This window comes from Bacteroides sp. 90-K9/2 (genome assembly GCF_047310725.1).
Taxonomy (GTDB): domain Bacteria; phylum Bacteroidota; class Bacteroidia; order Bacteroidales; family Bacteroidaceae; genus Bacteroides; species Bacteroides vicugnae.
This window is the reverse complement of the sequence record NZ_JBCGVL010000013.1, coordinates 76,104-127,643: the sequence shown is the minus strand read 5'-3', so window position 1 is coordinate 127,643 and position 51,540 is coordinate 76,104. Positions and strand designations below refer to the sequence as shown.

At 40.3% G+C, this 51,540-nt stretch carries 48 protein-coding genes, 2 tRNA genes and 1 pseudogene; 30 read left to right on the top strand and 21 right to left on the bottom strand.

What is annotated here, in order from left to right:
* Positions 1-350 precede the first annotated feature (350 nt).
* Positions 351-424 (bottom strand) — tRNA-Arg (locus AAHJ11_RS20790).
* A 286-nt stretch (positions 425-710) separates the two neighbouring features.
* Between AAHJ11_RS20790 and AAHJ11_RS20785 the strand changes: the two genes are divergently transcribed.
* The 6 genes from AAHJ11_RS20785 to AAHJ11_RS20760 all read left to right on the top strand — a co-directional run bounded on the left by AAHJ11_RS20785 (position 711) and on the right by AAHJ11_RS20760 (position 6,626).
* Positions 711-1,445: a hypothetical protein gene (locus AAHJ11_RS20785; protein WP_148366614.1), complete on the top strand. Its 735-nt coding sequence runs from the start codon at positions 711-713 to the stop codon at positions 1,443-1,445.
* 126 nt (positions 1,446-1,571) lie between these two features.
* On the top strand, positions 1,572-2,579 hold the full coding sequence (locus tag AAHJ11_RS20780; protein WP_217722888.1) for an aminodeoxychorismate synthase component I: 1,008 nt from the start codon (positions 1,572-1,574) through the stop codon (positions 2,577-2,579).
* Entirely contained in the window at positions 2,563-3,159 is a 597-nt protein-coding gene (locus AAHJ11_RS20775) for an aminotransferase class IV family protein (RefSeq protein ID WP_074558154.1), read from the top strand. The genes AAHJ11_RS20780 and AAHJ11_RS20775 overlap by 17 nt, the downstream gene beginning before the upstream one ends.
* 277 nt (positions 3,160-3,436) lie before the next feature.
* Positions 3,437-4,111 (top strand): DUF2461 domain-containing protein, encoded by a 675-nt coding sequence (locus tag AAHJ11_RS20770; protein WP_004295842.1) that lies wholly within the window; start codon positions 3,437-3,439, stop codon positions 4,109-4,111.
* Positions 4,112-4,148: 37 nt separating this feature from the next.
* Positions 4,149-4,595 (top strand): YhcH/YjgK/YiaL family protein, encoded by a 447-nt coding sequence (locus AAHJ11_RS20765; protein WP_004295843.1) that lies wholly within the window; start codon positions 4,149-4,151, stop codon positions 4,593-4,595.
* A gap of 18 nt (positions 4,596-4,613) precedes the next feature.
* On the top strand, positions 4,614-6,626 hold the full coding sequence (locus AAHJ11_RS20760; RefSeq protein ID WP_148366617.1) for an alpha amylase C-terminal domain-containing protein: 2,013 nt from the start codon (positions 4,614-4,616) through the stop codon (positions 6,624-6,626).
* Between the two features lie 89 nt (positions 6,627-6,715).
* On the opposite strand, the gene AAHJ11_RS20755 is transcribed toward AAHJ11_RS20760, so the two are convergent.
* From AAHJ11_RS20755 to AAHJ11_RS20725, 7 genes are all read right to left on the bottom strand, one after another.
* Positions 6,716-7,204 carry a PepSY-like domain-containing protein gene (locus AAHJ11_RS20755; RefSeq protein WP_148366618.1) on the bottom strand — a complete coding sequence of 163 codons (489 nt, stop codon included), beginning with the start codon at positions 7,202-7,204 and terminating at the stop codon, positions 6,716-6,718.
* A 138-nt stretch (positions 7,205-7,342) separates the two neighbouring features.
* Complete coding sequence (locus tag AAHJ11_RS20750; protein WP_217722890.1) at positions 7,343-9,040, bottom strand: alpha-amylase family protein; 1,698 nt, start codon at positions 9,038-9,040, stop codon at positions 7,343-7,345.
* Between the two features lie 53 nt (positions 9,041-9,093).
* Positions 9,094-9,900 carry a patatin-like phospholipase family protein gene (locus tag AAHJ11_RS20745; RefSeq protein ID WP_148366619.1) on the bottom strand — a complete coding sequence of 269 codons (807 nt, stop codon included), beginning with the start codon at positions 9,898-9,900 and terminating at the stop codon, positions 9,094-9,096.
* Between the two features lie 167 nt (positions 9,901-10,067).
* On the bottom strand, positions 10,068-11,612 hold the full coding sequence (locus AAHJ11_RS20740; protein ID WP_413580079.1) for a 4Fe-4S dicluster domain-containing protein: 1,545 nt from the start codon (positions 11,610-11,612) through the stop codon (positions 10,068-10,070).
* 7 nt (positions 11,613-11,619) lie between these two features.
* A complete protein-coding gene (locus AAHJ11_RS20735) occupies positions 11,620-12,555 on the bottom strand; it encodes a DUF362 domain-containing protein (RefSeq protein WP_004295850.1) in 936 nt (311 codons plus the stop codon).
* A gap of 14 nt (positions 12,556-12,569) precedes the next feature.
* Positions 12,570-13,079, bottom strand: a complete 510-nt coding sequence (locus AAHJ11_RS20730; protein WP_148366622.1) for an ECF transporter S component — start codon at positions 13,077-13,079, stop codon at positions 12,570-12,572.
* Between the two features lie 191 nt (positions 13,080-13,270).
* On the bottom strand, positions 13,271-13,981 hold the full coding sequence (locus AAHJ11_RS20725) for a DUF169 domain-containing protein (protein ID WP_148366623.1): 711 nt from the start codon (positions 13,979-13,981) through the stop codon (positions 13,271-13,273).
* Between the two features lie 133 nt (positions 13,982-14,114).
* Between AAHJ11_RS20725 and AAHJ11_RS20720 the strand changes: the two are divergent.
* The 8 genes and pseudogenes from AAHJ11_RS20720 (at position 14,115) to AAHJ11_RS20685 (ending at position 21,278) form a co-directional block, all read left to right on the top strand.
* Positions 14,115-14,551: pseudogene (locus AAHJ11_RS20720) on the top strand (DUF4846 domain-containing protein).
* Positions 14,552-14,679: 128 nt separating this feature from the next.
* Positions 14,680-16,182: a glutamine synthetase family protein gene (locus tag AAHJ11_RS20715; RefSeq protein WP_148366624.1), complete on the top strand. Its 1,503-nt coding sequence runs from the start codon at positions 14,680-14,682 to the stop codon at positions 16,180-16,182.
* Positions 16,183-16,458: 276 nt separating this feature from the next.
* Positions 16,459-16,776, top strand: a complete 318-nt coding sequence (locus AAHJ11_RS20710; RefSeq protein ID WP_148366625.1) for a hypothetical protein — start codon at positions 16,459-16,461, stop codon at positions 16,774-16,776.
* 249 nt (positions 16,777-17,025) lie between these two features.
* Positions 17,026-17,922 (top strand): DUF6268 family outer membrane beta-barrel protein, encoded by an 897-nt coding sequence (locus tag AAHJ11_RS20705; RefSeq protein WP_148366626.1) that lies wholly within the window; start codon positions 17,026-17,028, stop codon positions 17,920-17,922.
* A 341-nt stretch (positions 17,923-18,263) separates the two neighbouring features.
* On the top strand, positions 18,264-18,980 hold the full coding sequence (locus AAHJ11_RS20700) for a histidine kinase (RefSeq protein WP_254883852.1): 717 nt from the start codon (positions 18,264-18,266) through the stop codon (positions 18,978-18,980).
* The gene (locus tag AAHJ11_RS20695; protein WP_320975236.1) at positions 18,977-20,038 is read left to right on the top strand and encodes a sensor histidine kinase; all 1,062 of its coding nucleotides are present in this window, start codon (positions 18,977-18,979) and stop codon (positions 20,036-20,038) included. Before AAHJ11_RS20700 ends, AAHJ11_RS20695 begins: the two co-directional genes overlap by 4 nt.
* The gene (locus AAHJ11_RS20690) at positions 20,035-20,757 is read left to right on the top strand and encodes a LytR/AlgR family response regulator transcription factor (protein WP_008777003.1); all 723 of its coding nucleotides are present in this window, start codon (positions 20,035-20,037) and stop codon (positions 20,755-20,757) included. The genes AAHJ11_RS20695 and AAHJ11_RS20690 overlap by 4 nt, the downstream gene beginning before the upstream one ends.
* A 275-nt stretch (positions 20,758-21,032) precedes the next feature.
* Entirely contained in the window at positions 21,033-21,278 is a 246-nt protein-coding gene (locus AAHJ11_RS20685; protein WP_004295865.1) for an RNA recognition motif domain-containing protein, read from the top strand.
* A 62-nt stretch (positions 21,279-21,340) separates the two neighbouring features.
* Here the strand turns inward: AAHJ11_RS20685 and AAHJ11_RS20680 are convergent, their stop codons facing one another.
* Positions 21,341-21,514: a hypothetical protein gene (locus AAHJ11_RS20680; RefSeq protein ID WP_004303314.1), complete on the bottom strand. Its 174-nt coding sequence runs from the start codon at positions 21,512-21,514 to the stop codon at positions 21,341-21,343.
* A gap of 137 nt (positions 21,515-21,651) precedes the next feature.
* On the opposite strand from AAHJ11_RS20680, the gene AAHJ11_RS20675 reads away from it, so the two are divergent.
* Positions 21,652-22,413: a DUF4396 domain-containing protein gene (locus tag AAHJ11_RS20675; RefSeq protein ID WP_367743323.1), complete on the top strand. Its 762-nt coding sequence runs from the start codon at positions 21,652-21,654 to the stop codon at positions 22,411-22,413.
* A gap of 110 nt (positions 22,414-22,523) precedes the next feature.
* Here the strand turns inward: AAHJ11_RS20675 and sucD are convergent, their stop codons facing one another.
* The 4 genes from sucD to thiD all read right to left on the bottom strand — a co-directional run bounded on the left by sucD (position 22,524) and on the right by thiD (position 26,522).
* Positions 22,524-23,384 (bottom strand): succinate--CoA ligase subunit alpha, encoded by an 861-nt coding sequence (gene sucD, locus AAHJ11_RS20670; protein ID WP_413580078.1) that lies wholly within the window; start codon positions 23,382-23,384, stop codon positions 22,524-22,526.
* A 33-nt stretch (positions 23,385-23,417) separates the two neighbouring features.
* The gene (sucC, locus tag AAHJ11_RS20665; RefSeq protein ID WP_195650280.1) at positions 23,418-24,548 is read right to left on the bottom strand and encodes an ADP-forming succinate--CoA ligase subunit beta; all 1,131 of its coding nucleotides are present in this window, start codon (positions 24,546-24,548) and stop codon (positions 23,418-23,420) included.
* A 199-nt stretch (positions 24,549-24,747) separates the two neighbouring features.
* A complete protein-coding gene (fabD, locus tag AAHJ11_RS20660) occupies positions 24,748-25,635 on the bottom strand; it encodes an ACP S-malonyltransferase (RefSeq protein ID WP_413580077.1) in 888 nt (295 codons plus the stop codon).
* A gap of 50 nt (positions 25,636-25,685) precedes the next feature.
* On the bottom strand, positions 25,686-26,522 hold the full coding sequence (gene thiD, locus AAHJ11_RS20655; RefSeq protein WP_413580076.1) for a bifunctional hydroxymethylpyrimidine kinase/phosphomethylpyrimidine kinase: 837 nt from the start codon (positions 26,520-26,522) through the stop codon (positions 25,686-25,688).
* Between the two features lie 341 nt (positions 26,523-26,863).
* Here thiD and AAHJ11_RS20650 point away from each other — a divergent pair, with 341 nt between their 5' ends.
* The 4 genes from AAHJ11_RS20650 (at position 26,864) to xylE (ending at position 32,193) form a co-directional block, all read left to right on the top strand.
* Positions 26,864-27,595, top strand: coding sequence for an NUDIX hydrolase (locus AAHJ11_RS20650; RefSeq protein WP_117513002.1), 732 nt, complete (start codon positions 26,864-26,866; stop codon positions 27,593-27,595).
* A gap of 126 nt (positions 27,596-27,721) precedes the next feature.
* A complete protein-coding gene (locus AAHJ11_RS20645; RefSeq protein WP_413580075.1) occupies positions 27,722-29,245 on the top strand; it encodes a xylulokinase in 1,524 nt (507 codons plus the stop codon).
* Between the two features lie 40 nt (positions 29,246-29,285).
* Complete coding sequence (gene xylA / locus AAHJ11_RS20640) at positions 29,286-30,602, top strand: xylose isomerase (protein WP_413580074.1); 1,317 nt, start codon at positions 29,286-29,288, stop codon at positions 30,600-30,602.
* A 136-nt stretch (positions 30,603-30,738) separates the two neighbouring features.
* Entirely contained in the window at positions 30,739-32,193 is a 1,455-nt protein-coding gene (gene xylE / locus AAHJ11_RS20635) for a D-xylose transporter XylE (protein WP_148366634.1), read from the top strand.
* Between the two features lie 709 nt (positions 32,194-32,902).
* On the opposite strand, the gene AAHJ11_RS20630 is transcribed toward xylE, so the two are convergent.
* Positions 32,903-33,379 carry a hypothetical protein gene (locus tag AAHJ11_RS20630; protein WP_148366635.1) on the bottom strand — a complete coding sequence of 159 codons (477 nt, stop codon included), beginning with the start codon at positions 33,377-33,379 and terminating at the stop codon, positions 32,903-32,905.
* A gap of 400 nt (positions 33,380-33,779) precedes the next feature.
* On the opposite strand from AAHJ11_RS20630, the gene AAHJ11_RS20625 reads away from it, so the two are divergent.
* On the top strand, positions 33,780-35,318 hold the full coding sequence (locus tag AAHJ11_RS20625; RefSeq protein ID WP_195650285.1) for a carbon-nitrogen hydrolase family protein: 1,539 nt from the start codon (positions 33,780-33,782) through the stop codon (positions 35,316-35,318).
* Positions 35,319-35,415: 97 nt separating this feature from the next.
* Here AAHJ11_RS20625 and AAHJ11_RS20620 read toward each other — a convergent pair whose 3' ends face one another.
* A complete protein-coding gene (locus AAHJ11_RS20620) occupies positions 35,416-36,465 on the bottom strand; it encodes a DUF2776 domain-containing protein (protein ID WP_195650286.1) in 1,050 nt (349 codons plus the stop codon).
* A 209-nt stretch (positions 36,466-36,674) separates the two neighbouring features.
* Here AAHJ11_RS20620 and ileS point away from each other — a divergent pair, with 209 nt between their 5' ends.
* The 5 genes from ileS (at position 36,675) to AAHJ11_RS20595 (ending at position 42,790) form a co-directional block, all read left to right on the top strand.
* Positions 36,675-40,163 (top strand): isoleucine--tRNA ligase, encoded by a 3,489-nt coding sequence (gene ileS, locus AAHJ11_RS20615; RefSeq protein WP_234133454.1) that lies wholly within the window; start codon positions 36,675-36,677, stop codon positions 40,161-40,163.
* A 35-nt stretch (positions 40,164-40,198) separates the two neighbouring features.
* On the top strand, positions 40,199-40,579 hold the full coding sequence (locus AAHJ11_RS20610; protein WP_004295883.1) for a TraR/DksA family transcriptional regulator: 381 nt from the start codon (positions 40,199-40,201) through the stop codon (positions 40,577-40,579).
* Positions 40,580-40,675: 96 nt separating this feature from the next.
* The gene (locus AAHJ11_RS20605) at positions 40,676-41,332 is read left to right on the top strand and encodes a lipoprotein signal peptidase (RefSeq protein WP_148366639.1); all 657 of its coding nucleotides are present in this window, start codon (positions 40,676-40,678) and stop codon (positions 41,330-41,332) included.
* Entirely contained in the window at positions 41,322-42,398 is a 1,077-nt protein-coding gene (locus AAHJ11_RS20600; protein WP_413580073.1) for a DUF4296 domain-containing protein, read from the top strand. Before AAHJ11_RS20605 ends, AAHJ11_RS20600 begins: the two co-directional genes overlap by 11 nt.
* Before the next feature lie 5 nt (positions 42,399-42,403).
* Positions 42,404-42,790, top strand: a complete 387-nt coding sequence (locus AAHJ11_RS20595) for a hypothetical protein (RefSeq protein WP_148366641.1) — start codon at positions 42,404-42,406, stop codon at positions 42,788-42,790.
* Here the strand turns inward: AAHJ11_RS20595 and AAHJ11_RS20590 are convergent.
* On the bottom strand, positions 42,741-43,505 hold the full coding sequence (locus tag AAHJ11_RS20590; protein WP_320975242.1) for an RNA methyltransferase: 765 nt from the start codon (positions 43,503-43,505) through the stop codon (positions 42,741-42,743). The two genes, AAHJ11_RS20595 and AAHJ11_RS20590, sit on opposite strands and share 50 nt — an antisense overlap.
* Positions 43,506-43,647: 142 nt before the next feature.
* On the opposite strand from AAHJ11_RS20590, the gene AAHJ11_RS20585 reads away from it, so the two are divergent.
* Positions 43,648-45,957 carry a BamA/TamA family outer membrane protein gene (locus AAHJ11_RS20585; protein ID WP_413580072.1) on the top strand — a complete coding sequence of 770 codons (2,310 nt, stop codon included), beginning with the start codon at positions 43,648-43,650 and terminating at the stop codon, positions 45,955-45,957.
* On the opposite strand, the gene AAHJ11_RS20580 is transcribed toward AAHJ11_RS20585, so the two are convergent.
* The 4 genes from AAHJ11_RS20580 to AAHJ11_RS20565 form a co-directional block, all read right to left on the bottom strand.
* Positions 45,911-46,363: a hypothetical protein gene (locus AAHJ11_RS20580; RefSeq protein WP_298045686.1), complete on the bottom strand. Its 453-nt coding sequence runs from the start codon at positions 46,361-46,363 to the stop codon at positions 45,911-45,913. The two genes, AAHJ11_RS20585 and AAHJ11_RS20580, sit on opposite strands and share 47 nt — an antisense overlap.
* A gap of 93 nt (positions 46,364-46,456) precedes the next feature.
* Entirely contained in the window at positions 46,457-47,008 is a 552-nt protein-coding gene (locus AAHJ11_RS20575; protein WP_195650289.1) for a DUF3332 domain-containing protein, read from the bottom strand.
* Between the two features lie 93 nt (positions 47,009-47,101).
* Positions 47,102-47,551: a DoxX family protein gene (locus tag AAHJ11_RS20570; protein ID WP_413580071.1), complete on the bottom strand. Its 450-nt coding sequence runs from the start codon at positions 47,549-47,551 to the stop codon at positions 47,102-47,104.
* A gap of 90 nt (positions 47,552-47,641) precedes the next feature.
* Positions 47,642-48,076 carry a copper resistance protein NlpE gene (locus AAHJ11_RS20565; RefSeq protein WP_258980696.1) on the bottom strand — a complete coding sequence of 145 codons (435 nt, stop codon included), beginning with the start codon at positions 48,074-48,076 and terminating at the stop codon, positions 47,642-47,644.
* Positions 48,077-48,220: 144 nt separating this feature from the next.
* Here AAHJ11_RS20565 and AAHJ11_RS20560 point away from each other — a divergent pair, with 144 nt between their 5' ends.
* Complete coding sequence (locus AAHJ11_RS20560; protein ID WP_413580070.1) at positions 48,221-48,469, top strand: DUF6965 family protein; 249 nt, start codon at positions 48,221-48,223, stop codon at positions 48,467-48,469.
* Between the two features lie 111 nt (positions 48,470-48,580).
* Here AAHJ11_RS20560 and AAHJ11_RS20555 read toward each other — a convergent pair whose 3' ends face one another.
* Positions 48,581-49,003 (bottom strand): BT0820 family HAD-type phosphatase, encoded by a 423-nt coding sequence (locus tag AAHJ11_RS20555; protein WP_148366648.1) that lies wholly within the window; start codon positions 49,001-49,003, stop codon positions 48,581-48,583.
* 96 nt (positions 49,004-49,099) lie between these two features.
* Between AAHJ11_RS20555 and AAHJ11_RS20550 the strand changes: the two genes are divergently transcribed.
* From AAHJ11_RS20550 to AAHJ11_RS20540, 3 genes are all read left to right on the top strand, one after another.
* Positions 49,100-50,488, top strand: a complete 1,389-nt coding sequence (locus AAHJ11_RS20550; RefSeq protein ID WP_413580069.1) for a peptide MFS transporter — start codon at positions 49,100-49,102, stop codon at positions 50,486-50,488.
* Between the two features lie 82 nt (positions 50,489-50,570).
* Positions 50,571-51,374 carry an MBL fold metallo-hydrolase gene (locus AAHJ11_RS20545; protein WP_148366649.1) on the top strand — a complete coding sequence of 268 codons (804 nt, stop codon included), beginning with the start codon at positions 50,571-50,573 and terminating at the stop codon, positions 51,372-51,374.
* An 89-nt stretch (positions 51,375-51,463) separates the two neighbouring features.
* Positions 51,464-51,536, top strand: a tRNA-Lys gene (locus tag AAHJ11_RS20540).
* Positions 51,537-51,540 lie beyond the last annotated feature (4 nt).

Genomic DNA, 51,540 nt, shown 5'->3' with positions numbered 1-51,540 from the left:
AGAATATTTATACGGCTATTTTGTAGATGATAGATAACCCGTTTTTACTGGTAAAAGTATGATAGATACATTTTTTTTAGAGCGATCTATCATATTTATTCTTTTGATAATTAGAATATTACTAAAATAAATGATAGCATGATAGATGGTTTTTTTATTATGTAATGTTTAGTTTAAACCCCTATACAATGAATTAGTTCAAATCTGGTACGGAAATGAATGAAACACATTCCCCAACTTTTCAAACGGCCCCCGTTTTCGGGGTGACCCTCCAATTGTTTGCATGAAATTCGAGACTCTTTAGATAAAAAGAAAAGGATTGATAATTCTTGAATTATCAATCCTTTAAGTGATTCCGAAGCGATTCGAACGCTTGACCCACGCCTTAGAAGGGCGTTGCTCTATCCAGCTGAGCTACGGAACCAGCCTTATTTGCGGATGCAAAGGTAGTGCTTTTTATGAAAATTCAAAAACTTTCCGGCATTTTTTTATTCATATATTTCTTTGTGACTATGAATCAGTAGTTTATAATAGAGATGAATTTTGTTTATTTATATGGTTTGGGAGTATTAAATAGAAAAACGCCATTTTTACGAAGAATAACGAACGTTATATAGGTTTCAAAAAGCTCAAAAAAATAAAATAGGGTTGTGTTTTTCTATTATAACTTCTACTTTTGAACGATAAACAACTAAAAAACACATAAAGTTATGAAGAAATTGATTTTTTTATTTGCATTTTGTATTGTAGTGACTAATGTTTTTGCACAAACCGACCCAGAGCAATTGAAAAAAGAAGGAAATGATGCATTTAATGCTAAAAATTATCCTGTAGCGTATGCGAAATTCAGTGAATATTTGAAACAAACGAATAATCAAGATTCTGCAACCGCTTATTATTGTGGTATAGCTGCCGATGCTGTGAAGAAGTATCCGGAAGCTGTGAGTCTTTTTGATATAGCAATTCAAAAGAAGTTCAATATCGGAAATGCTTATGCTCGCAAAGCTTTGGCTTTAGATGCACAAAAGAAGACTGCTGAATATGTAGCTACATTGGAAGAAGGATTGAAAGTAGATCCTAAGAATACAACAATGGTAAAGAATTATAGCCTTCACTATTTGAAAGCAGGACTTGCTGCACAGAAAGCCGGAAAAGCAGAAGAAGCAGAAGACTGTTTTAAGAAAGTAATTCCTTTGGATCACAAGCAGTATAAAACAAATGCATTGTACAGTTTAGGAGTTCTGTGCTATAATGATGGCGCTAATATCCTGAAGAAAGCTGCTCCTTTGGCAAATTCTGATGCAGATAAATATGCTGCAGAAAAAGAAAAAGCTGATGGTAGATTTAAAGAAGCATTAGACTATCTGGAAGAAGCTGCTAAGATCTCTCCGGAAAATGAAAATGTGAAGAAGATGCTTCCTCAAGTAAAAGCTGTTATGAAGTAATTTGACCAATCTTGTAAATGATAAAGGGTTGCCGATATGACACGTCGGACAACCCTTTTTTATTGCTATCTTTTTCTAATCTATACTTTTTGTGTACATTTGCTTTTCTAAACGTAGAAGTATTTTATGCACTTATATAATAAGGAACAGGCTATCAAACGAATGAATCAGTTGGGACAACTCCATCGTCCTTTCATTTTCATTATAAATTATCTACAAGATGTGTCTTATATAGAGGAGGTTGCTGCTGTTGATTCTACTGAAGTTTTGTATAATCTGAATGGATTTACCAATCAGACCATATCAGATGAAGATGACATGGCTACTTACTCTGCAAAAGCAATGCCTTCACTACATTGGCAGCCTTTTGCAGAATCTTTCTTTTCCTATCAACGTTCGTTTAATATCGTGCGACAGAACATCCTGGCAGGAAATAGCTTCCTTACAAATTTGACGTGTCGCACTCCGGTAGAAACCAATCTCACTCTGAAAGATATTTATTTTCGCTCAAAAGCGATTTATAAGTTATGGGTTAAAGACCGTTTTACGGTTTTCTCTCCTGAAATATTTATTAGAATTCATCAGGGAAAAATTAGCTCATATCCGATGAAGGGAACCATTGATGCTTCAATTCCCTCCGCTGCTCAATTATTAATGAATGATCCGAAAGAGACTGCCGAACATGCTACCATTGTAGATCTGATTCGTAATGATTTAAGTATGGTTGCCAGCCGAGTGTCAGTTTCCCGGTATCGGTATATGGATAGGTTACAGACTAATCGGGGAGCCATTTTTCAGACGAGTTCTGAAATTCAGGGTATATTGCCCGAAAATTATCAGGAGCATTTGGGAGATATTATTTTCAGATTACTGCCAGCCGGTTCTATTACCGGTGCTCCAAAGAAAAAGACGATGCAGATTATCCAGGAAGCTGAAACCTACGACAGAGGATTTTATACAGGAGTTATGGGATATTCTGATGGCATTGATTTAGATAGTGCTGTTATGATACGTTTTGTAGAACAGGAAGGGGAAAAGATGTATTTTAAAAGTGGAGGTGGGATTACCTGCCAGAGTGATGTGGAAAGTGAGTATAATGAAATGAAACAGAAAGTATATGTACCCATTTATTGAGACTATCCGGATAGAGGATGGACAGATTTATAATCTTGATTATCACACAGAGCGCTTTAATAAAACCCGTGCAGCTTTTTGGAAAGACTGCACTCCGCTGGATTTACGGGAATTTATATCTCCGCCCACTTTAAATGGAATTCATAAATGCCGGATTGTATATGGAAAAGAAGTGGAAGAAGTTACGTATGCGCCTTATCAGATGCGACAGGTTTCTTCTTTGCATTTGGTTGTGTCTGATACCATTGATTATACTTATAAAAGTGCGCATCGGGAAGAACTGAATGCTTTGTACGCTCAAAGAGGAATGGCGGATGATGTTTTAATTGTGAGAAATGGCTATCTGACAGATACCTCTATAGCTAATGTTGCTCTCTATGACGGAGATACTTGGTTCACACCGGCTCATCCGTTACTCCGTGGGACGAAACGAAGCGAATTTTTGGACAGGCAGCTCATTGTTGAGAAAGACATTCCGCAAATATGTTTGAAAGACTATTCCCATATCATGTTATTCAACGCAATGATTGACTGGAAACGCATTATATTGCCTATAAATGAGAAACATTTAATTCTATAAACTATAATTAACTGAAATATACAGAGAACTGCTGAACAAATGTCTCTTTTGTTCTGTTATATTTATGTGTTTTTCATAGTATTAGATATAAGATTAATTAAAGAGATTGTACTTCACTTGTGAAAGCTAAAGTACGTCAGAGACAGAAGAGTCTGTTTTTTTGATAAATGTGTTAGAGCATCGGTTTTACCAGGCCGATGCTTTTTTTATGTCCTTTTACCCCCTTTTGTAGTTTATATGAAATAAAATTTGTACGTTTGTAGAGTAATAATAGAAAATGATAAAGATGAACATACCCGTTATCTTTCAGTTTTTAAAAGATCTTTCCGCGAATAATAATCGTGAGTGGTTTAATGAGCATAAGGCAGAATATGAAACAGCCCGTGCCGAGTTCGACAACTTTTTGGCAACAGTGATCGCCCGTATTTCCTTGTTTGATGAAACTATCCGGGGGATTCAGCCCAAAGACTGTACTTATCGTATTTACCGGGATACCCGCTTCTCTGCGGATAAAACACCTTATAAAATACATTTCGGAGGTTATATCAATGCCAAAGGAAAGAAGTCCGATCATTGTGGATATTATGTACACTTGCAGCCGGATGGTTCTATGCTTGCCGGAGGAAGCCTGTGTCTGCCTACCAATATCCTGAAAGCAGTGCGACAATCTATCTATGATAATATCGAAGAGTTTGTTGCGATCGTAGAAGATCCGGAGTTTAAGAAATACTTTCCGGTGATAGGAGAGGATTTTCTGAAAACAGCTCCGAAAGGTTTTCCGAAAGATTTCAAGTACATTGATTATTTGAAATGTAAAGAATATGTTTGCTCTTATAATGTTCCCGATAACTTCTTCACCCGACCGGATATGTTGGAACAGATAGACAAAGTGTTCCGGCAATTCAAACGGTTTGCCGATTTTATAAATTATACAATTGATGATTTTGAATAAATAATGCCTAGAATATAAACTTTAAAATTTAACTTATATGGTAGTAGATACTTTAGAAAATCTGGAGAAATATGCGTCTTTAAACCCTCTGTTTGCACAAGCTATTGAATTCTTGAAGTCTCATGACCTCCAAGCCATGGAAGTTGGTAAGACAGAACTGAAAGGAAAAGATCTGTTGGTGAATATTGCACAAACCAAACCTAAAACAAAAGAGGAAGCCAAACTGGAAACTCATAACGAATTTATTGATATTCAAATCCCATTGTCGGGAACAGAAATAATGGGGTATACTGCTGCTAAAGACTGTGTTCCGGCAGATGCACCTTATAACGCAGAAAAAGATATTACTTTCTTCGAAGGATTAGCAGAAACATACGTTGCCGTGAAACCGGGAATGTTTGCTATCTTTTTCCCGCAAGACGGTCATGCTCCCGGTATCACTCCGGATGGTGTGAAGAAAGTAATTGTAAAAGTAAAAGCATAATCCTAATTCAATTCTGATATGGAAAAGACACTTAATCTCATAAAAAACGATCCCTGGCTGGAACCTTTTGCCGGTGCTATTACCGGGCGTCATCAGTATGTATTAGACAAAGAAGCTGAATTGACGAATAAGGGGAAACAAACCCTTTCAGATTTTGCATCGGGGTATCTTTATTTTGGATTGCATCGCACCGATAAGGGGTGGACTTTCCGTGAATGGGCCCCCAATGCTACTCATATTTATATGGTGGGTACATTTAATAACTGGGAGGAGAAAGCTGCTTATAAGCTGGAAAAACAAAAGAATGGCAATTGGGAAATCAATCTGCCGGCGGATGCCATTCATCATGGCGATCTCTACAAACTGAATGTATATTGGGAAGGCGGACAAGGCGAGCGTATTCCTGCATGGGCTACACGTGTGGTACAGGATGAACAGACCAAAATATTCAGTGCACAAGTCTGGGCTCCGGAGAACCCCTATAAATTCAAGAAGAAAACATTTAAGCCCGACACGAATCCGCTGTTGATTTATGAATGTCATATCGGAATGGCACAGCAGGAGGAAAAAGTGGGCACATATAACGAATTCCGCGAGAAAATACTTCCTCGTATTGCTGAAGAAGGATATAATTGTATCCAGATTATGGCTATTCAGGAACATCCATATTATGGAAGCTTCGGCTATCATGTATCCAGTTTCTTTGCTGCTTCTTCGCGTTTTGGTACCCCCGATGAATTAAAAGCACTGATTGATGCTGCTCATGAGATGGGGATTGCTGTGATTATGGACATCGTTCATTCACATGCAGTGAAGAATGAAGTAGAAGGATTAGGAAACTTTGCCGGTGATCCGAATCAGTATTTTTATCCGGGCGCTCGTCGCGAACATCCGGCTTGGGACTCTCTCTGCTTCGATTATGGCAAGAATGAAGTAATCCACTTCCTGTTGTCAAACTGCAAGTACTGGCTGGAAGAATATAAGTTTGACGGATTCCGTTTTGATGGAGTGACTTCTATGTTATATTACAGCCACGGATTGGGTGAAGCCTTCTGTAACTATGGAGATTATTTCAACGGTCATCAGGATGATAATGCGATTTGTTACCTGACACTGGCTAATGAAGTGATTCATCAGGTAAATCCGAAGGCGATAACCATTGCGGAAGAAGTTTCCGGTATGCCGGGACTGGCTGCCAAAGTGGAAGATGGCGGTTATGGCTTCGATTATCGTATGGCTATGAATATTCCGGACTACTGGATCAAGACAATCAAAGAAAAGATCGATGAAGACTGGAAACCTTCCAGCATGTTCTGGGAAGTAACCAACCGTCGCCAGGATGAAAAGACCATTTCGTATGCAGAAAGTCATGACCAGGCATTGGTAGGAGATAAGACGATTATCTTCCGCCTGATTGATGCCGATATGTACTGGCACATGCAGAAGGGAGACGAAAATTATGTTGTCAACCGTGGTATTGCTTTGCATAAAATGATTCGTTTGCTGACCTCTTCGACTATCAACGGAGGTTATCTGAACTTTATGGGAAATGAATTCGGGCATCCCGAATGGATTGATTTCCCGCGTGAAGGTAACGGATGGTCGTGCAAATATGCCCGCCGCCAATGGGATTTGGTGGACAACAAAAATCTGACCTATCACTATATGGGTGATTTTGATAAAGAAATGCTGAAAGTTATCAAGAGTGTGAAAGATTTCCAGGCAACACCAGTTCAGGAAATATGGCATAATGATGGCGATCAGGTATTGGCATACGAACGTAAGGACCTTATATTTGTCTTTAACTTTAATCCGAAGCAGTCGTTCACTGATTATGGATTCCTGGTAACTCCGGGAGCTTATGAAGTGATACTGAACACGGACGATGTTGCATTTGGAGGAAACGGTTTGGCAGACGACTCTGTCGTGCATTTCACTATTACCGATCCGTTGTACAAGAAGGAAAAGAAAGAGTGGTTGAAACTCTATATTCCTGCCCGTACCGCCGTAGTACTTAGAAAGAAAAAATAATTTTATTTTTAAATCAAGAAGCCCCCGCAGATATTCAATAATATTTGTGGGGGCTTTCTCATTTATTACCCTGTTCTATGATTCAGTTCCTAGTTTTCCAGAAAGGTACTTGGCCCGAGAATGTCATACATATCACTAACGTTGCGCGTTTTGAGCAATACCCCTTGTGGAGTATAGAATAACTGATATTTGATGTCAACATTATCTTGCCCTACCTTAATTACTATAATGGCCTGCCATTTGGGAAACTCCACCATTGTCACATTATCTACCACCCAATTTGCGTATGGCCCGGATACAAAGGCATTATAGACTGTTGGGGTGAGCCGGTCGAGACTGACAAGATCTGTCTGCGTCATCACCCATTGTCCCCGGACGTCAAACCACACATTTTTAGTAAATCCATTCATTGGAAAGTTGGCACAATAATATCCATCGTCTTGTGACCAGGCGACGCCATTTGCTTTGGGATACATTTTCTTGAAAGTTGACTGTACATTGCCGGGAGGGGTATCTCCAAAGGCAGATGTAGATAATAGTAGAAACAATGCGATAGCACAAATCATAAATTTCTTCATAAGCTTTGAGTTTAGAGGATTATTTATCTAACTAAACAGCCTTTGAGAATATTTGTTTGAGTGATGTGCATAAAATAATCCCCCGGTCATTCATAAGTGACCGAGGGATGAAGGGTATACAGGTCTTAGTCTTTTTACTTAAAAAGTAATCTTCAAAATCTTTCCGTTATAGCCTCCTACTGAAACATCCGTGGGTTTATAAGGTAATAGGCTGATTTCTTCTTTAGCACCCGTCATCAAATCAGTGGCCTGATATGATTCCATTTGAGGAATCTGTAAAAAGTCGAAAGCATGTGAAGGCACATTGATAGCAACATCTACCAGTTGACTGTCGAAATTAATAATGAAAAACAGAATCTCATTTTTATATTTTCGCATAAAAGTATATTGCTTATGCTCATTGAAACGCCATCCGTTTATATTGGCATACATTAAGTCAAAGAATACTCCCTTGCTGATTGCCTGCTCTTTGTTACAAATAGTCAGTACTTTTTGGTAGATAGAGTAGAGGTGCTTATGCTCTTCAGTAAGCATCTTCCCGTCAAATTTGCCTCCGTTGCGCCAGCGTCGTATGGTGTCTACGCTCCAATAATCGAATATGGTAGTCCGTCCGTCCCTTCCGCTGAATCCTTCACTATCCATGCCCAGTTCTCCAAACTCCTGACCGAAGTAGATCATCATAGGATTAGTGTTCATACAGGCGGAAACAATCAGTGCGGGAATTCCTTTACGCGGGTTGCCGGCAAAGAAATTAGAAGCGATGCGCTGTTCGTCGTGGTTCTCAAGAAAGTTGAGCATCTTTTTCTCTATTCCATTCAGGCTTTGCCAACAATGAGTGATAGCAGATGCAGATTCATATCCACAAGCTACATTACGTAATGTATCATACAGCCCTACCTTATCATACAGGTAATCAAACTTGCCGCGGAACAGATAGTTGCGGTATTCACCGGGATTGTAAACCTCTGCGATGAAAAGTATTTCAGGATAAGCCTCTTTTACTTGAGGAATAGCCCATTCCCAGAATTCAACAGGAACCATTTCGGCCATGTCGCAGCGGAAACCGTCAATGTCTTTTGATGCCCAGAAAAGAAGAATGTCCAGCATCTTTATCCAAGTATCCGGAGTCGGGGAGAAGTGGCAGGTACCGCCATTCTGATAATCCACTCCATAGTTTAATTTCACTGTTTCATACCAGTCGGTGATATTGGGAGTAGCATCAAAACGGTTGTTACCGGTGGCTTTCGCCGGGAATTCCCGGTAAGGCTCTGCTGCACCGTCTTTCATATCGAACTGGGCATGAAGTTCCGCTTGCGGAATATAATAGAAATTATTATATGGGCTGAAAGATTGGCTGGAGTCATCATTAGCTCCCAATTCGGTCGTACCGTCCGGTTGTGCATCCGAATGATATTGGCGTGCTACGTGATTAGGTACAAAATCAATAATCACTTTCAAACCTGTGCGATGTGTGCGATGTACCAGATTCTCAAATTCCTTCATACGTCCTTGCACATCGTTAGCCAAGTCAGGATCTACATCATAATAATCCTTGATAGCATAGGGAGAACCCGCTTTTCCTTTTACAACGGCAGGATGATCCGGTCTGATGTTATAACGGCGATAATCCGTTTGAGTGGCATGCTCAATGATGCCTGTGTACCATATATGCGTAGTACCCAGTTTCTTGATTTCACCAAGTGCTTTGAGTGTGAAATCAGCCATTTTCCCACAGCCATTGGTAGCAATGTCTCCGTTGTAGACACAGTGGTTATTATTATTTCCAAACAGGCGGGTGAATACTTGGTAGATAATTATTTTATTTTCGTCATTCATATAGAGTAGATTATTAATATTCGTCTTCATTCTTATTTCTGATGGATAGGAGGTTATTTCCATATTTTCCCCTTTTCTTCCAACAGTTGATTAAGTATTTCGTTAGCCATATTATATCCTTGCTCGAAGATTTCTTCAGCTTTCTCCAGTTCTGTGTTACTGTATCCGTATAGGTTGTATGGTTCGATTAATAAATCGCATTTTTCTCTTTCGGGAAAGGTGTTGGCGCGGAACATGAAATGGAATGAGCGCATAGCAATGCTTACAATATTCATTTTGTAATCCTGTGCCATGATGGGACTTACGTTGACAGCTACCACCTTATCGCAAATCCTGCGCAGGGTAGAGACCGGAAGATTCATCATCAATCCTCCATCCACATAGTTAGTGCCTTCTATGTTGACCGGAGAAAACATGACAGGCATACAGCAGGAAGCTGCGACCCGTTCCGCTATGTTTCCCCGATGAAAGTGAACCATGCGACCGTGATCGAGGTCAGTTGCTGTGATAATCAGGGGAAGTTGTAGCTCTTCCAGTTTTTTTGCTTTTAAGTTAGTCCGGAGAAAATCAATAAATTCACAGAGGTCAAATAATCCCTTCTTGGGGATCACCAATTTGGTTAAATCCTGGAATTTATGTCCGGAGAAATAATCAAGTACTTTGTGTGGCTCGTTGCCGTCGGCATAAAAGACACCTGCAAGTGCTCCTGCACTTACTCCAGAGATGATTTCCGGTTTAATATCATGTTCCAGAAGAGCTTGCATGACTCCCAAATGGGCAAATCCTTTAATAAATCCTCCGCTTAGTGCATAGCCAATCTGATATTTCCGGCTATTCCAGTTATTTGTGAATACCTCCATGAATTGCTTTCTTTAGTTCGCCACGAATTTAGTGAATTTATTGAGAGTAGGAGGAATATAATGGATAGTTTTTTTTAAAATCCATACCATCTGTCTTATTCACATTTGAAATAAACCGGCATAGAACATAAAATACGGATGGAAACTCTGCTCCGGCACCATGCCGGTCAGAATCCGAAATCGTCTATCTCAACTTTGTGCTCTTCGCTTTCTTTAAATGGCTTTGCTTCTTTTTGTACAGGATTTCCTTCGATATAGATGGCACGGAATGGACGGGCGGGGCAAACATATTCACATCCTCCACAACCTACACATATTTCTTGATTTACATGAGGAATTGTCAATCCGTCCTTATACGGCACCATCGCCACTGCTTGCGTGGGACAGTGTTCGGAGCAGGCTCCGCAACTGGTTCCATCAGTATAAACAATGCAATTTTCCTTGATGAAAACAACATATCCCATTTGTGTAAGATGTTTTTGCTCTACACTTATGGGAAGAATTGCTCCATTGGGACAGACATCTCCACAGACAGTACAGTCAAAGTTACAAAATCCTTTCTCAAAGCTAACAGTAGGTTGCATCATGCCTGCCAAGCCATATTCCATGAAAGCCGGTTTCAAGATATGAGAAGGGCATTTGCTGACACAAAGATGACAGGATGTACATTGCTGTTGGAAGTGTCCCCGACTGATAGACCCCGGAGGAGTGATCGGATTCTCCTTTTTGTATGCCTTCTTACCTTCCAGACTTGCTACAGATTCCTTGGCCTGGGAGATGAGTTTGGGGGTTGCTCCGGCAGTAACAAGACCGGCGACCAAAAAACGGCGTTTGGATGAATCCAAATCCGGTGATGATGGTGCAGGAGTTTCTACATCAGACTGTTTTTTGAAAGAAGGGGCGTAGACTAATGCTTTTTGTTTGCATGCTCCCAGACAGTTGAAACAATCTACACAACGGCTATAATCAATAGCGTGTTCTTTGCTATTGATGCAAGCTGCTTTGCATTTGGTGGCACAAAGCCCGCATCCATTACATTTGGTAGTATCAATACGGACTTTGAATAATGAAAATCGACTCAATAATCCCAATATTGTTCCTACGGGACAAATCGTATTGCACCATGTCCGTCCATGTTTCCATGCCATTACAAAGATGATTGCAAGAGTAATAATAGCGATGAGAAGGGAAGAAATGCTCAAGATGGAGGTGTCTACCTGATAAAATGTATAATTGTCAAATCTGGCAAAGAGTGATTCCAGCAGATTATTCCCCAGCATATAGATAGGTTTGAATATGTGCACTACTACACGTCCATACGCACTGTACGGATCGAGCAAACCAACAATAAATGTAAATCCGCATAGAAACCCGATCACTGTCAGTCCGAGCACACCCCAGCGCAATTTGTTTTTTGCAGGACTGTAACTATATCTTTTTTTCTTTTTTCCCGTTGCTTTGGAAATGCGTGCAATCACATCCTGCAAGATACCCATAGGGCAGATTGTAGAACAATATACACGCCCGAATAAAAGCGTTAACGCAATAAGAAATAATAAGATACCTATACTTAGTGAAAGCAAAGCTGGAACAAATTGCAAATGTGCCAGCCGATGGAAACTGTTCGGTAATATTTCTGCGAAATCGAGAAAAAAGAAAGAAATCAGCACAAATAAAAGTGCTGATATTCCAATACGTAGCCTTCTTAACATGGTTGTTTTACATCTTAATTCGCTTGACATTCAATTTGTCAATGTTCATGGTTCCTATTTTCAATGCTTCCCCATTGGCGAGATGTCCTACTGTATCCAGTGGCATCTCACGTACTTGATTGAAGAACTTGGCAGCAGCCGTATCCACGGCTACAATATCCGGTGAGATAAACAATCCTTTTGCCAGTACAACATCGGATGCAGAGCGTCCCCGGGGACCGTTTGTTTTCATGATCCGGTAGGCGTCTACTACGTTGAGTACAGCTTTCTTCTGTAATGTACAGATATCTGCGATGCATTGTTGCAAATCGTTCTGGTGGAAGAATCCGCGATCCCACACAATCCCCATGTGATTTTTCATGGAGATAGTCAGATTCGCACCTCCGTGATTCTTCAGAATAGGAACATTGATCCATACATCACAATCCAGAATCGCTTCGTGCACTTTGGCTTTCTTCATCTTTTTGCCTTTCGGCAGATCGATTGGTTTGTAATACGATTCCAGATGTGCAGGCATTACTTTGGCTCCGGCTTTTTTGGCAGCAGCTTCAATACCACTGTTTTTGTAGCATTTCTGCCAATCGTCACAAGTATGGTCGAACACGACCACTTCTTTAGCTCCGGCGGCAAAACATTGTCTGACGATTTCTTCAATCAGTTTCGGATTCGTATTTCCCGCCAGTTCCGGCACTTTGTCCCAACCGATATTAGGTTTTACAACCACTTTCTGTCCCGGTTTGACGAATTGCTTCATACCCCCCAGTTCGCTTATGGCACGGCGGAACATCTCTTCGGGTTCTCCACCCATAACGGCCACCAGATCAGGATTGCTTCCGTTTGCTTTATTGATTGTTTGAGTTAACACCTCCATAGCCTCTGAACGCTGTATAGTCAGGGCGGCTCCGGTGATAGCTACTGTTTTTAAAAAGTCCCTTCTGTCCATCTTTCTATATTAGTTTAGAGTTTTGCAATTGCTTTCAGGAGGGCGTATCCGCCGAACCATTGCAGTAACATTCCCGGAATACCGATACGGAAGTCCTGTACTGCTTCGTAGAAACTTCCGACGATGGCCCATTCAAATGCAGTGCCTATGACCTGATAAGTGAGTACGACACCAAGAATGGCCAGTAATGAAACCGATTTTATAGTACGTGCTGCAAGAGCTGAAGCTCCGGCGAGTAAGGATGATTTGATTAATAGGATGGGAAGTACCGCCTCCGAGGGCATGGCAAACAATAAATGATTGATGACTGGTGAAAGGATAGCAGTCAATAATCCTACAAGAAAACCATATTTATAAGCCGCAATCAGCGTGAAAAAGTAAATAGGTAACAGGGTAGGACCACCATAAGGTATAAGATGGCATAATTGTGGAAGTGCAATGTTACCCGCTACGAACAGTAAGGCGAACAGGTAGGTTTTCACATTGCTGTGTTTCAGCGAATAGAGTTTGGCGGATGTTTCCATTTTCGTTGATACTTTAATGTTGAATAGAACGATAATATATTAATAATAAGACTTTTCTCCTGATAAAAGGTTTAATCTGATTGGTATATTATTTTAATCCCGTAGGAAAAGAATTCATTCCCCCGTAGATAACCATAGTTTCCCCGTATGCAAACTGTTGCCTTATGGGAAACTTCCAAAGACAAGCAGGACTACCCATTCATCCTTTCCTTAATCTTTCCCCATGCATGCGTATCAAATAGACAGCTTTTCCGCATTGTCTCATACATCTCTTTAAATCTGGACATAGGTATGGTATAGCTTAGTTTGTCAGCTTCGAAATGAGGGCGAACCGATGGGTCGAAGAAACCGAGGAAAGTACGTTTGCCTCCTTTACGATTCTCTATCGTGGCTTGTGTCACTACGGCACTACAGCCGGAACCAAAGGTAGAAACGACGCAATCTTCTGCGTTATTATCGTAAAAAGCCCAAGTGGTTAATCCCGAAAGCATATCCGGATTTGCCAGAAATACAACTCCTTCCATCTCTTCAAGACTTTCTACCTTATCTATACGTGCAAAATGAAGATACTTTTTTTCTGTTCGGGGAACTCTGATTTGCTGTATAAAGTCGATGACCATTTCGGGAGTCTGTTTGTATTTCTCTTTGAGTGAAACGAAAGTCGGCACATGTTCCGGCATTTCGGTGAAACCAGTATAGAATTTACCGCCGCCACAGCCGATGTTTTCGGCATTCAGGCTGATAATACCACCATCTCTTGCCGTCTTCATACCTTTAAAGAAGCAACCGTTTATCTTTTCTGTCTCTCCTTTTTGCTCATCTGAGTACCAGAAAACAAGAGGCAATTCAGCTTTTTCTCCGAATGCCTCTTTGAAATTTTGAATAAAAGTTTGGATATCCATAAGCTTATCAATTTTAGTTCTGTTGCACGTCTTTCTACAAAGTTAGAATAAAAAAGGATAAGCGCAAGTGATTTATCTTCGTTTTCAATAATAATTACTTATATTTGTCCGGAATGAAATAAGAAGAACCGATATGAAATATTTGTTAATGTGTGCAGGCTTACTTTTCACAGTCTTTCAGTCATGGGGACAGGAGAGGCTTGCAGATAGAATCGCTCCTCCGTCAGGATATGTCAGAGAGACCTGCCCTGCTAATTCGTTTACAACTTATTTGCGCAATTTGCCAATGCTGCCTAAAGGCAGTAAAGTGTTACTCTACAATGGAAAAGAGAAAGCCAATCAGGCAGCTGCATTTGCAGTCGTAGATATGGAGATAGGCAACCGCGATTTGCAGCAGTGTGCCGATGCCTCCTGGCACAAGGCTATATGCCCGCCCAACAGATTCATATTCTGGTCAATCCAACCAGCCGCGACCTTTCTCCCTGGTATGAGCTGACGGAAACGGATGCAGGGAAACTATACACTCCGGAATGGATTTTTGAGAAGAAAGACCTGAAGCGTTTTAAATAGGAGAATAGACGTAAATGCAACATAACAAAGAAATAATTAAATCTTTTCTTACTTAATTTTCTATCTTTTCATTATCTTTGGCATTCAACAAACCGTTTTAATCATACAACAACGAAAAACAACCGATTATGAATTATGATTTATCAATGAATGCTAACCAGTTGGTGGCATTCCTTCAAAAACCAACTTCAGAGTTTACAAAAGCTGACATTATCTCATTTATCCAGCAAAAAGATATCCGCATGGTTAATTTTATGTATCCGGCGGGAGACGGGCGTTTGAAAACTCTGAACTTTGTCATCAACAATCAAGCTTATTTGGAAGCTATTCTCACATGTGGAGAACGGGTAGACGGTTCCAGCCTTTTCTCATTTATAGAAGCGGGCAGTAGTGACCTTTATGTGATTCCCCGTTTTTGCACTGCATTCGTTGATCCGTTTGCCGAGATTCCGACGCTGTCCATGCTTTGCTCTTTCTTCAATAAAGACGGCGAACCACTTGAAAGTGCACCAGAACATACTCTTTACAAAGCAAGCAAGACTTTTACAGAAGTTACCGGAATGGAATTTCAGGCAATGGGCGAATTGGAATATTATGTAATAGCCCCGGACACCGGTATGTTTCAGGCAACCGACCAACGTGGTTATCATGAATCGGGTCCTTATGCTAAATTCAATGAATTCCGTACTCAATGTATGTCTTACATCGCACAGACAGGCGGACAAATAAAGTATGGACACTCTGAAGTCGGTAATTTCACGCTGGATGGTTATATCTATGAGCAGAATGAAATAGAATTCCTGCCGGTCCCTGTATCGCAGGCAGCAGATCAATTAATGATTGCCAAATGGGTGATTCGTAACCTGGGATTTAGATATGGATACAATGTAACCTTTGCTCCAAAAATTACGGCAGGTAAAGCCGGTTCGGGCTTGCATGTCCACATGCGTATCATGAAAGATGGAAAGAACCAGATGCTGAAAGACGGTGTTTTGTCGGATACAGCACGCAAGGCAATTGCCGGAATGATGGTACTTGCTCCGTCAATTACTGCTTTCGGAAATACCAATCCTACTTCTTACTTCCGTCTCGTTCCTCATCAGGAAGCACCTACCAATGTTTGTTGGGGAGACCGCAACCGCTCTGTATTAGTGCGCGTACCTCTGGGATGGGCTGCAAAAACAGATATGTGTACATTGGCAAACCCATTGGAAGCTGAAAGTCATTTTGACACCAGTCAGAAGCAGACGGTAGAAATGCGCTCTCCGGATGGTTCGGCAGATTTATATCAATTATTGGCTGGTTTGGCTGTTGCCTGCCGTCATGGTTTTGAGATTGAAAATGCGCTGGATATTGCTGAAAAAACTTATGTAAATGTGAATATCCATCAGAAAGAGAATGAAGATAAACTGAAATCACTGGCGCAACTGCCGGATAGCTGTGAAGCTTCTGCCGATTGCTTGCAACAACAACGGGCAATCTTTGAGCAATATAACGTGTTTAGTCCGGCAATGATTGACGGTATCATCCGCAGACTTCGCAGTTACGAAGATAAAACGTTGCGTGCGGATCTGGAAGGAAAGCCGATGGAAATGCTGGATTTAGTAAATAAGTATTTCCATTGTGGATGATTGAAAGACGATGGTGTGTCGGCGAAATGTGCAGGGTGTTCAGAATATAATTTTGATTGCCAGTGGTAAATCGGCATATTTTCCCCAATTATTGCCGTCACTTTCTACACAATTCCACACTAGTTCTACAATATAATAAATGAGTGTATCTTGTATTTGATTGATTACTAATGATGTATGCTCATTCTGGAACTTTGGTACCTCTTTTGCTACCTATTAAGTGTAAGAAACAAGTTAATAATGATTTAGTAGTTCACACTTAAAAAAATTACGATTATGAAAAAGGTATTAGTAGCAGTAGCATTGGTGATGGGATTGGGTAGCTCTGTAGCATTTGCACAGGAAGTTAGTAACGCTACAACTGTAGAAACTAACGTACAGGCTCCACAGGATGAGTTTACAAAGATTGATGTTAAAGAACTGCCGGAGGCAGTAGTACAGGCGATCGCTAAAAATTATGAAGGTGCTGCCATTACGGAAGCTTATGTCGCTGAAAAAGAAAGCGGTAAGATTTATAAGGTAGTCCTTACTACGGAAGATGTTCAGGTACTGACAGTGCTGATGAACGAAAAAGGTGAAGAAGTAAAAGAATAAAATAAAACTTCGAATGTAGTAATACTCATAAAGAAATCCTGGTTCGTGATGAATCAGGATTTCTGTTTTTATCTGCCAACTTCCCATCCAGTCCGATAAAGTCGTTAAAGGATGATTGGGTTGCGTTCATGATTGATTGTCTTTTATCAATAGTTTTGTATACAGAATGCAGGGTTTCGTCTACAATTTCCCGGCGGTGACTAGTTTAGCTCTATTTTTGTTGCATTCAAACCTAAAAGTAGACAAAAGATGAAGTGTATTTTATTAAGTGCGGTTGTTTTGATTTTATTGTTGCCGGAAGATGCGTATGCGCAAGTGACGGTCAGAACGGGATATATCTCTTCTTCACGATATAAGAATGAAGAGAATCAGGAAACAGACGGTAAAGGCGATATGCGGTTTGTTGAAGGAAACGTCAACATTCCGGTTTCACAGAAAATGAATGAAAGGAGCCAGCCTACTTCTTGGATGCTTTCAGCGGGAGGAAGTTATACAGCTATGAACAATAAGAACCTTCAATCTTATATAGATATAGATCAGATTATAAATTTGCAATTGAGCGTCATTCATATTCGTCCCATCAGCAAGAAATGGTTATTGTTAATGACAGTTGGCGCAGGAGTCTATACGGCTTCTGATGTAAGACTGAAGAATGTTCTGGGACAGGGGGGAGTTATTTTTATCCGGCAGTTCAAGCCTAATTTATCTCTTGGAGCCGGATTGGCTGTAAATAACACATTCGGTTATCCGATGGTATTTCCGGCTATTTATTTTGATTGGACTACTGAAGGACGCTATCAAATAAAAGTATCTATGTTGAATGCCATGGAAGTGTCGGTCGGAATGAGAATGAATAAATTTCTGAATCTAAGATTGTTGGCGGAAATGAACGGTTCACTGGCCTTGTTGGAGAAGGAGGGGAAAGATACTATGTTTTCCCAGCAATTCATTATTGCAGGTTTACAGCCGGAGTTAAGCATCGGGAACTCTTTTTCTGTTACTGCTACTGCCGGTGTATCGTGCAGCAGAATAGCTTATTACACTACCCGCACTTTAAAAGCCTTTTTCGCAGATATGTCCAGAGAGACTGACCCTTATTTTAAACCGGCAATGTATGTTTCGGTGGGAATGAAGTATAAGTTCTAAAAAAATGGTAACTTTATCGCCTGATGTCAGTTAAGATGCTATTATATACGTTACTGAAGCAAATAGGGATATTTCTTGTAGTCTCTTTTTTAGTGTTCAGAGGCACTTTTGTCGAAAGCGATAGTTTAGGGCTAAATCTTTCTACGGGAGTTAGTCTTTTACTTTCTGTCATCTTATGGGGAATCATAAATCTGCATACTTACTGGTTAATTCCCGGTTATCTGTTTCAGCGTAGATATAAAAAGTATATCATATATTTGAGTTGCCTTGTTGGATTTATGCTGACCGCCATGGTTGGTGCTATTTGTTTTCTAGGGCAATATTATGTTATACCCGAACAGATGCAAAGACTAAACAGTGATCTCCCTTTCTTTCTGTTGATAAATGCATTGGCGCTGATACTCTATTTTCTGGCTTTTTCTTTTACTATTTTTCTGCATCGCTGGGTGGCCTATCAACAACGATTAAACGAATTGGAGAATATTAGCATACAGACTGATCTAAATCATTTGAAAGATCAACTTCAACCGGAGTTTTTTTCGAGAATATTGAATAAGGTGCGAACCTTGTTGGAGGAAGATGGAGAAAAGGCATCATTGCTTATCTTTAAATTAAGCCGGTTGCTTCGATACCAACTTTATGAAAGTGAACGGCAACAGGTATTGTTGGGAGATGATATCGATTTTATGACTGATTATATGAAGTTGGAGAAATTATGCAATCCGGAGTTTAATTTTGAAGTCAACATCCTGAATGAAGTGCGATATATACAAGTTCCTCCTTTATTGTTTATGCCTGTGATAGAATATGTGATTCGGACAACGGTATGTGGAGAGAATGGAAAGGGAGAAAATATAAGGATCGATTTTCAAATGGAAGAGAATCAGCTTCGATTCATTTGTACATACTGTCTGCGAAAAAAGGAAAGTCTGCAAATAGTACCTGCTTTTGACAAGTTACGGCAACGATTGGACTTGTTATATCCGGGAGGTTATCAATTAAAAAGTGGCTATAATGATGGAATGTTGTGTACCATTAGTTTAATGTTGGAATTATGAAAGATACCTGGAATGTATACGATTGGGGGAAGAATCTGGTAAATGACCGTTTCAGGCTTATCAGTAATTTACTATTGCTATTTATTATACTCTTTTTGGGCTTTCAGAATGTATATGGAGATTTTACTGGAGAAGGTTTCCGATATGCATATCCGGTTAGTATATTGGTTTTTGCGTTTCCTATCTATCTGAATATATATTGGTTAGTGCCCCGTTTCCTGTATAAGGCCAAGCGCAAGTTATGGTGTTATTGGATTTCGTTTCTCGGAGTCAATTTAGTGAGTGTATTATTAGGATTTATATTTCTGTCTCCATTATATCAACGGTACGGTATTCGTGGGTTTTGTATACAGGATAACCATGCTGTTTCTTTTGATAGTATTGCTTATGGAGTATTAGTACTACTATTAAGTGCAGGTGGCTGTACGAGCTTTGAACTATTCCGCCGCTGGGTTGTCTCCGATAAAAAGATTCTTGAATTGGAGAAGGCAACTAAGCAGGCAGAATTGCAACAATTAAAGAAACAGATCAATCCGCATTTTCTTTTTAATATGCTGAATAATGCCAATATTTTGGTAAAGGATGCTCCGGATGAGGCTTCGCAGATATTGGAGAAACTGGACAATCTACTTCGCTATCAGTTGAATGACAGTACAAGAAGAGAAGTCTTTCTTACTGCAGATATACAGTTTCTCACCAGTTTTCTTGAATTGGAGAAGGTGAGAAGGGATCATTTTGAATATACTATTTTTCAAGAGGGAAATATGGAAAATATCTGTATTCCTCCGTTGTTGTTTATCCCTTTTGTAGAGAATGCAGTGAAACACAATTTGGATAGCGACAATTTATCTTATATTCACCTGTATTTTTCTGTGCATAATAAACAGTTGACGTTTCGTTGCGAGAATTCTAAGCCCCGTGTTCCTGTTAAGCGGGAAGGGGGAATAGGGTTGGCCAATGTGAAACGCAGACTGGATTTACTTTATGAATCACGGTACACGTTACAGATAGAAGATAAAGAAACAACTTATAATGTCAACTTACATCTAAACTTATGAATTGTATTATTGTTGATGACGAGCCGGTAGCTCGCAAAGGTATGAAGTCATTGGTGGAACAGATTCCACAACTGACATTGGTGGGTAGCTTTAATAACGCTATCGCAGCGTCCGCTTATATAAATGAATATACGGTTGATCTGATTTTCCTTGATATTCAGATGCCGGGAATTACCGGAATAGAGTTTGCGCAAAGTATTCCCGTGAATACATTGATTGTCTTTACAACGGCGTATGCGGAATATGCACTCGATAGTTACGAAGTAAGTGCCATTGATTATCTGGTGAAGCCTATTGAAATGAACCGTTTTCTGAAAGCAGTCAATAAGGCAATAGCATATCATAAACTGTTATTGTCGGAAACAGCCGAAAGAGTGGAGGAGATACAGGAAGAATATATTTTCATCAAATCGGAACGACGCTATATCAAGATAAACTTCAGTGATATTCTTTTTATTGAAGGACTAAAGGATTATTCCATTCTCCAATTGGAAGATCAGCGGGTGATAACTAAGATGAATCTGAAAAATATTCATGAGCAACTGCCCGCTAAACAGTTTCTCCGGATAAACAAGTCCTATATTGTCAATACCTCACGGATTGACTCTTTTGATACCAATGATATTTTTATTAAGTCTTATGAGATAGGAATAGGAGGTGGAAACTATAAGAAAACGTTTTTTGAGGAATTTGTAGCGAAGAATCTACAGAAAGACTAATCCGGTAGTTTATATGGAATGGCTTGATATAAAAGAATAAGAACGTTAAGTATTGGCCTATTTTCATAAAAAATATGTTTTACAAGAAGAAAAAGGAGAGAATATAGTGCAATATCCCCAAATAATGCTTTTCTTTGTACCAACAACAATAAAGAGGTTTATTACGATTTGATTTTTTTACGTGAATCTTCTCATTTATTTGAGCATATCCATCTCTAATTAAGATCTTCCTAAAACTTTCTTATTGAATTATTAATTTTTTATATTTGTATTTTATGAATTTGTACATTGGAAATCTTAGCTATAATGTTAAGGAATCAGATTTGAGACATGTAATGGAAGAGTATGGAACAGTTGCTTCAGTAAAGTTAATCACAGATCGTGAAACTAGAAGATCAAAAGGTTTTGCGTTTATCGAAATGCCGGATGATGCAGAAGCTGCTAAAGCTATCGAACAATTGAACGGTGCAGAATATGTAGGTCGTTCAATGGTAGTAAAAGAAGCATTGCCAAAGAATTAATACTGAATACATATACAGTAATAGAGAAAGGCGCACTAGGAAACTAGCGCGCCTTTCTTCTGTTAATCCTCATTGTTATCTTCTTCATCATCCACCATATTATTGAGTTCCAATTCCAGGTCTACCAGCTCTTGTTCCCATAATTTCAGGATATCCTTCGGTGTATCTTTTGCAGCTTTCTTTATTCTTTCTTGAGCAACAGATACTTCATGCTCTAACTGTCTACGTCTGCTCATATTTCTATTGTTTTGATTATGAAATGATAACAACTCGTGTGTAGAATAGTTCGATATGATAAAATTAAAAGTAATGGGATGAACTATTCACAAATAAAGGATGTTTTGTAATCTGAAACTTTAAAAAACATACAGTCATGCTCAATTTAATAGCCGTTTTCTTAGTATGTTCAGGTATCGGAATTGCAGTACATATTGCCATAGACCTGACACATCGTCCGCAATCAATGAAGATAATGAATGCAGTCTGGATATTATCTGCATTATGGGGAAGTTATTTAGCTTTATGGGCGTATAATAAGTTTGGACGGAGTGGTCCGATGAAAGTTGAGGATGATGGGATGAAAATGGATATGTCTGATATGAAGGGAATGGATATGTCCGGTATGAAAGATAATATGGCGATGGATATGGTCATGCCGGGAGAAATGTCGATGCAAGGAATGCAACGTCCTTATTGGCAATCGGTAGCTTTGTCAGCGCTTCATTGTGGTGCAGGATGTACATTGGCAGATATCATAGGAGAGTGGTTTACAAACTATGTTCCTGTAACTGTGGCAGGAAGTCAGCTCTTTGGTAATTGGGTACTTGACTTTATCCTGGCTTTGATTATTGGTGTTTATTTCCAATTCTATGCTATTCGGGAGATGGAAAAAATATCGGTAGGTAATGCCTTGGCTCGTGCTTTCAAAGCGGATTTCTTTTCTCTTTTATCCTGGCAGGTCGGAATGTATGGCTGGATGGCGATTGTCTATTTTGTATTGTTCATCAATGAGCCATTACCCAAAGACACATGGATATTCTGGTTTATGATGCAGTTGGCTATGCTTTTCGGCTTCTTCTGTGCATATCCTATGAATGCTCTTCTTATAAAATTAGGTATAAAGAAAGGTATGTAAAATAAATGCAGATTTACTCTAAACGATAAGTATGTAATTACTTATTTGAGGGAGTGAATCTGCATCTATTATGATATGACTACTTTTGTCTTTTATTTCTCTTTTGGATTTTATCTTTTCAATAGCTTCGGTATATCCGAAGGCTCTTGTGCCACCCGGATACCGGCAGCTTTTAAAGATTCAATCTTCTCTTTTGCCGAACCGGAACTTCCTGAAATGATAGCTCCTGCATGTCCCATCTGCTTCCCCGGAGGAGCTGATTGCCCCGCAATAAATGCCACTACAGGTTTGGTTACATTATTGCGGATATATTCAGCCGCTTGTTCTTCTGCGTTTCCTCCAATCTTTCCAATCAGGACGATCGCTTCTGTTTCCGAATCATTTTGAAACATCTCCAGCAGTTGACGGAAATGAAGACCTACAACAGGATCACCTCCGATGCCGATAGCAGTGGATTGTCCCATGCCATTCGCCGTTAAGTGATACACAATTTCGTAAGTAAGTGTTCCGCTACGGCTGATAACTCCGACATTTCCTTCTAAAAAGACCTGTTCCGGTAAAATGCCTATCATGCTTTTTCCCGGAGAGATCAGTCCCGGACAGTTGGGGCCGATCAGCATAGCACCTTTTTGTTCGACAAACTGGTGCGCCTTAATCACATCCAGCGTGGGGATTCCTTCAGCAATGCAGGCAATTAACCGGATGCCCGCATCTGCTGCCTCCATAATGGCATCTGCCGCAAAACGTGCCGGAACAAAAATGATAGAAGTATTGGCTTTCGTTTGTTCAACCGCGTCATACATAGTGTTGAATACGGGGATGCCGTCTACATCTGTTCCTCCTTTGCCCGGAGAAGTTCCTCCAACAACATGGGTTCCGTATTCTTTCATCTTCTTGGCATGGAAAAGTCCGTCTCTCCCAGTAATTCCCTGTACAATCAGGCGGGTGGATTTATCTATTAATATGCTCATAATTGCTTTATTTATTAATGATTTGGGTACTTATTACGCTTTCAGAGCCATAAGGGCAGCTTCTTTCATCGTTGTGGCTATTTGGAAACGGCTGTAATTCCGTAACAGTTCCCGTCCGATATGCTCATTAGTGCCTGTAAGCCGTACGATAACAGGTACATTACTGTTTATCTGCTCGAATGCTTGAAGAAGCCCCATTGCTACATCATCACAGCGGGTGATTCCTCCGAAAATATTAATCAGGACCACTTTCACTTTTTCATCCTGCAATAAAAGTTTCATGGCTTCAATTACCTTGACAGGATTGGAACTACCACCAATGTCGAGAAAATTGGCTGGCTGACCTCCATAAAGTTTAATCATGTCCATAGTAGCCATAGCGAGTCCGGCACCATTTACCATACAGCCGATGTTACCATCCATGTGGACATAGCTGAATCCTTTATCCTTAGCGTCTGCTTCTATTTTTTCTTCCTCCGTCGGATCAAATAAAGCATGTACCTCCGGATGGCGATAGAGCGCATTGTCATCAAAAACAATCTTTGCGTCAATAGCCATCAACGTACCTTTCTTGGTTAGTGCCAGCGGATTTACTTCCACTAATGATGCATCATTTTCCATGAAGATCTTATAAAGTTCCTGAAGGATGGCCGCCATTTTACCCGCCTGCTCCATTTGAGGAAAGAGGGAGAAAGCAAAACGCCTTGCCAGATAGTCGGGAAGACCAATAAATGGATGGATTGAATATCGGATGATTTTTTCCGGTGTTTGACGGGCTACCTCTTCGATATCCATACCACCGGATGCACTCATCATCAGAACGACAGAACGTGTATTCCGGTCGATGGTGTAACTGACATAATATTCGGCAGCAATATCTACCGCCTCACTAACCAGTACTTGATTGACCGGAAGTCCTTTAATACTCATTCCAAGAATATTCTTAGCTTCCTGATAAGCGTCTTCCGTATTATTTACCAGTTTCACTCCTCCGGCTTTTCCCCGTCCTCCGGTTAATACCTGTGCTTTTATAACCACTCTGTCTGTTCCCATCCTCCGGTAAGCGGCTATGACACCTGCGGCTGTACGGCATAAAGTGTGCCTCTCGACAGGTATTCCGTACTTGGAGAAAATCTCTTTCGCTTGATATTCATGTATTTTCATGGCTCATAAATTTGAGTAAATGATTCCTGTAATAAAAACAATAGCAAGATACGGAAAGTTTGCCGGAAAAGAAAAGTAACGGGGTGTTATACAACATGTTAGTCCGTATGCAATGAATAGGCTTAATATAAAAAAGCGTGTTGGCAATAGTTACCAACACGCTTCATATATTTAAAGATAAACTCTTTCTTACGGATGCTTATGCAATACCGTGAGCGTTGACAGTACCGTCAATTTTCTTAATCAGTCCTTGAAGTACTGCACCCGGGCCACATTCTGTAAAATCAGTAGCACCGTCGGCAACCATATTCTTAACAGACTGTGTCCAACGTACGGAAGCAGTCAGCTGGGCAACCAGGTTCTTTTTGATTTCTGCAGGATCAGTGTGAGGAAGTGCGTCTACATTCTGATATACCGGACATTTAGGAGTATGAATTTCCGTAGCCTTGATAGCAGCTTCCAATTCAACTTTGGCAGGGTTCATTAATGGAGAATGGAAAGCACCACCTACTTTCAGCGGAAGAGCGCGTTTAGCTCCGGCAGCTTTCATCAGTTCGCAAGCTTTTTCGATACCTGGTACAGAACCGGAGATAACGATTTGTCCCGGGCAGTTGTAGTTAGCCGGTACGCAAACTTCACCTTCGGCATTTACTGCTGCGCAGATTTCTTCTACTTTCTCATCAGGTAATGCAATAATGGCAGCCATTGTGGAAGGAGTAACTTCACAAGCTTTCTGCATAGCCATTGCACGAGCATAAACAAGTTTCAGTCCATCTTCAAAACTCAATGCACCGGCAGCTACCAATGCAGAGAACTCACCGAGTGAGTGGCCGGCTGTCATTTCCGGTTTGAAATCATCGCCCATGCAAAGAGCGGAGATAACAGAATGAAGGAATACGGCAGGTTGGGTAACCTTTGTCTGACGGAGGTCTTCATCTGTGCCATCGAACATGATATCTGTAATGCGATATCCGAGGATATCATTTGCTTTTTCAAACAATTCTTTTGCTAAAGCTGAGTTTTCATACAGGTCTTTACCCATTCCTACAAATTGAGCGCCTTGACCGGGAAATACAAATGCTTTCATATTTTTATTATTTAATTGATTTTTAATTGCGGGTGCAAAGTTACGTATTTTTATGATACAACCGCACAAAATATACACATTTGTGCAACGGAGTCCGGAAAATGCCATAAAGGGCCGTTGCCGTGTCCGACATTCAATTCTTTTCCTGCGATAATAGCTTGCGTGATATACGTTTTAGCGTGCTGGATGGATTCTCTCATGGGGTATCCTTTGGCCAGGTAAGTAGCAATGGCAGAGGAGAGGGTACACCCCGTTCCATGCAGGTTATGGCTTTCTATTTTTTTCTCCTCATATATATGGTAGATAGATTCGGACGTGTGCAAAAGGTCGCACATATTGTCTCCTTCCAGATGTCCGCCTTTTAACAAGATGCTAGTATGATAATCGTCCGTCAGCATTTTGGCAGCCGCCTGCATGTCCTGAATGTTGTGAATACTTTTGCCTGTAAGCACCTTCGCTTCGTCGATGTTGGGAGTGATTAATGTCACAAGCGGCAAAAGTTCTTTTTTTATTTCTTCTATAGCTTCATCTGTCATGAGTTTCTTTCCGCTGGTAGACACCATTACCGGATCGTAGACGACGTATGCAGGTGAATATTTTTGTAAACAGTCGGAAATCACACGAACAATCTGAATATCATTTACCATTCCTATTTTGATGGCAACCGGTTGCAGGTCGTCCATCACTGCTTCTATTTGTCCACGAACAATATCAGGGGCGATAGACTGTACGGCACGTACTCCCAGTGTATTTTGTATGGTGATGGCAGTAATAGCCGATGCCGCATAGCCACCTAGAGCGGAGATTGTTTTTATGTCTGCCTGAATACCTGCGCCTCCCGAACAATCGGAGCCGGCAATGGATAAAATGACTGGATGACGTTCCATTTTAGTTTTTTTAATATTTATCCGACAAAGATAGAATAAAAAACGATAAGGTACAAAATGACATATCGTTTAAAATACAATAAGTACCTTTGCCGGTATCTGATGAAGATGATATGAAAAGTACTGATAATAAAGCGTCCATCTAGTTTTTGTACTTTGTACAATTACTCACTCGCGGAAATACTAAAATACATATTGTAATTCGTAAGATAACACTAACTATTCATATTGTAGAATGTATGATATGTATTTATATGAAAAACAATGTTTTATAGCATGGTTCTTATTTTTGTTTTGATGAGTTTTAGCCTCTATATTTGCACCGTCTTAAAGAAATGGATATGCAAAATTTACAGAAAAATACACCTTTAGCAAACAATCATATATCAGTGGACTGTGTAGTGATTGGTTTTGACGGAGAACAACTGAAAGTGTTGCTTGTAAAACGTGCAGGTGAAGATAATGGAGAAGTATATCACGATATGAAACTTCCCGGAAGTCTTATATATATGGATGAAGACCTGGATGAAGCAGCGCAACGAGTTTTGTATGAACTGACAGGACTTAAAAATGTGAATCTGATGCAGTTTAAAGCATTCGGTTCTAAAAACAGGACAAGTAATCCGAAAGATGTACGTTGGCTGGAAAGAGCTATGCAGTCAAGAGTGGAACGTATTGTAACTATTGCGTATCTGTCGATGGTGAAGATTGACCGCACACTGGATAAGAATCTGGACGATCATCAGGCTTGTTGGATTGCTTTGAAAGATGTGAAAACATTGGCTTTCGACCATAATCTGATTATTAAGGAAGCTATGACTTATATTCGTCAGTTTGTAGAATTTAATCCTTCCATGTTGTTCGAACTGCTTCCGCGCAAATTTACAGCTGCACAATTAAGAACCCTTTTTGAATTAGTATACGACAAAGCTGTGGATGTACGCAACTTCCATAAGAAAATAGCCATGATGGAATATGTAGTTCCTCTGGAAGAAAAACAACAAGGAGTGGCTCACCGTGCTGCCCGTTATTATAAATTTGATAAGAAGATATATAATAAGGTGAGAAGGTAGACCTTATTCAAGTATTAAGTATCAAGTATTAGGTATTAAGTATTAGGCGTTGAATGTTATAGCATTAATTGTCGGACATTGAGCGTTAAATCGTAAATAGTAAATCGTTTAATCGTAAATAAAATTATGTTTCTATTAGGTTATGACATAGGTAGCTCGTCTGTAAAAGCGAGTTTGGTGAATGCTGAAACAGGCAAATGTGTATCATCGGCATTTTTTCCGAAAACAGAAGCGAATATTATTGCAGTGAATCCCGGATGGGCGGAACAAGATCCGGAAAGTTGGTGGGAAAACTTAAAGTTGGCTACACAGGCTATTATGACCGAATCCGGAGTGAGTGCTGCTGAAATAAAAGCCATCGGTATCTCTTATCAGATGCACGGATTGGTATGTGTCGATAAGAATCAGCGTGTATTGCGTCCTGCTATTATCTGGTGTGACTCCCGTGCTGTGCCATACGGTCAGAAAGCATTTGAAACAATCGGAGAGGAGAGATGTCTTTCTCATTTGTTGAACTCGCCGGGAAACTTTACAGCTTCCAAGTTGGCATGGATTAAAGAAAACGAACCTGCCATCTATGAGCAGATTTACAAGATAATGTTGCCGGGTGATTATATTGCCATGAAGTTGAGTGGAGAGATTTGCACAACCGTTTCCGGACTTTCGGAAGGTATGTTCTGGGATTTTAAGAACAACCGGGTGGCTGACTTCCTGATGGATTATTACGGATTCGACTCTTCTTTGATTGCAGATATTAAACCGTCTTTCGCAGAACAAGGACGCGTCAGTGCAATGACTGCCAAAGAACTTGGATTGAAAGAAGGAACACCTATTACTTATCGTGCAGGTGACCAGCCTAACAATGCTCTCTCTCTGAACGTGTTCAACCCGGGCGAAATTGCTTCTACGGCGGGAACATCAGGAGTGGTTTATGGTGTGAACGGTGAAGTGAACTATGATCCGCAGTCACGTGTCAATACCTTTGCCCATGTCAATCATACAATAGACCAGACACGTCTGGGAGTATTGCTTTGCATCAACGGAACAGGTATTCTTAATTCATGGGTAAAACGCAACATTGCTCCCGAAGGAATATCTTATAATGAAATGAATGTGTTGGCTTCCAAAGCTCCTATCGGTAGTGCGGGAATCAGTATTCTGCCCTTTGGTAACGGTGCTGAACGTATGTTGAACAATAAAGAAATCGGTTGCAGCATCCGTGGACTGGACTTCAATGCACATGGCAAACACCACATAATTCGTGCCGCTCAAGAAGGTATCGTATTCTCTTTTAAATATGGCATTGATATCATGGAGCAGATGGGAATTCCCGTAAAGATGATCCATGCCGGACACGCTAATATGTTCTTGAGTTCTATCTTCCGCGATACGTTGGCGGGAGTTACAGGAGCCACTATCGAGCTTTATGATACAGACGGTTCAGTAGGAGCCGCGAAAGGTGCAGGTATCGGTGCAGGCATCTATAAAGATAACAATGAAGCATTTGCTACGCTTGACAAACTGGATGTGATCGAGCCTAATGTGGCGAAACGTCAGGAATATGCTGATGCCTATGCAAAATGGAAATACCGCCTTGAAAAGTCGATGACCGGTAACATACCGGCTCCGGTTCTTTCTTCAGATAAATAATTAACAATTTAAATAATAACCATTTAAAAATAAAAGAATTATGGCAACAAAAGAATTTTTCCCAGGAATTGAAAAGATTAAGTTCGAAGGTAAAGATAGTAAGAATCCGATGGCATTCCGTTACTACGATGCTGAAAAGGTAATCAACGGTAAGAAGATGAAAGATTGGTTGAGATTTGCTATGGCATGGTGGCATACTTTGTGTGCTGAAGGCGGTGACCAATTCGGTGGCGGAACAAAACAATTCCCTTGGAATAGTAGTGCTGACGCTATACAAGCAGCAAAAGATAAAATGGATGCAGGTTTCGAATTCATGCAGAAAATGGGTATCGAATACTACTGTTTCCACGATGTAGACTTGGTTTCTGAAGGTGCAAGCATCGAAGAATACGAAGCTAATCTGAAAGCAATCGTAGCTTATGCAAAACAGAAACAAGCTGAAACAGGCATCAAACTGTTGTGGGGTACTGCCAACGTATTTGGTCATGCACGTTATATGAACGGTGCTGCTACTAATCCTGATTTTGACGTAGTAGCTCGTGCTGCTGTTCAGATCAAGAATGCAATCGACGCAACGATCGAACTGGGTGGCCAGAACTATGTATTCTGGGGTGGCCGTGAAGGCTATATGTCTCTTTTGAATACAGATCAGAAACGTGAAAAAGAACACTTGGCAAAAATGCTGACTATGGCTCGTGATTATGCTCGTGCTCGTGGCTTCAAAGGTACTTTCCTGATCGAACCGAAACCGATGGAACCAACTAAACACCAGTATGATGTAGATACAGAAACTGTAATCGGCTTCCTGAAAGCTCATGGCTTGGATAAAGATTTCAAAGTGAATATTGAAGTAAACCATGCAACCTTGGCCGGCCATACTTTCGAACACGAATTGGCAGTAGCAGTAGACAACGGTATGTTGGGCTCTATCGATGCTAACCGTGGTGATTATCAGAATGGTTGGGATACAGACCAGTTCCCGATTGATAACTACGAACTGACACAAGCTATGATGCAAATTATCCGTAATGGTGGCTTGGGTAACGGTGGAACAAACTTCGACGCTAAAACTCGTCGTAACTCTACTGACCTGGAAGATATCTTCATTGCTCATATCGCAGGTATGGATGCTATGGCTCGTGCATTGGAAAGTGCAGCTGCTCTGTTGAACGAATCTCCATATAAGAAAATGTTGTCTGACCGTTACGCTTCATTCGATGCTGGTAAAGGTAAGGAATTTGAAGATGGCAAGTTGACTTTGGAAGACGTAGTTGCTTATGCTAAAGCAAACGGTGAACCGAAGCAGACTAGCGGTAAACAAGAACTTTATGAAGCAATTCTGAATATGTATTGCTAATAATTAATTCACCACAGAGTGGCACAGGGTCTCGTAGAGTTCATTTTCATTCAATATTGTATTTCTCTGTGAAACTCTGTGTCACTCTGTGGTGAGATTTCCAACTACTACAACACTACTTTATCTACTTATAACCATGATTAATACAACGAACGAGGGTAGTAAACTCTACCTATATTCGATCACCTCTGTCGCCATTTTGGGAGGACTGCTTTTCGGATACGATACAGCCGTTATTTCGGGCGCAGAGAAAGGTTTGGAGGCATTTTTCCTTTCGGCCTCTGATTTTCAATATAATAAAGTAATGCATGGAATCACTTCTTCCAGTGCATTAATTGGCTGTGTACTGGGTGGTGCGATCTCCGGTATATTTGCTTCCCGTTTGGGACGTCGTAATTCCTTAAGGCTTGCTGCCGTACTCTTTTTCCTTTCAGCATTAGGTTCCTATTATCCGGAATTCTTGTTTTTCGAATATGGAAAGCCGAACATGGATTTGCTGATTGCTTTTAATCTGTATCGTGTTTTGGGTGGTATCGGAGTAGGACTGGCTTCTGCCGTCTGTCCGATGTATATTGCTGAAATAGCCCCTTCCAATATTCGTGGAACGCTTGTATCATGTAACCAGTTTGCTATCATCTTTGGTATGTTGGTAGTGTACTTCGTGAATTTCCTGATTATGGGCGGTCATCAGAATCCTGTTATTTTGAAAGATGCGGCCGGTGTACTGTCTGTTAGTTCTGAATCTGATATGTGGACTGTGTATGAAGGATGGCGTTACATGTTTGGTTCGGAAGCTTTCCCTGCCGCTTTCTTTGGTCTGTTGTTGTTCTTTGTTCCGAAGACCCCACGTTATCTTGTATTGATACAGCAGGACGAAAAGGCTTACTCAATTCTGGAAAAGATCAATGGTAAGACAAAAGCACAGGAAATCCTTAATGATATTAAAGCTACTGCTCATGAGAAGACGGAGAAAATCTTTACTTATGGAGTGGCAGTAATTGTGATCGGTATTTTGCTTTCTGTATTCCAGCAAGCTATCGGTATTAATGCGGTACTATATTATGCTCCTCGTATTTTTGAAAATGCAGGTGCAGAAGGAGGTGGCATGATGCAAACTGTGATTATGGGTATTGTAAACATTATCTTTACACTGGTTGCTATCTTCACTGTAGACCGTTTCGGACGTAAACCACTATTGATAATCGGTTCTATTGGTATGGCTGTTGGTGCATTTGCAGTAGCAATGTGTGACAGCATGGCAATAAAGGGTATCCTTCCGGTACTTTCAGTGATTGTATATGCAGCATTTTTCATGATGTCCTGGGGACCGATTTGCTGGGTGTTGATCTCGGAAATCTTCCCGAATACCATCCGTGGTAAAGCAGTGGCAATCGCCGTAGCTTTCCAATGGATATTCAACTATATCGTATCTTCTACTTTCCCGGCATTGTACGATTTCAGCCCGATGTTTGCGTATAGTTTATATGGCATTATCTGCGTAGCTGCTGCCATCTTCGTTTGGCGTTGGGTACCTGAAACGAAGGGCAAGACACTGGAAGATATGAGCAAACTTTGGAAGAAAGACAAATAAATTAGGTTAGTGTAATTTCATCATGTCATTATGACTTCGGCCTCCTGACATGATTCTGTTGAGATTATGACATCGTACCAATGGTATGGTGTCATAATTGTTTTTATTTGAAGCTTTTAGGAGTAGTTGTAAATTCAGGGGATTTGGTCTAGAGAAACTTTGTCTCATAAGAATATATTCGTAAATGGTACGGATTTGAACTAAACATTACATAATGAAAAAACTATCTATCATGCTATCATTTATTTTAGTAATATTCTAATTATCAATGTAGTATCTATGATAGATAGCTTTTGAAAAATGTATCTATCATACTTTTATCAGTAAAAACGGGTTACCTATCATCTACAAAATAGCCATATAAATATCCTATAAGCATAAAACGGCTTGTTTTTGTCACAATGAAGCCATATAAATCCGAATATCGCAGCTCAAAAATCCCACTTAAACGGCGATAAGTTTATAGCCCACAAGTGTGTGCTGTATAGCCTGCATATGTAGGCTGTATGGTTTACATGCGTGGGCTGTACGGCACACACTTGTGAACTATAGAAATACTGCCGCTCCCCATAGATAATTAAGCTGTCAAATACAGGTTATCATCCTATAAAGTGTGCATTCGTATGTCTTTAAATGGATTATTTCACCTAATGCTACACTAAAATAGATACAGTATAGGAATGATAAATGTAACATCTATCTGTATGACTTAACGGCCAGATATATTCTCCGAAGTTTCGGAGGGTTTGCCGCCCAAGAGCTTTTCCAAGTCACGTAATTGACGTTGATAATCTTGTAACATCTGACTGACAAAACCACGATAGCAAGAAGCTGATATCAGGAAGTTCGACCATTTCGCCCATTCTTCAAAAATCTTTTGACACTCTGTGCGAGGTGAATTTTGTAAAGTAAAGAAATGCAGGCAAGCCTTTTGCATCTCCGGCATCCCATTTTCCCATGGACGGTCGAGGTTGGTCAACGCCTTAATAAAATGCTTGATTTTGTGGTGTAACGCTCCCAGACGTTGTGATTCAGAACGATCGACCGATACGGTAGGGCATAGTCGTCGTGATTGGGCTAAATAAAACTGTTTTAGGTTTTCTTTTTCTTCCAGATTAGGAAATTCTGCTTCCTGCCGATTGCTTCGAACGGCTTTTACAGGTGCACTGTTTTGTTCTTCATGCATGATACAACGGTTTTAAGATAGGCGGGAATAAAAAAAACGGTTCCGCCTTTCCCGTTGCATAACACTCCACAGAAGCTGGGGACGCATTAACGTTCCCCACGGGGGTACGAAACCGCGTATCTACGACAGCAACAGGCATAAAAATGCCTGCTACTGGAGTTGAAGCAGGTTCACTGCTTCTGTGAATAAAATGTTATGCGTTGCAAATGTACGATAATTTTTGGAAGTCGCAAATTAAATAGTGCAAGAATCTGTGTAAAAATTATGTGATGTTAAAGCACTGTAGCCATTTCTGAACCGTGTATTAAAATTAAGTATAATGTATTTTCAATTCTGCAATGACAATATATAAAGATAAACAGTACCTTTGCACAGTCTTTATATAAAAACACGTATTGTTATGGAACAACATCCGATTAAAATTAATAAAGTGCAGATACGCAATCTGCAAATAGAAGATTATGTACAGTTATCTCAGTCGTTTACCCGCGTCTATTCAGATGGTAGCGATGTGTTTTGGACCCGTGAGCAGATCCAGAAGTTAATTAAGATTTTTCCGGAAGGCCAGATTGTTACAGTAGTCGATGATAAAATAGTTGGTTGTGCTCTTTCTATCATTGTTGATTATGATAAGGTAAAGAACGATCATACGTATGCACAAGTGACAGGGAAGGAAACATTCAATACGCATAATCCCAAAGGAAATATCTTGTATGGCATTGAAGTATTCATCCACCCGAGCTATCGTGGTTTGCGTCTCGCACGTCGTATGTATGAATATCGTAAGGAGCTTTGCGAAACATTGAACCTGAAAGCTATCATGTTTGGCGGACGTATCCCGAATTATCATAAATATGCTGACAAAATGCGTCCGAAAGAATATATCGAACGAGTGCGTCAACGCGAGATTTATGATCCGGTACTAACTTTCCAGCTATCGAATGATTTTCACGTGCGAAAGGTGATGACCAATTATCTGCCGAATGACGAAGAATCGAAACATTACGCCTGTTTGCTTCAATGGGATAATATCTATTATCAGCCACCTACGCAAGAATATATCAGTCCTAAAACTACGGTTCGTGTAGGATTAGTGCAATGGCAGATGCGTAGCTATAAAACGTTGGACGACCTGTTCGAACAAGTAGAATTCTTCGTGGACGCAGTATCCGATTATAAAAGTGATTTTGTTCTTTTCCCGGAATATTTCAATGCTCCTTTGATGTCGAAGTATAATGATAAAGGAGAATCACAGGCTATTCGCGGATTGGCAAAGTATACCGATGAGATTCGGGAACGGTTTATGAATCTGGCTATTAGCTATAATATCAACATTATAACCGGAAGTATGCCATACGTAAAAGAGGACGGACTGCTTTATAATGTAGGTTTCCTTTGCCGACGGGATGGAACCTATGAAATGTACGAGAAATTGCACGTCACCCCCGATGAAATAAAAAGCTGGGGACTGAACGGTGGTAAACTTCTGAACACTTTTGATACGGATTGTGCAAAGATCGGAGTTTTAATCTGCTATGATGTGGAATTCCCCGAACTTTCCCGCCTGATGGCAGATCAGGGAATGCAGATATTATTTGTTCCTTTCCTGACAGATACCCAGAATGCCTACTCCCGTGTTCGTGTTTGTGCGCAGGCGCGTGCTATTGAGAATGAATGTTTTGTAGTCATTGCCGGAAGTGTTGGAAACCTTCCTCGTGTGCACAATATGGATATTCAATATGCTCAATCGGGTGTGTTTACCCCATGCGATTTTGCTTTTCCAACGGACGGAAAGAGGGCGGAGGCAACTCCTAACACAGAAATGATTTTGGTATCGGATGTTGATCTGGATTTGCTGAACGAATTGCATACATATGGTAGTGTACGTAACTTGAAAGACCGCAGGAATGACCTGTATGAGGTTAGATTCAAAAAATAAAAGAGTGACGCTATACTGTCAAGATAGCGTCACTATGTGCCCTGGATAGCGTCACTATCCGGGGCACATAGTGACGCCCTTTTTATAGAATATTTTTTTATTTGGAAGACGTGCCGCTCTCCAATATACTAACGATAGAAAACAGCGTAAAGCATATCGCTCCGAGTCCTGATAACACACGTGCCGGAATGAAGTAATCTGTATTTACAGTGGCAAGCTCGAATACAAAAGCCGCCAAAAACAGACAAGCCAATGCTGTGAATACCGGAATTAAAGGAATACGGTTGGCGAGTTTGAACTCATGCCGCCAAATTTTAGCCAAAAGAATGACTTTACTGGAAATACTGTAACAGACTAAACCTAGTCCAAGCATGATATATCCGGTAGTACCGTTGGCACTGCCTGAATCGGCTAAGATTATAAAAAATCCCCAGATAAAAGAAATGGATCCCATCAATAAAACGAGTTTGGGCCATTGTGAACGTTCTTTTTCCGAATATACATTGCGTATCTGACGGGCTATGGTAGCTACCAATGCGATCAGACTGGTACAAATGCAGGCAAGCCCTGCCATTACATGACCAGCTACAAAATATGCCGGATGCACATGACTGTTAGCCAATAAAACAAACGCCCATATCCATGCGATAAGAGAAATGAGAATGACAATGATTTCCAATGCCCGTTCCTGACCTAAAGTAAATGCTCCTTCAGGAACTTCATTACCCGTGCCTCTGGAGTTTCCCGGAATCAAAGAAAAACGGGTAGAGGAGGTGGCAGCAGTGGCTACACAACCTGTAATAAAACCTACGCCGGTTATTACATGGCCTGCCACAAAAGCTGAAGTACCATCTGCATTACTGAAAACACAGATACCTCCGATTATAGTCACTATAGCTGCCAGATAGCCGAGTATTGGTAAACCGTACTTCACAGCTTGATTATATGTATGTATGATTTGCCGGATAATAGTGGCAGCCGTGCAGAACAGCGCAATGCATATCATACCTAATGAGAATATCACAGGGCCTGCTACAACACGACCGCCGGCATCTCCATAATCATAAATGAACGCTCCGTATCCGAAGCAAAAAACAGCCATCAACAAAGGGATTGCCCTGAATAAAATACTAATTCCATAATTCATAAGTTAAGTGTTTTTAGGTTTCCCACTAAAACAAGGAGATACCTGTTTTGTTTAGGCTGTAGGCGGTTTATAATCGTTAACTTCACACGAATCCGATTAAAAGTCTTAGCTTTTTGCTCAACTAAACAAATGTTTTTGTAAATTTGCACCCTTAAAAATGGGGATACCCCTCAAATTGTAAATTGTAAATAGTAAAATCGTAGACAGCTATGGGTAAGAGATTTACTGAATATTCGCAGTTTGACCTTTCGCAGGTGAACAAAGATGTGCTGAAGAAATGGGACGAGAACCAGGTTTTCGCCAAGAGTATGACAGAACGTGATGGCTGTCCTTCGTTCGTGTTTTTCGAAGGACCTCCCTCGGCTAATGGTATGCCGGGCATTCACCATGTAATGGCTCGTACCATTAAGGACATTTTCTGCCGCTACAAAACGATGAAGGGTTATCAGGTGAAGCGTAAAGCCGGATGGGATACGCACGGACTGCCTGTGGAACTAAGTGTAGAAAAAGCATTAGGTATCACAAAAGAAGATATTGGTAAGAAAATCTCTGTTGCCGACTACAATGCGGCTTGCCGGAAGGACGTGATGAAATATACCAAGGAGTGGGAAGACCTGACTCACCAGATGGGATACTGGGTGGACATGAAGCATCCTTATATCACGTATGACAATCGTTATATTGAAACACTGTGGTGGCTATTGAAGCAACTGCATAAAAAGGGATTATTATATAAAGGATATACGATCCAACCGTATTCACCGGCTGCAGGAACAGGATTGAGCTCACACGAGTTGAATCAGCCGGGCTGTTACCGAGATGTAAAAGATACAACGGCCGTTGCCCAATTTAAAATGAAGAATCCTAAACCGGAAATGACGGAATGGGGAACTCCTTATTTTATTGCCTGGACAACTACTCCGTGGACATTGCCCTCAAATACGGCACTCTGCGTAGGACCGAAGATCGATTATGTGGCTGTACAGTCTTACAACGCCTATACCGGAGAACCTATTACTGTTGTTCTGGCTAAAGCTTTATTGAATGTACACTTCAATGCAAAAGCGGCGGATTTGAAGTTGGAGGATTATAAAGCCGGAGATAAACTTGTGCCGTTTAAAGTGATTGCCGAATATAAAGGCACTGATCTTATCGGTATGGAATATGAGCAGTTGATTCCTTGGGTAAAACCTGTCGAAGTATCTGAAGACGGTACTTGGAAAGCTAGTGATAAAGCTTTCCGTGTAATACCGGGTGATTATGTAACTACAGAAGATGGTACGGGTATCGTTCACATTGCACCGACATTTGGTGCGGACGATGCGAATGTGGCACGTGCTGCAGGAATTCCGTCACTATTCATGATCAATAAGAAAGGTGAAACTCGTCCGATGGTGGACCTGACCGGTAAATTCTATCTGTTGGATGAGCTGGATGCTACTTTCGTAAAAGAATGTGTGGATGTAGACAAATACAAGGACTATCAGGGCGCATGGGTGAAAAATGCCTATGATCCTCAATTCATGGTAGATGGAAAATATGATGAGAAAGCTGCGCAGGCTGCCGAATCTTTGGATATTGTCATTGCCATGATGATGAAAGCAGACAACAAGGCTTTCAAAATAGAGAAACATGTCCACAACTACCCGCATTGCTGGCGTACAGACAAACCGGTACTTTATTATCCGTTGGATAGCTGGTTTATCCGTTCTACCGCTTGTAAGGAACGTATGATAGAACTGAACAAGACTATCAACTGGAAACCGGAATCTACCGGAACCGGCCGTTTCGGTAAGTGGCTGGAAAATCTGAATGACTGGAACCTTAGCCGTTCCCGTTATTGGGGTACTCCGTTGCCTATCTGGCGTACGGAAGATAATACGGATGAGATATGTATCGAATCTGTAGAAGAGCTTTATAATGAAATCGAGAAATCGGTAGCTGCCGGATTTATGAAATCCAATCCATACAAGGATAAAGGTTTCGTTCCGGGCGAATACACCGAAGGAAATTATGATAAGATTGATCTTCACCGTCCTTATGTAGACGACATCATATTGGTATCAAAAGATGGTCAGCCGATGAAGCGTGAATCAGACTTGATTGATGTATGGTTCGATTCGGGTGCTATGCCTTATGCGCAGATACATTATCCGTTCGAAAATAAAGAACTGTTGGATAGCCGTCAGGTATATCCGGCCGACTTTATCGCAGAAGGGGTAGACCAGACACGTGGTTGGTTCTTTACCTTACATGCTATCGCTACGATGGTATTTGACAGTGTGTCATACAAAGCTGTTATTTCTAACGGTTTGGTGCTCGATAAGAACGGTAACAAGATGTCTAAACGTCTGAATAATGCTGTCGATCCGTTTACTACGATTGAAAAGTATGGTTCCGACCCGTTGCGTTGGTACATGATAACCAATTCTTCTCCGTGGGATAACCTGAAATTTGACGTTGAAGGAGTGGAAGAAGTTCGTCGTAAATTCTTCGGCACTTTATATAATACGTATTCATTCTTTGCACTTTATGCAAATGTAGACGGATTTGAATATAAAGAAGCGGATGTGCCGATGGCAGAACGTCCGGAGATTGACCGTTGGATCTTATCTGTATTGAATACATTGATAAAAGAGGTAGATACTTGCTATAATGAATATGAACCGACAAAGGCAGGACGTCTGATTTCTGATTTTGTGAATGATAATTTGTCCAACTGGTATGTTCGCCTGAATCGTAAACGTTTCTGGGGTGGTGAATTTACACAGGATAAATTGTCTGCTTATCAGACATTGTATACTTGTCTCGAAACAGTTGCTAAATTGATGGCTCCTATATCTCCGTTCTATGCAGACCGGTTATATACGGACTTGATTACAGCAACAGGTCGTGACAGTGTCGTTTCTGTCCACCTTGCCGAATTCCCGAAATATCAGGAAGAAATGATAGACAAGGAATTGGAAGCCCGTATGCAAATGGCACAGGATGTTACATCCATGGTGTTGGCATTGCGTCGTAAGGTGAATATCAAGGTGCGCCAACCGCTGCAGTGTATCATGGTTCCGGTGGTGGATGAGGAGCAGAAAGCTCATATCGAAGCTGTGAAGAACCTGATTATGAACGAAGTGAACGTGAAAGAAGTCAGATTCGTTGATGGTGCGGCCGGTGTATTGGTGAAGAAAGTGAAATGTGACTTTAAGAAACTGGGTCCGAAGTTCGGCAAGCAGATGAAAGCGGTGGCCGCTGCGGTTGCTGAAATGTCACAGGAAGCAATTGGTGAATTGGAGAAGAACGGAAAGTATACGTTAAATCTGGATGGTGCAGAAGCTGTTATCGAAGCATCAGACGTTGAGATCTTTAGTGAGGATATTCCGGGATGGTTGGTTGCCAATGAAGGTAAACTGACTGTAGCACTTGAAGTTACTATTACCGAAGAGTTGCGTCGTGAGGGTATTGCCCGTGAATTGGTGAACCGTATTCAGAATATACGTAAGTCAAGCGGCTTTGAGATTACAGACAAAATAAAAATAACAATCTCGAAAAATACGCAAACAGATGATGCGGTAAATGAATATAATACTTATATTTGTAACCAAGTTTTAGGCACATCTCTGGAACTTGTAGATGAAGTGAAAGACGGAACAATGCTGGAGTTTGATGACTTCTCGCTGTTTGTGAATGTGATAAAAGACTAATACTATATTGATTAACCTTTTTAAATTGTAAAATTATGGCAGAAAAGACTAGATATTCGGATGCGGAACTCGAGGAATTCCGTGCCATTATTATGGAGAAACTGGAATTGGCACAACGTGACTATGAACAGTTGAAAAAAAGTTTGATGGGACTGGACGGTAATGATACCGATGATACATCTCCTACATATAAAGTATTGGAAGAAGGAGCTAACACGCTCTCCAAGGAAGAAACAACCCGCCTGGCACAACGTCAGCTGAAGTTTATCCAAGGATTACAAGCTGCTTTGGTACGTATTGAGAATAAAACGTATGGCATCTGCCGTGAAACCGGAAAGCTGATTCCGGCAGAGCGTTTGCGTGCTGTTCCTCACGCTACGTTAAGCATTGAAGCAAAGAACAGTGGTAAAAAATAACAGATAGCAATAGGCTACAGGTAACGGGCTACAAGTAGCTGCGCAAAATTTACGCACGGCACTTGTAGCTCGTTATGTTTAATTTATAATAAACACATGAAGAAACTATTCACAAAGGGAAGAATTGCCCTGTTCGTTATCTTTTCCGTATTGATTATTGACCAGATCATCAAAATCTGGATTAAAACTCACATGTACTGGCATGAAAGCATACGTGTGACAGATTGGTTTTATATCTATTTCACCGAAAATAACGGAATGGCTTTCGGTATGGAAATTTTCGGCAAGCTGTTCCTGACAACATTCCGTATTGTTGCGGTGGCATTGATAGGATGGTATCTTTATAAAATAATAAAGAAAGGGTTCAAAACAGGCTACATTGTTTGTGTGGCTCTTATTCTGACCGGTGCTTTAGGAAATATCATAGACAGTGTGTTCTATGGAGTTTTCTTCAATGAAAGCACTCATTCGCAGATTGCCAGCTTTATGCCCGAAGGCGGTGGATATTCTACCTGGTTTTATGGAAAAGTAGTGGATATGTTTTACTTTCCGATTATAGATACAAACTGGCCTACATGGATGCCGTTTGTGGGCGGAGAGCATTTTATATTCTTTAGTCCGATCTTTAATTTTGCAGATGCCGCTATCAGTTGTGGTATCATTGCCCTGTTACTTTTTTATAGTAAATATTTGAATGAGTCATATCATTCGTTGGATAAAGATAAAAAGGAAGCTACAGATCATGAAAAGTAAATTTCGGTTTCATCTGTGTCTCATCTGCATGTTCGCTTTTGCAGTAGCCGGGTGTAAAGTGAAAAGACCCAGTGATATAATCTCGGAATCGAAGATGGAGAATTTGCTGTATGATTATCATGTGGCAAAGTCTATGGGAGATAATTTGCCTTATAGTGAGAACTATAAGAAAGCATTGTATATCGACGCCGTTTTTAAGAAATACGGGACTACGCAGGCTGCATTTGACTCGTCTATGGTTTGGTATACACGTAACACAGAGATTTTATCGAAAATTTATGATAAGGTGAAGAAGCGTTTGAAAGATGAACAGGAACTTGTGGGTGACCTGATAGCCAAACGTGATAAGAAACCGAAAATGACTAAGCAGGGTGACAGTATTGATGTCTGGTCGTGGCAGCGTATGATTCGTTTGACCGGTGAAATGATGAATAATCAATATGTATTCACTTTGCCGACCGACTCTAACTACAAAGACCGTGATACGCTGGTATGGGAAGTACGCTATCGATTCCTCGAACCGATGCTTGCCGACTCTTTAAGAGGCGTTACGATGGCCATGCAGGTGATTTATGAGAAAGATACGATCAATCATTGGAAAACGGTGACTGAACCGGGTGTGCAACAGATTCGTTTGTTTGCAGATACATTAGGTCCAATGAAAGAAATAAAAGGCTTCATTTATTATCCGGGAGATAGTCTGGAAAAGGGAGGAGCATTATTGGCTGACCGTTTCATGATGACTCGTTATCATTGTACGGACACAGTTTCGTTTGCTGTCCGCGATTCTTTGAACAAGATAAAAGCTTTGAAAGCGGATTCTTTGAAGAAGATATCTGCTAAAGAAAATGCCGACTCTTTGCATAAGATCATAGACAAAGAGAAAGATGACATGCAGCGTCTGACACCGGAAGAAATGAACCGTCGTCGTACGGGAACTCATCGCGAGAAGAAACCGGAACAGATTGAAGTGGAACAACATATCCAGAAGGAAAGAATGGAGCAAAGAAAGGAGCGTCAGATGAATCAACGCAGGCAGCAACAACAAAGACGTCAAAATCGCTGATTGTAATGAAACGTTTTGCTTCTCATTATTTGCTGATACCTGCTGTAGGATTTATGAAGCAGCAGGTGGTGGAGATCACCGGTGAGGGAATTGTCCGAGATGTATTTCCACTGACTGAAGAGATTGAGTCGGTCGAATGGATGCCGGGAGTGATTGCCCTGCTTTCTGAAAACCAAATGGAAGAAATAAAAAACACTGGGATGATTTTTAAAAACATCCCAGTGTTTTCATCCAATCTTCCCAATGTTCCGAATCAATCTTCCCAATGTTTGATGGAGTATCTGCATGAAGCGGAAAAGAAGGGGGAAGCCCTATTTCCTTATTTATTTTATCCTTTTGATTTTACTTCCATGCAGCCTGTCGACGGAACTCGGCACAGATTACTGCGGTAGCGATGGCTACATTAAGAGACTCGGATGTCTCCTGACCTTCCGGATAATTGGGAATATATAATTTTCTGTTAATCAATGCAGCGACTTCTTTTCCTATACCATTCCCTTCATTTCCCATTACTATCAGGCCATTGGCAGACAATGGTTGTTCATACATATTTTTTCCGTCCAGAAAAGTTCCGAATATAGGAGTGTCTCCGAGTGAACGGATAAAATCGGGGAGGGAAGTATAGTGCACTTTCACCCGGGCAATTCCTCCCATTGTGGCTTGTATGGTTTTAGGGTTATATACGTCTACCGTATTCTGTGAGCAGATAATATGTTCGATGCCAAACCAATCGGCCAAACGGATAATAGTACCGAGGTTTCCGGGATCTTGCACATCATCCAATGCAAGGCAAAGTGATTGGCGCACGACTTCCGGATTCAACGTATAGGATGGTTGTTCGAAAATGGCAAGTACCTGTTGGGGAGTTTTCAATAAACTGGCCCGTGAAAGATCTTCCTGTGAAACTTCTACCAGTTCACTTGCATCTATATCGGGATGTTTTTGAAGCCACGAGGAAGTGGCTGCTAAAAAACGACAAGGAAAATGTCCGAGTAAATCACCTACCAATTTAGGACCTTCAGCCAGAAATACTCCCTCTTCTTTGCGTATTTTCTTCAGTTCCAGCGAGTGGATATACTTTATTTTGTTTTTACTTAGTGATGCCATAAATTTGATATTCTTTTGCAAAGCTATAAAGATATTTCCAATCTATCCTTACTTTCCTCTCTTTTTCTTAATTTATTTTTCCCGTCAGAAAATATAATTTATCTTTGTAAGCGCATTTTTTATGCTATCGATGTAAAACCGTATGAGGAGAAATTTTCTTTATTTACTTGCTTCTTCTGCTGTCTTGTCACTTGCTTCGTGTACTACCACTAAGTTTGTGCCGGATGGTTCTTATTTGCTGGATGAAGTTAAAATTCGTACGGACCAGAAAAACATACGGCCTTCTTCCTTACGTATGTATGTTCGGCAAAATCCTAATGCCAAGTGGTTCAGCCTGATAAAGACTCAACTTTATGTCTACAATCTGTCGGGACGTGATTCAACCAAATGGGGAAACAAGTTTTTAAGAAGGATAGGGGATGCTCCTGTAATATATAGCGAGGACGAAGCGAAACGCTCTGAAGAAGAGATCACTAAGGCGGTGCATAATATGGGATATATGGCGGCAACCGTGAAGCGTTCGACCAAAATAAAAAAGAAAAAGATTAAGCTGTATTATGATGTAACGGCAGGCAAACCTTACGTTGTTCAATCTATCAAATATGATATTTATGATCCTAAAATAGCCTCTCTTCTCAAACAGGATTCTGCCAGAAGCTTGCTGAAGGAAGGAATGTATTTGGATGTGAATGTATTGGATGCGGACAGGCAACGCATCACGAATAAGTTGCTTCGGAATGGCTACTATAAATTTAATAAGGATTATATCGGATATACGGCCGATACGGTTCGTAATACTTATAATGTAGATTTGACTCAACATTTGCAGATGTATAAAGTGCATGCGAGTGATTCGGCAAGGGCACATCAGCAATATTGGATCAATAAGATTAATTTTATTACGGATTATGACGTTTTGCAGTCTTCTGCTTTGAGTAGTGTGGATATTAATGATTCGGTTCATTATAAGGGATATCCGATTTACTATAAGGATAAGCTCTATTTACGTCCTAAAGTGCTTACGGATAACCTCCGGTTTGCTTCCGGCGATTTGTTTAATGAGCGTGATGTGCAACAAACCTATTCCAGTTTCGGGCGTTTGTCTGCATTGAAATATACGAATATCCGTTTTATCGAGACTCAAGTTGGAGATTCAACAATGCTCGATTGTTATGTGATGTTGACTAAGAGCAAACATAAATCGGTATCTTTCGAGGTAGAGGGAACCAATTCTGCCGGTGACTTGGGGGCGGCGGCTTCCGTTTCTTTCCAGAATATGAATCTCTTTCGCGGATCGGAAACGTTTATGATAAAATTCCGTGGAGCGTATGAGGTTATTTCCGGGCTTCAAGCTGGTTATTCAAATAATAACTATACGGAGTATGGGGTGGAAACGAGTATCAACTTTCCTAATTTCCTGTTCCCATTCATTTCCTCTGATTTTAAACGGAAAATCAGGGCTACAACAGAGTTTGGTTTACAGTATAATTATCAGTTGCGACCGGAGTTCTTGCGCACGATGGCTTCTGCTAACTGGAGTTACAAGTGGACGCAGCGTCAGAAGATACAACACCGTATTGATTTGATAAATATTGCTTTCCTTTATTTGCCCCGTATCTCTGAAAGGTTTAAGGAAGACTATATAAATAAGGGACAGAACCATATATTCCAGTATAATTATCAGGATCGGCTGATTATAAATATGGGATATAGCTATAATTATAATAGTGTAGGAGGATCGATTATCAATAATACGATTGTTTCTAATTCATATTCCATCCGTTTTAATTTCGAATCGGCGGGAAATGTAATGTATGCTCTGTCAAAGGCTGCAAACATCCGGAAGAACAGTGATGGTGAATATGCTATTCTAGGGATTCCATATGCTCAATATCTGAAGGGAGAGTTTGATTTTGCTAAGAATATCAGAATTGATTATCGTAACTCTTTTGCGTTTCATGCCGGTGTGGGAATAGCTGTACCTTATGGAAATGCGAAGACTATTCCGTTTGAGAAACAATATTTCTCCGGTGGAGCCAATAGTGTCCGCGGATGGAGTGTTCGCGATTTGGGACCGGGCTCTTTTGCAGGAAATGGGAATTTGCTCGATCAATCCGGAGATATTAAACTGGATGCCAGTATTGAATACCGAAGCAAGTTATTCTGGAAGTTTCAGGGGGCGGTATTTATTGATGCCGGTAATATCTGGACCATCCGGAGTTATGCCAATCAACCTGGAGGGGTTTTCAAGTTTGATAAGTTTTATAAGCAAATAGCAGTGGCCTACGGATTGGGTCTTCGCTTGGATTTAGATTTCTTTATTCTGCGCTTTGACGGAGGTATGAAAGCTGTCAACCCCGCCTATGAAACGAGGAAAGAGCATTTCCCCATCATCCATCCTAAATTCAGTCGTGACTTTGCTTTCCATTTTGCTGTGGGATATCCTTTCTAATCAGCCATTTATTATTTACTCTTACTAACTCGAGCGTATCTTGCAGGGAACTTACGTATTCCATTTTTCCTCCGATAGGATGAATGACGAATGCATTTTTGATTTGGCAGACAACTGACGCTTCTTCTAAATTAGCATCTACCTCACTTGAAATAACAGAAACTTTTGCAGCGCCTCGTGTCTTGAGTTGCTCCAGATGGGGTTGACCGACATTGGATGCCAAGAAACTAAGATAAGATTGGGAAGAAGGCGTGCTCCATTCTTTGGCGACCGGATAATTGAAATTATAAAAGGCTTCGCAGAAATCAATGGCTGTCTGTTCTATTTGAGTTTGAGGAGTTTGTTGCTGACAAGATAGGCAGGTGAAGATTAGAACAGAATAGATAAGTGTATGTAGTTTATTCATAGTACAAAAGATTCTTGATAGAAGAAGATAAGATTGAAAAAGGAGATGAAACTCCCGTATGATGTTTCATCTCCTTCGTATTTGTTTTTATTTTTAGCGGGCGGCAAACATAAGATTGCTCATTGTAGCCTGGCGTGCTGCCAGCATGCCTTGAGCATCCAACGTTACATTCATCTTTTCGCCATTTGGCAAGAACAAATCAGCAGTGCCATCATTGTTCATTTTTACTAATTCAGCGCTTTCACCGTTTGCAACGACATTCCATGTATTGGCTTCTTTGTTGTAGATCAGGTCCATTGAAGCAGTTTCGCCCTCTTTAGTAATGGAATATCCATTCTCAAGAGTTTTCACCATGTAGTTGCCGTTTTCTCCTTTTACTTTCTTTACATCACCTACATTAGCCATCGGATTGGAGCCACTCCAGAATTCGATTGAGTTGATAACTAAAGCATCAGCCAAGTAAGCTACACCATAAACTGGAATAATGTTGAAAGCAAGGAATACGAGTTCGTTTACAAACTTGTTTCCAACTGATTGATTCCAGGAAGACAGGCGGTTGAATAAACCGAATGATCCTACACAAGAACTGAATAATAAGCTACCGCTAAGTACTACTGCGACTAAAGTCAGTTTCCCTTTTTTCATGTTAAAATGTTTTTGATTAATAAAAAATATTGATAATTTCTCTCTTATGTGTATGCAAATATAATATTTTTTAATTAATCGGGACTATTATTTCTAATTTTTGTATGCTCTTGACTTCCGCCGTGACAATTCGTTTCCTATGATATGGTCTATTGAAAATTTACCGGGACCGGCAATATACATCAATATAAATACGACCAAATAGATGAAAGCTAGCTCTTTAACTGCAAAAACGTCATTTGCATGAACTACAAAGAAGGCTACTATCATTGTGAAAATCATCGGGATCATTGCCAAGCGATACAGGAATCCGATGATAAATGCCATCGAACATACGAGTTCGCCAAAAATTGCTAATCCGAGAGATAGGGGACTTCCTATTCCAAGCGGATCAGGAAACACTGCTGACATCTCCTGGAAGTTACTCCATTTCTGGATACCATGGTTCATTAATAATATACCGAAGATGAGCCGGACAGCCAATAGCAACAAAGATACCTTCGTTGTATTCGATTTTGTGGGAAATAAAAAACTATAAATCATAAGTTGTTCTATTTTTAAGTTTATATCTATTTATATAAACATAAAAAATCTTGAATTTGTTCTTTATTGATAGCAAAATTTGTTTGGACCTTATTCCTTATTTAAAACATAATGGTCTGCAAGTTCTCCGGTTATTTCTTGTTTATCCATTGTTAGCTTGCGTAAATGATTTTCTCCCACTTTATAATAAGAAAGTTCTCCGCCTTCTTCTTTAAGAGTCAACAGATTGTCTTTTAAAATATATGTACCTTTCTCGTCAAATGAGCTGTCTCTATCGATATATACGGAATGGAGGCTGAATGTTTTGTCCGGATTTAATGTCAGGGTTATTTCAATGCCCGGACAATCGGCAGCAGGGAAAACTCCTTTATAAGTCCCTTCGTAATCAAGTGAATTTTCCGCATTATGGATATCGGTTGCTTCGATTGAGGTGCTGTCTGTACCGGCACTCTTGTTTGTTTTCGCGCTATTGTTGCAGGCTGCCAAAAGGGCACATGAACATACTAAAATGAAAAATTTCTTCATAATTATTGCTTCTATTAGTTAGTCTAATTGAGTATATTGGACGTAAAGGTATAAATTTAAAATGGAATCTTTATAGTAAAAAGAAACGAACAACTTTATTTATGAATAAATAAACTTTGTATCTTTGCGGAAAATTCTAAAGAGATGGCACAACATACTTATGACAATGAAACTGTTCAGGAATTATTGAACTGGGCAAAAAAGATGATTGAGACAAAGAATTATCCAACAGAAAGATATCAGGTCAATAAATGTACTACCATTATTGATGGTAAATCGTATTTGGAATCTTTGATTGCAATGATTTCGAGAAACTGGGAGAATCCGACTTTTCATCCTACTATTGAGCAATTATGGGAGTTTAGGGAAAAGTGGGAAAATAAAGAAGCATAGTAAATTGCGATTCAATGTTGAATGATAAATCATTTATGAATATGAAAATGCACTCTTATCTGACATGATTAGAGTGCATTTTTATTTATTAGTTTGATATTTATCAGCTTCCTAGAAAGGCAGCCACCTTTTCTTCTTTTTTAGGGATGTTTTTTCTTCTTCTCCGCTTTGGCTATAGACATCTGCAAACGTCTTTTTCTCTTTGATCATTTCGTAAATGACTCCCCAGTCCGGCAAACCACCCAGGTTTCGGTCGTCAATGAACATATCGGCTTTCAACTTTCGAGAGAATCCCTGATGGTCTTTCTGCTCTTCAGGATAGTCCTTATTAACGGCATAAAATTCTAAACCTCTGGCTTTACACCATTCGACAGCTTCGTCCAAAAGTGCTCCTTCACGCACACTCCATAGTATTAAACGATGCTTTTCTTGTTGCAATAACTTCAATGTGTCAATAGCGAATGGAATCTCTTCACCAATGCGTGGATAACGATGTTCTACAATCGTTCCGTCAAAATCAACAGCTATAATCATAGTTTTTAATTACCTAATTTGGAACAAAGATACGGACAGTAAGCCAAAAAAACGTATCTTTGTCTCAAATTAACATTTTAATAAAAATATAAATACATGAACAATTCCCCTCAGCGTGCTGCTAAAGGCTTTACGAGAGCATTTTGGGTCAGCAACACAGTCGAACTGTTTGAGCGTATGGCATATTATGCCGTTTTTATCGTTCTCACTATTTATCTATCTTCCATTTTAGGTTTTAATGATTTCGAAGCAAGTATGATTTCCGGGCTTTTTTCCGGTGGATTGTATCTGCTTCCTATTTTTTCCGGTGCGTATGCTGACAAGATCGGTTTCCGGAAATCAATGATTATAGCATTTTCCTTATTATCCATCGGATATTTAGGGTTGGGTGTACTGCCCACTTTGCTGGAAGCTGTCGGTTTGGTTAGCTATGGTGCCACTACTCAATTTAATGGTTTGCCTGATAGCTATACCCGGTGGATTATCGTGCCGGTTTTGTTTGTACTTATGGTGGGAGGTTCTTTCATTAAGTCCATTATCTCTGCTTCTGTGGCTAAAGAAACAACGGAAGCAACTCGTGCCCGTGGTTATTCCATATTTTATATGATGGTAAATGTGGGGGCTTTCACCGGTAAAACGATTATCGATCCTTTGCGTAATGTCATTGGTGAGCAAGCGTATATCTATATTAATTATTTCTCCGGTGCGATGACAATAGTTGCTTTACTTGCTGTTATTCTTCTTTATAAATCGACGCATACGGCAGGTGAAGGAAAAAGCCTCCATGAGATTGGACAGGGATTTATGCGAATCATCACAAACTGGCGTTTATTGATTCTTATTTTGATTGTTACTGGTTTCTGGATGGTGCAGCAGCAGCTTTATGCCACTATGCCTAAATATGTGATTCGTATGGCTGGCGAGACGGCAAAACCGGGTTGGATTGCCAATGTGAATCCGTTTGTGGTGGTTTGTTGCGTTAGTTTTATCACCCGTTTGATGGCCAAACGCAGTGCGATTACTTCGATGAATGTGGGAATGTTTTTGATTCCTATTTCGGCATTACTGATGGCATGTGGAAATCTGCTGGGTAATGATCTTATTACAGGCATGAGTAATATTACTCTGATGATGATTGCGGGTATAGTTGTACAGGCGCTTGCCGAATGTTTCATTTCACCGCGTTATCTGGAATATTTCTCTTTACAGGCTCCTAAAGGAGAAGAAGGAATGTATTTAGGATTCAGTCATTTGCATTCATTCCTTTCCTCCATTTTCGGTTTTGGTCTGGCGGGAATTCTGCTCACTAAATATTGTCCGGATCCGGCTTTGTTCGAGACGAGGGAAGCATGGGAGGCAGCTAGTGGAAATGCCCATTATATATGGTATTACTTTGCTGCTATAGGTCTGATTGCCGCTGTAGCGCTACTATTATTTGCAAAAATCACCGAATCCATCGACAAAAAGAAGGAAGCTTCTCGGTAATTCTCTGCTTTTTTATGTATATTTGCCGTCACTTTGCTGTAAAAGTTGACGGCATTTTGCATTTTAATAAAGAGGATAAAACATGAAAGTAAAATTTATAAGCCTGGCGAGTGGCAGTAGTGGGAACTGTTATTATCTGGGCACTGAAACCTATGGGATACTGATAGATGCCGGAATCGGCATACGTACTATCAAAAAATCACTGAAAGATTATAATATCTTGATGGATAGTATTCGTGCGGTATTTATAACGCACGATCATGCCGACCATATTAAAGCAGTGGGTAATCTGGGAGAAAAAATGAATATTCCTGTTTATACAACTGCACGTATTCATGCTGGAATCAATCGTAGCTATTGTATGACGGAGAAACTTAGCTCGTCAGTTCGGTATCTGGAAAAGCAAGAGCCTATGACGCTGGAAGATTTTCACATCGAATCTTTTGAAGTGCCACATGATGGAACGGACAATGTGGGATATTGCATTGAAATTGATGGCAAAGTCTTTTCTTTCTTAACCGACCTTGGAGAAATTACTCCTACAGCTGCTTATTATATCAGTAAAGCCCATTATCTGATACTTGAAGCTAACTATGATGAGGAAATGCTCAAAATGGGCCCTTATCCTCAATATCTGAAGGAACGGATTGCAAGTAAAACCGGACACATGAGTAACTCTGATACTGCAGAGTTTCTGGCGGAAAATATCACTGAACATTTGCGATATATCTGGTTATGCCATTTAAGTAAAGACAATAATCACCCGGAGTTGGCTTATAAAACGGTGGAGTGGAAATTAAAGAACAAAGGTGTTATTGTAGGCAAAGATGTGCAACTGCTTGCTTTAAAGCGAAATACGCCTTCCGAGCTTTATGTGTTCGAATAAAGACGAAAAAAAGATAGTAAAAAAGCTGCATGATTGTTTGGTCAAATAAAATAAAAGACCTACTTTTGCAACCGCAAACGAGGAATTAAGCACTCTTAGCTCAGTTGGTAGAGCAACTGACTCTTAATCAGTGGGTCCAGGGTTCGAATCCCTGAGGGTGTACAAA

What these genes read in the sequence shown, in the direction of transcription:
- AAHJ11_RS20785 (WP_148366614.1), top strand. Translation starts at nt 711, where the DNA reads ATGAAGAAATTGATTTTTTTATTTGCATTTTGTATTGTAGTGACTAAT.
- AAHJ11_RS20780 (WP_217722888.1), top strand. Translation starts at nt 1,572, where the DNA reads ATGCACTTATATAATAAGGAACAGGCTATCAAACGAATGAATCAGTTG.
- AAHJ11_RS20775 (WP_074558154.1), top strand. Translation starts at nt 2,563, where the DNA reads ATGTACCCATTTATTGAGACTATCCGGATAGAGGATGGACAGATTTAT.
- AAHJ11_RS20770 (WP_004295842.1), top strand. Translation starts at nt 3,437, where the DNA reads ATGATAAAGATGAACATACCCGTTATCTTTCAGTTTTTAAAAGATCTT.
- AAHJ11_RS20765 (WP_004295843.1), top strand. Translation starts at nt 4,149, where the DNA reads ATGGTAGTAGATACTTTAGAAAATCTGGAGAAATATGCGTCTTTAAAC.
- AAHJ11_RS20760 (WP_148366617.1), top strand. Translation starts at nt 4,614, where the DNA reads ATGGAAAAGACACTTAATCTCATAAAAAACGATCCCTGGCTGGAACCT.
- AAHJ11_RS20755 (WP_148366618.1), bottom strand. Translation starts at nt 7,204, where the DNA reads ATGAAGAAATTTATGATTTGTGCTATCGCATTGTTTCTACTATTATCT.
- AAHJ11_RS20750 (WP_217722890.1), bottom strand. Translation starts at nt 9,040, where the DNA reads ATGAATGACGAAAATAAAATAATTATCTACCAAGTATTCACCCGCCTG.
- AAHJ11_RS20745 (WP_148366619.1), bottom strand. Translation starts at nt 9,900, where the DNA reads ATGGAGGTATTCACAAATAACTGGAATAGCCGGAAATATCAGATTGGC.
- AAHJ11_RS20740 (WP_413580079.1), bottom strand. Translation starts at nt 11,612, where the DNA reads ATGTTAAGAAGGCTACGTATTGGAATATCAGCACTTTTATTTGTGCTG.
- AAHJ11_RS20735 (WP_004295850.1), bottom strand. Translation starts at nt 12,555, where the DNA reads ATGGACAGAAGGGACTTTTTAAAAACAGTAGCTATCACCGGAGCCGCC.
- AAHJ11_RS20730 (WP_148366622.1), bottom strand. Translation starts at nt 13,079, where the DNA reads ATGGAAACATCCGCCAAACTCTATTCGCTGAAACACAGCAATGTGAAA.
- AAHJ11_RS20725 (WP_148366623.1), bottom strand. Translation starts at nt 13,981, where the DNA reads ATGGATATCCAAACTTTTATTCAAAATTTCAAAGAGGCATTCGGAGAA.
- AAHJ11_RS20715 (WP_148366624.1), top strand. Translation starts at nt 14,680, where the DNA reads ATGAATTATGATTTATCAATGAATGCTAACCAGTTGGTGGCATTCCTT.
- AAHJ11_RS20710 (WP_148366625.1), top strand. Translation starts at nt 16,459, where the DNA reads ATGAAAAAGGTATTAGTAGCAGTAGCATTGGTGATGGGATTGGGTAGC.
- AAHJ11_RS20705 (WP_148366626.1), top strand. Translation starts at nt 17,026, where the DNA reads ATGAAGTGTATTTTATTAAGTGCGGTTGTTTTGATTTTATTGTTGCCG.
- AAHJ11_RS20700 (WP_254883852.1), top strand. Translation starts at nt 18,264, where the DNA reads ATGCAAAGACTAAACAGTGATCTCCCTTTCTTTCTGTTGATAAATGCA.
- AAHJ11_RS20695 (WP_320975236.1), top strand. Translation starts at nt 18,977, where the DNA reads ATGAAAGATACCTGGAATGTATACGATTGGGGGAAGAATCTGGTAAAT.
- AAHJ11_RS20690 (WP_008777003.1), top strand. Translation starts at nt 20,035, where the DNA reads ATGAATTGTATTATTGTTGATGACGAGCCGGTAGCTCGCAAAGGTATG.
- AAHJ11_RS20685 (WP_004295865.1), top strand. Translation starts at nt 21,033, where the DNA reads ATGAATTTGTACATTGGAAATCTTAGCTATAATGTTAAGGAATCAGAT.
- AAHJ11_RS20680 (WP_004303314.1), bottom strand. Translation starts at nt 21,514, where the DNA reads ATGAGCAGACGTAGACAGTTAGAGCATGAAGTATCTGTTGCTCAAGAA.
- AAHJ11_RS20675 (WP_367743323.1), top strand. Translation starts at nt 21,652, where the DNA reads ATGCTCAATTTAATAGCCGTTTTCTTAGTATGTTCAGGTATCGGAATT.
- sucD (WP_413580078.1), bottom strand. Translation starts at nt 23,384, where the DNA reads ATGAGCATATTAATAGATAAATCCACCCGCCTGATTGTACAGGGAATT.
- sucC (WP_195650280.1), bottom strand. Translation starts at nt 24,548, where the DNA reads ATGAAAATACATGAATATCAAGCGAAAGAGATTTTCTCCAAGTACGGA.
- fabD (WP_413580077.1), bottom strand. Translation starts at nt 25,635, where the DNA reads ATGAAAGCATTTGTATTTCCCGGTCAAGGCGCTCAATTTGTAGGAATG.
- thiD (WP_413580076.1), bottom strand. Translation starts at nt 26,522, where the DNA reads ATGGAACGTCATCCAGTCATTTTATCCATTGCCGGCTCCGATTGTTCG.
- AAHJ11_RS20650 (WP_117513002.1), top strand. Translation starts at nt 26,864, where the DNA reads ATGCAAAATTTACAGAAAAATACACCTTTAGCAAACAATCATATATCA.
- AAHJ11_RS20645 (WP_413580075.1), top strand. Translation starts at nt 27,722, where the DNA reads ATGTTTCTATTAGGTTATGACATAGGTAGCTCGTCTGTAAAAGCGAGT.
- xylA (WP_413580074.1), top strand. Translation starts at nt 29,286, where the DNA reads ATGGCAACAAAAGAATTTTTCCCAGGAATTGAAAAGATTAAGTTCGAA.
- xylE (WP_148366634.1), top strand. Translation starts at nt 30,739, where the DNA reads ATGATTAATACAACGAACGAGGGTAGTAAACTCTACCTATATTCGATC.
- AAHJ11_RS20630 (WP_148366635.1), bottom strand. Translation starts at nt 33,379, where the DNA reads ATGCATGAAGAACAAAACAGTGCACCTGTAAAAGCCGTTCGAAGCAAT.
- AAHJ11_RS20625 (WP_195650285.1), top strand. Translation starts at nt 33,780, where the DNA reads ATGGAACAACATCCGATTAAAATTAATAAAGTGCAGATACGCAATCTG.
- AAHJ11_RS20620 (WP_195650286.1), bottom strand. Translation starts at nt 36,465, where the DNA reads ATGAATTATGGAATTAGTATTTTATTCAGGGCAATCCCTTTGTTGATG.
- ileS (WP_234133454.1), top strand. Translation starts at nt 36,675, where the DNA reads ATGGGTAAGAGATTTACTGAATATTCGCAGTTTGACCTTTCGCAGGTG.
- AAHJ11_RS20610 (WP_004295883.1), top strand. Translation starts at nt 40,199, where the DNA reads ATGGCAGAAAAGACTAGATATTCGGATGCGGAACTCGAGGAATTCCGT.
- AAHJ11_RS20605 (WP_148366639.1), top strand. Translation starts at nt 40,676, where the DNA reads ATGAAGAAACTATTCACAAAGGGAAGAATTGCCCTGTTCGTTATCTTT.
- AAHJ11_RS20600 (WP_413580073.1), top strand. Translation starts at nt 41,322, where the DNA reads ATGAAAAGTAAATTTCGGTTTCATCTGTGTCTCATCTGCATGTTCGCT.
- AAHJ11_RS20595 (WP_148366641.1), top strand. Translation starts at nt 42,404, where the DNA reads ATGAAACGTTTTGCTTCTCATTATTTGCTGATACCTGCTGTAGGATTT.
- AAHJ11_RS20590 (WP_320975242.1), bottom strand. Translation starts at nt 43,505, where the DNA reads ATGGCATCACTAAGTAAAAACAAAATAAAGTATATCCACTCGCTGGAA.
- AAHJ11_RS20585 (WP_413580072.1), top strand. Translation starts at nt 43,648, where the DNA reads ATGAGGAGAAATTTTCTTTATTTACTTGCTTCTTCTGCTGTCTTGTCA.
- AAHJ11_RS20580 (WP_298045686.1), bottom strand. Translation starts at nt 46,363, where the DNA reads ATGAATAAACTACATACACTTATCTATTCTGTTCTAATCTTCACCTGC.
- AAHJ11_RS20575 (WP_195650289.1), bottom strand. Translation starts at nt 47,008, where the DNA reads ATGAAAAAAGGGAAACTGACTTTAGTCGCAGTAGTACTTAGCGGTAGC.
- AAHJ11_RS20570 (WP_413580071.1), bottom strand. Translation starts at nt 47,551, where the DNA reads ATGATTTATAGTTTTTTATTTCCCACAAAATCGAATACAACGAAGGTA.
- AAHJ11_RS20565 (WP_258980696.1), bottom strand. Translation starts at nt 48,076, where the DNA reads ATGAAGAAATTTTTCATTTTAGTATGTTCATGTGCCCTTTTGGCAGCC.
- AAHJ11_RS20560 (WP_413580070.1), top strand. Translation starts at nt 48,221, where the DNA reads ATGGCACAACATACTTATGACAATGAAACTGTTCAGGAATTATTGAAC.
- AAHJ11_RS20555 (WP_148366648.1), bottom strand. Translation starts at nt 49,003, where the DNA reads ATGATTATAGCTGTTGATTTTGACGGAACGATTGTAGAACATCGTTAT.
- AAHJ11_RS20550 (WP_413580069.1), top strand. Translation starts at nt 49,100, where the DNA reads ATGAACAATTCCCCTCAGCGTGCTGCTAAAGGCTTTACGAGAGCATTT.
- AAHJ11_RS20545 (WP_148366649.1), top strand. Translation starts at nt 50,571, where the DNA reads ATGAAAGTAAAATTTATAAGCCTGGCGAGTGGCAGTAGTGGGAACTGT.